Source organism: Janthinobacterium aestuarii, from assembly GCF_051380835.1.
Classification (GTDB): Bacteria; Pseudomonadota; Gammaproteobacteria; order Burkholderiales; family Burkholderiaceae_D; genus Janthinobacterium; species Janthinobacterium aestuarii.
In genome coordinates this window covers 1-56,616 of record NZ_JBNYXU010000007.1, presented here as the reverse complement: position 1 = coordinate 56,616, position 56,616 = coordinate 1, and the positions used below count along the sequence as shown (strand labels likewise).

Below are 56,616 nucleotides of genomic sequence, written 5' to 3'. Positions count from 1 at the left end.
TTTGCCGTGATGTTCGTCACCCTGTGGCGCGGCCTGGGCTGGTACATGGTGATGTACCTGGCGGCCCTGCAGTCGATACCGTCGGACATGCAGGAAGCGGCCATGCTCGACGGCGCCAACCGCTGGCAGCGCTTCTGGAAGATCACCGTGCCGATGCTGCGTCCGACCATCATGCTGTGCTCCATCCTGTCCGTGCTGGCTGCCCTGAAGGCGTACCAGGAAGTCGACGTGCTGACCCAGGGCGGGCCGATGAATTCCACCTTCACGGCGCTGTACTACGCGTATGACCAGGGCCTCAAACACTTGAAACTGCCGCGCGCGCTGGCGGCCAGTTTCGTCGTCTCGCTGTTCTGCATCGGCATCGCCCTGCTGTGCCTGCGCTATCTGAAACCGAAGCACCGCTAATCGGGAGTGACCATGAAACTCCGTTCCCGCCCCCTGAAAACGCGTTTGCAGCTCATTGGCCAATATGCGGGCCACTATGCCGTGCTGTGCGCCATCGCTGTCGTCTGCGTCTTCCCTTTCTGGTGGACCCTGGTGACGGCCATTTCCACGGAAGGCAATATCTTCGCTTTTCCGCCCACCTTCTGGCCGAAGGCGCCGTCCTTGGACAACTTCATCGAAGTGTTCAATGCCATCCCGATCTGGTCGTTCTTCAAGAACTCCGTGCTGATCGCCGTGTTCACCGTGTTCTGGAAACTGCTGCTGTGTTCACTGGCCGCGTATCCGCTGGCGCGCCTGAAATTCCGAGGCCGCAAACTCGTGTTCGGCCTGATCCTGGCCACCCTGGTGCTGCCGTCCGAGGTCAACTTCCTCGTCAACTTCATCACCATCACGCAAATGAGCCTGGTCGATACCTACACGGGCGTGATCCTGCCCAACGTGGTGACGGCCGTAGCCATCTTGCTGCTCAAGCAGGCGTTCGAGGAAGTGCCGCAAGACCTGATCGACGCGGCGCGTGTCGATGGCGCGTCCGAGTGGGTCATCTTCAGCCGCATCATGCTGCCTTTGATCACGCCATGGCTGGCCACCGTCGGCATCCTGACGGCCGTCGAATCGTGGAATGAATACATCTGGCCATCCATCGTCATGAGCAAACCCGATGAATTCCCCCTGTCGGTGGGCGTGCTGTACTTGCGCGGCACCTTCGGCAGCAGCACGCGCGTGATCGCGGCCGGCACCCTGATCACCATCGTGCCGACCCTGCTCGCCTTCCTGTTTACCCAACGCTTCTTCATGCGCGGCATGGACGGCGCAGTCAAATGAAAACGTCTCTCGATAAGGAAGCCTCCATGCACGACAAGCGCATCAGCATCAGTAAAAAAGCACGCAGCCCGATCACCTGGGTGCCCACCTTGTACTTCGCCCAGGGCTTGCCGTTCTACGCCGTGGCCCTGGTGGCCGGCCTGATGTTCAAGAGCATGGGCGTGCCGAACGACCAGATCGCCCGCTGGACGGGCCTGATCGGCTTTGCCTGGGTCTTCAAGTCGCTGTGGAGTCCCTTCCTGGAACTGGCGTCGAGCAAGAAGACCATGGTGGTGCTGTTCCAGTTCCTTGGCGGCCTGAGCCTGGGCCTGATCGCGCTGGCGCTGCAAACGCCGCTGTGGTTCGCCGCCTGCATCGCCGTGCTGTTCGTCGCCGCGCTGGCCTCGTCCACGCACGACATCGTCTGCGACGGCCTGTATATCGCCAGCCTGTCGGACAAGCAGCAGGCCGCCTACGCGGGCTGGCAAGGCGCCTTCTTCAATGCGGGCAAGTTCATCTCGCTGGGCGGCCTGGTGATCCTGGCCGGCTACCTGGAGAAAAAAATCGGCATCAAGCCCGCCTGGTCGGTGATCTTCCTGATCATCGGCGCCATGATGCTGTCGCTGGCCGCCTACCACCTGTGGGCGCTGCCGCAGGTGCGCAACGCGGCCGTGGCCGACAAGAGCGTGGCCGGTGTCAAGAGCGCCCTGTGGGACGTGCTGGTCGACTTCCTGAAAAAGCCCGGCATCTGGGGCATGATCGCCTTCATCATCCTGTTCCGCGCGGGCGAAGCGCAAGTGCAGACCATCGGCCCGCTGTTCCTGCGCGAAGCGCGCGAACTGGGGGGACTGGGCCTGTCGACGACGGAAGTGGGCGCCGTGTACGGCACGGCCGGCACCGTCGCCTTCCTGCTGGGCAGCATCGGCGGCGGCTACTTCACGTCGTGGCTGGGCCTCAAGCGCGCCATGTTCTTTCTGATCCTGGCCATGAACTTGCCGAACCTCGTGTTCTACTACCTGAGCCACAGCATGCCGACCGACCTGACCCTGATCACGGCCGCGCTCAGCGTGGAGATGTTCGGCTACGGCTTCGGCTTCGTCGGCCTGATCCTGTTCATGATGCAGGTGGTCTCCGTGGGCAAGTACCAGACGGCCCACTATGCGTTCGCCACCGGCGTGATGCAGCTGGGCTTCGTGCTGTTCAAGATGATCAGCGGCGACATCCAGACGGCGCTCGGCTACAAGACTTTCTTCCTGTGGGTGCTGGTGTCGGCCGTGCCCGTATTGATCCTGTCGCGTTTCATGCGCATCGGCCCTAAGGATACCTCCGACCCATCTGACGCCGGCGCCACCTCCGCGCCGGCCAGCGCAAGCTAGGATAGAAGCATTTCATGGCACATATCGCATTAAAAAATATCGTCAAGCTGTACAACGACAAGCACCCCGTCATCCACGGCATCGACCTCGATATCCGCGACGGCGAATTCGTCGTCTTCGTGGGGCCGTCCGGCTGCGGTAAATCGACCCTGCTGCGCATGATCGCGGGGCTGGAAGACATCACGGATGGCGAGCTGCATATCGGCGGCCGGCTGGCCAACGACATCGCGCCGGCCGAACGGGGCCTGGCCATGGTCTTCCAGAGCTACGCCCTGTATCCGCACATGACGGTGTTCGAGAACATGGCCTTCGCCCTCTCCCTGGCCGGACATAAAAAGGCCGAGGCGCGCGCCGCCGTCGAGCGCGCGGCCGAGATCCTGCAGATCACGCCGCTGTTGAAACGCAAACCGAAAGACCTGTCGGGCGGCCAGCGCCAGCGCGTGGCCATCGGCCGCGCCATCGTGCGCAAACCCAAGGTTTTTCTCTTCGACGAACCGCTGTCGAACCTCGATGCCTCGTTGCGCGTGCAGATGCGCGTGGAGATTTCACGCCTGCACCAGGAACTGAAGACGACCATGATCTACGTCACGCACGACCAGGTCGAGGCCATGACCCTGGGCGAGCGCATCGTCGTCTTCAACGGCGGGCGCATCGAACAGGTGGGCAGTCCGCACGAACTATATAACAATCCCGGCAACCTGTTCGTGGCCGGCTTCCTCGGCGCGCCGAAGATGAATTTCATCGCTTGCGAGGCCGTCGCCTGCAGCCCCGGTTCCGTGGCCGTGCGCCTGCCCGGCGGCGCCGTCATCGACGTCGAGGCGCACGGCGATGGCGTGGCGCCGGGCAACCAGCTGACCCTGGGCGTGCGCGCCGAGCATGTCAGCCTGCAGCACCGGGGCACTCCGGACAGCAACGTCGTCGACGCGGCCGTCAGCCATGTCGAATACCTGGGCGATGTGGCCATCGTTTACGCCAGCATGCCGGGCGCAGCCGAGATGCTGGCCGTCAAGCTGCCGGCCGAAGAAGGCTTGCGCCACGCGGGCGACGCCATGCGCCTGCATCTGCCGCAGCAGCGCTGCCTGCTGTTCGATGCCAAAGGGCAAGCCCTGGCGCGCACGTTTGCCGCACCCGCTCAGCCGTTTATGTGACAATAGCCGTTTTGTATCATGCCGCTTCTGTTTGACTTGTGCAGGCAGACTGGCAGAAATGTATTTTTTCGAGCTTCCTTGCCCCTCTGGCAATGCTACTACACGATGTTGCGGCTGCCAGTGCCGGTGCGTATTTTTGTTATTGATTGAAGGATTGACCATGTCCCAATTCCGTCTTGCACGCCTTAGCCTGCTCCTGGCCGCCATCGGCCTCAATGTCCTGCCATCCCTGTCGCACGCGCAGGATGCCAAGCCAGCCGCCGCTGCTGCCGCCCCGGCCGATTCGGTACGCCCTGAAGTGTTCAAGCTGCTCGATCCGACCGCCGTGAAGGCATCGATGGACGCCAAAAACTACGCCGACGTGCAAAGCCGCATCGACCAGGCTGCCGCCATTCCCGCCCTGACGCCGTATGAAACGTTCGTGCTGAACCGCCTGCGCGTGGCGCTGGCGTCGACCACCAACAATGCGCCTATGGCCATGACGGCGCTGGAAGCGGTCATCGAATCGGGCAAGCTGGACAAGAAATCGGAAGGCGACTTCATCCAGGCGCTGGCCAACTACCACTACAACGCCAAAGATTACCCGAACGCCATCAAATGGTTCACCCGTTACCAGACGGCAACAGGCGACGTGGCCACCGTGCGCCCCTACATCATCCGCGCCTATTACTTCAGCAATGATTTCGCGCGCGCGAAACAGGAACTGATGGCTGACGTGACGGCCAAGCAGCAAGCTGGCAAGACGCCGACCATCGAAGAACTGCAATTGCTGGCCAACACGGGCTCGAAAAGCAAGGATCCGGCCACCTACCTGATCGCCATGGAAAACCTGGTGCGCTACTACCCGTCGGACGACTACTGGAGCGACCTGCTGGGCCGCTTGCAAGGCAAGGCCGGCTATTCCGACCGCTTCGCACTCGACGTGCTGCGCCTGCAATTCAAGGCCGTGGGCACCATGCCGCCGCAAGATTACAGCGACATGGCTGAAATCGCCTTGCAAAACGCCTTCCCGACGGAAGCGAAAAAAGTCCTCGACGCAGGCTTTGCCAAAGGCGTGCTGGGCACGGGCGCGAGTGCCGCCAAGCACAAGAAGCTGCGTGACCAGGCCAGCAAGGCTGCCGCGGACGATGCGAAGAACATCGCCAGCGGCGAAGCATCGGCCATGAAGAGCAAGGATGGCACGGGCTTGATCAACCTCGGCTACGCTTTTGTCACAATGGACCAGTTCGACAAAGGTATCGACCTGATCGAGAAAGGCATCGCCAAGGGCGGCCTGAAGCGTCCAGAAGACGCCAAGCTGCGCCTCGGTTATTCCTACGCCATGGCTGGCAAGAAAGACGATGCCATCAAGGTTCTGGAAACGGTCAAGGGCGGCGACGGCGTGGGCGACCTGGCCCGCTACTGGATCCTGTGGCTGAACCGTCCTGCCACGGCAGCGGCGGCACCGGCAGCAGCGGCACAGTAATTCCCGCTCCCGCCAGCATGCGCAAGGCAGTTCCCGGCTCACGCCGGGGCTGCTTTTTTTTCGACCTTTTTCATTCTTTCATGCCGCCAGCCACTGTTGCCACTGCCACCGCCGCCGAACGCTTGACCAGCCTGGACGCCTTCCGCGGCTGCGTGATCGTCATCATGATCTGGGTCAACTACCTGGCCGGCATGCCCGGCATTGCCTGGTGGCTCGAACATGCGGCCCCCCGCGCCGACGGCATCACACTACCCGACCTGGTCTTTCCCGGTTTTCTGTTCATGGTCGGCATGGCCATACCGCTGGCCTTGCAGCGCCATTGCGGCCACGTCACGCCGGCCTTGCTGGGGCGCCTGCTGTGGCGCTCCGCCAGCCTGATGCTGGCCGGCGTCGTGCTGGCCAACGCCTACCGCTACGATGCGCAGGCGGCGCCGCTGCCACAGGCTTTGTACTTCCTGCTGTTTTATGTGGCCATGATCCTGCTGTGGCGCCAGGGCGCGGGCAAGCTGGAGCTGGCAGCGGGCTGCATCCTGATGCTGTTCCTGCTGGCGACGTTTCGCGGCGAACTGAACGCGGAATTTTCCAGCACCTGGCTGCAACCGTCGTGGTGGGGCATCCTCGGCATGATAGGCTGGTCCTATTTGCTATGCAGCCTGCTGTACCTGGCGTGCCGGGGCAACGGCACGGCGCTGATGGGCATGTTTGCCCTGCTGCTCTCGCTGTACATGGGCGGCACGGCGGGCAGCCTCGACTTCCTGCCGGCAGGCATCAACGCCTTCGTCAACGTGCCGCAAGTGCTCGGTTCGACGGCGGCCAACGTACTGGCCGGCATCCTGGTGGGCCAGCTGTTCCTGCGCGGCGCCGCCCTGAGCCATGGGCAGCGCATCCGTTTCATGGCGTGGTTCGCGCTTGGCATGTTCGCCGCCGGTATGCTGCTGCGGCCGTATCACCACATCAACAAGATCGCGGCGACGGAATCCTACACGCTCGTGTGCAGCGCCCTCATCCTGGCCCTGTTCCTCGTGTTTTACATCGTCATCGACGTGTGGCGCTGGCGTGCCTGGGCCGTGGTGCTCTTGCCCGCCGGCACCAATGCCCTGTTCGCCTACATCGTGCCCGACCTGTGGCAGCAACTGGCGGCCGTGCTGCACCTGCCGCGCTTCTGGTGGCCGTATTGGGAGACGGGTGGCGCGGCCGGCCTGTGGAACGCGGCCGCCGTCACCGCCCTGATGCTGCTGTTGACGGCCGTGGCCACGCGCTACGGCCTGAAATTGAAATTCTAGACTTTGATGTAGATCTTGCGCTTGTCCATGGCGTAGGCGATCAGCCAGCACAGCAGCATGAAGCTGACGGCAAACAGCAAGGAACCCACGCGCGCCGGCGCCCAGCCCGTGAACCAGTGCTGGTACAGCCACTGGTACAGATTGCCGCCACCCGTGCGCACGGTAAACGCGATGATCACCAGCACTTCCGACACCAGGTAAATGAACAGCGTGTTCTTGCCGAAGACTTCAAAAAAGTAGGTCCAGCCCGTGACCTTGCGCACGTCGATGACGAACATCAGCAGCGCCAGCAGCAGCAAGTCCAGGCCGATACCGAGCATCACGTAAGAGCTGGTCCACAGCTTCTTGTTGATCGGGAATACTTCGTTCCAGCACAGGGCCACGGCCACGCAGATGACGCCGACCACCACCAGCCGATACAGCGCGGCACGCAGCTGCGCCGGCGCCGTCCGACGCACGAAGCTGCCTGCCAGATAGCCGGCAATCACATTGACGATAGCTGGCAAGGTGCCGAGGATGCCTTCCGGATCGAAGGCGATGCCTTCGCCGTGGTACAGATGGCTGTCGCCCAACAAGATCAAATCGAGCTTGGCCGGCGCATTGCCGTGCAAGCTGTAGTCGCCCCACGTCGCGAGGATGGCCCAGTAGCCGAGCAAGGCGCAGGCGCTGAAGACCAGCGCGCCCCGCGTCTTCCAGTAATGGAGGATCAGGGCGGCGGCCAGGTAGCACACGGCGATGCGCTGCAGCACGCCGGGAATGCGCGTATGCGACAGCGGCGACCAGGCGAACTGGCCCGCATCGTCGATCTTGAAGAAGGGAAACCAGTACAGCAAGAAGCCCAGCAAAAAGATCAGCGCGCTGCGCTTGCACAGCTTGGCCAGCACGGCGCCATGCCCGAGGTGCTCATATTTCCCTAGCGCAAAGACCAGCGCATTGCCGACGACAAACAGAAAGCTGGGAAAGACCAGGTCCGTCAGGGTAAAACCATGCCATTCGGCATGCAGGAACGGCGCATACACGCTGCCCCAGTCGCCCGGGGTATTGACGACGATCATCAGGGCGACGGTCAGGCCGCGCAGGACGTCGAGGGCGAGGTAGCGTTGAGAAACAATAGTCATGGTCAAACAATTCCAAAAGATAAAAACCGGCTCCCCGCTTGTGGCGGAAAACCTGAAAAATGACGACGCCTGGCAAAACCGTCGCGAGCGGAAGGGAGAGGTGGCCGAGAAGCGCAACCGTACTTCTAGTACGGTGAGCATCGCAAGCCACCTATACCGACGCGCAGCAGGTTTGGTCAGGCGTTATCAACTACAGCTTGGCGCGCAGACCAAAATAAAATTGACGTCCATTCGAGTACAGGGCCGTCGGCTGGTCCTGGTTGGCGCCGTAATACTTGAGTACCGGATTATTCAAGTTCAGCACATCGAAGGTCAGCGAATAGCGCTCGTTAATCTTGTAGTTGAGCGACGCGGCCAAGTTGCCCACACCATGCACATACTGGGGCGAGCTGCTGAACAGGCCGGCCAGGAAGCTGGAGCGATAGGTGTAAGCCAGGCGAGCGCTCAGGCGCTCGTCCTCGTAATAGCCTTCCAGGTTGTAGGTGTCGCGCGAGCTACCGACCACGGCGGCGCCATCGTCGGCCTTGCCATTCGTATAGGTGTAATTGCCCACCACGCCGAAACCGCCCCACAGGCCCTGCTGGTAACTGAGTTCCACACCCTTGTTCTTGGCGCCGATATTCGTCGGCGACTGGATCACATAGGTGTTGAATTTCTTGAAGGTATTATTGTAGTAGCTCACGGGCGCTGTACCAAACGTCACGTACGATTTCATGTCCATGTAGAAGGCGCCCACGGACAGCATCGCCTTCGGTGCAAAATACCATTCCAGAGTGGCATCGTAGTTGGTCGAGCGTATCGGTTTCAGGTCCGGATTGCCGCCCGTGCCCGTCAGTAACTGGTCATTCAGGTTGACGGCACCCACCAGTGCGCTGTAGTCGGCGCGCGCCATGGTTTTCGCCACAGCCGCGCGGGCCACCAGGTCCTTGCTCAAGTCAAACTTGATATTCGCGCTGGGCAGCACATCCGTGTAGCTGTGCTTGACGACGGTGGGCGTGTAGGTGCCGAAAATGTTTTCCTGGCCGATCGGATTTTCGCCGCCCGGCACGTTCGTCACCGTCGTCTGCTGCGTACGCACGATGCGCACGCCCACATTGCCGCGCCACTTGTTGCCTGCCAGGTTAGCCATGATGTAGGCCGCGCTATCCTTTTCCTTCACGTCCAGCTCAGCCGGCCAGTTGCGCGAATTCGGCCCGCCCGAATTGTCGTATTTGTTGGCCCACGCCACCAGGTCGGCCGGATCGAGCTGCCAGTAGCGGCCCCGCGCGCTGCCACCCAGCCCCTTGCCATAATCGCCGGGATAGGTACCGCCATTCCACTTCGGCAAGGGTGCATTCGTCGTGCCGTCGCACACGACGCAGCTGCGGTTTTCCGGCCACGACACATTACGGTGGTGTTCCGCATAGCGCGCGCCGAACTTCAACGACTCCAGCACGCCATAATCCATGCTCAGCTCGCCATCGGCCTGACCATATTTTTCCGTATCCAGGGTTTCCACATGCGAACCCCAGGCCGATGCCGTGACCACGTCGGAAAATTTGGAAATATCGAGACCCGGAAAATTCAGCCTGGCCGGCGACAGGCCGTTCAGCTGGTATGACACGCCGACGCCCGTCAAGCCAGCCTCATAGCCGAGGTCGACGGGCGTCTCGCCGATGCCGCGCGTGTAGCCTAGGCTGCCCGTGATGCGCAGGCGCTCGCTGGCGCGGTAGCTGCCGTTGAAGTCGATGTACGCGGTCGACGAGTTTGAGCCGGGGCGGTAGATCTGGTCGACCAGGGCCGGATACAGCTGGCCGTTGTACGGCGTGGTGGCGTTGGCCACAGGAAACTGCGACGCGGGAAAGTCGGCCGCCACCAGTGTATTGTTCTTGACCGTAAACGCGCTGGGAATCAGGCCGACGTGCTTGCCGTCATTGTCGACGGCATTCAGGTTGGCGCCCGGCTGGTTATAAAAGCTGCGGTTGTAATTGGCCGCGTCCAGCTTGGAATAGAAGCCGTTGACGTCCAGCATCAAATCAGACGTCGGCTTGAATTGCAGGTCGATGCTGCCGCCCTGGCGCTTGCGCACTTGCTCGAACAGGGCCGAGTTGATACCCAGCGGCGCCAGCACGCCGGCCAGTTCCGGATATTTCTGCGCGGCCGGACTGTTGGCGTCGATGGCGCCATAGCCGAAGAATTCCTGGCCATCGCGGCGCTCGTGGCGTTTTTCGGAAAAGACCTGAAACAGCACGCCCATGGTCTTCGCTTCGTTCTTCCAGTTGAACAGGGCATTCATTTGCGGATCTGTCTTGCCCGGCAAGTCCGCATAGATCGCCTGCACGGCCAGCTCGGCCGTGAACGGATTCTTGAAACTGAGGGGCTTGCGCGTCTCGATATTGATGGAGCCGGCCACGCCGCCTTCCACCAGGTCCGCCTGCGAACTCTTTTGCACGGTGACGCGGCTGACGATTTCCGATGGCAGCAAGGCGAAGCTGACGCTGCGCCCCACGGTGCCCACCTGGTCGGTGACGAACCAGTCGCCCGTGCCGACGGCATGGCCATTGATCAGGGTTTGCGTCAGGCTGGGGCTGGTGCCTCGAATGCTGACCCGGTCGTTCTCCGAAAAACCGCCCTCGCCGCCTGCCGACGAGGAAATATTCACGCCCGGCACGCGCTGTACGGCGTCGGCCACGTTCTTGTCCGGCAGCTTGCCGATGTCTTCGGCGCTGACGACATCGATCACGGAATCGCTGTTGCGCTTCTGACTCAGCGACTGCTCCAGCGAGGCGCGAATGCCGGTGACGACGACCTCCTGCATCGATGGAGCTGCGACCTGGGCCTGCTGCGCCTGGGCCGCCATGCTCATGGACAGCAAGGCCGCAGCGGCGGCGATGGGGTGCAATACGGGGTGCAAACGACTGTTCATAGACTCCTCGTTATAGATGTCCGCCACAGTGGCCGGACGGTTTTATATGAGTACAGACGGCAGGCGCCCTGCCAGTGGGCGTCGAAAAAAAAAGGCAAGCTCCCGAAACAGGAACTTGCCTTGAAAAGACCGAGGAAGACCGGGCCCGACGCGGATGCATCAGGCCAGATCGTCTTGCTTACAGCTTGGCGCGCAGGCCCAAGTAGAAGGTACGGCCGTTGCTATAGAAAGCGCGTGGCTGATCCTTGTTTTCCGCGTACATCTTGATGGTCGTGTTCGTCAAGTTAAGCGCATCGAACGTGATCGTGAAGTGTTCGTTGATCTTGTAGTTGAGCGAACCGGCCAGGCCGCCCGCGCCGGCAACGTGCTGGCTGGCGCCACGGTCCACGCCCGCTTTGTAGGCCGAACGGTAGTTGTAGGCCAGGCGTGCGCTGAGGGCATTGGCTTCGTAGAAGGCCGTCAGGTTATACGTGCTGCGCGATGCATTGACCAGTTCATCACCATTGTCCAGCTTGCCGTCGGCATAGGTGTAGTTGGCCAGGATGCCGAAGTCGCCGAACAGCGGTTGCTGGTAGCTGAATTCTGCGCCCTTGTTCTTGCCGCTGGTGTTGAATGGCGACGTGATCTGGTACACGGCATTGGCATTGCGCTTGCTGTTGAAGTAGGTAGCGTTGACGGTACCATTCGACACGACCGATTTCAAGTCCATGTAGAACAGGCCCACCGAGAAGGCCGACTTCGGTGCGAAATACCATTCGGCGCTGACTTCGGCGTTATCCGACTTCACCGGGTTCAGGTTGACGTTGCCGCCGCTGCCGCTGAGTGCATCGTCGTTCAGCGATACCGAACCACCGAGCGCGCTGTAGTCAGGACGGGCGATGGTGCGGGCAATGGCGCCGCGGACGACCAGGTCATTGCGCACATCGAACTTGATGTTGGCGCTAGGCAGGTAGTCGTTGTAGCTACGCTCGTACAGGTGCTGCGAGTACGCACCCCAGTCGGAGCCGGTGATCGGGCCGCCGGCCTGGTTGACCAGCGTCGACTGCTTGGTGTGGACGGCGCGCAGGCCGAAGTTACCGCTCCAGTTGTCGCCCGTCAGGTTGGCCATGGCATAGATTGCCGAGGTTTTTTCCTTCAGTTTGAATTCGTCGGTCCAGTTATGGCGACGCACGTAGTCAAACAGACGGTTGCCAGGAGCCGCGCCCCAGGCGCCCAGCGCCGAGCCGTCGTACTTGAAGTAGTTGCTCGACAGGTTGCCACCCAGATTCTTGGCGAAGTCGCTTGGGTACATGCTGCCATTCCATGCCGGGCCAGGGTTGCTGAAACCCAGGTCGCCCGGACGGGTCTCAAACGGATGCTCCGCATCGCGCTTGTGGTCGGTCAAGCGGCCACCGAACTTGACCGAATCCCAGATGCCGGACGACAGGCGCAGTTCCGCATCGATCTGGGCATATTTTTCCTGGTCAACGGAACGCGATTCGCCGCCGCCGGCCCATGCCGTCGAGCCAGGCTTGGTGGTGGTGCCGCCCGGATAGGAAACGCTGGCCGGGCTCAAGCCATTCAATTGATACACCATGCCGCCATCGACGTTGTTCTGGTAGTAGACATCGTCACGGTCATAGCCGACGCCGTGGGTCTTGCCCAGTTTACCGGTCAGTGTCAGATCCTTGGTGGCGCGGTACTTGAAGTTGAAATCGAGATAGTACGATTCGCCGCCAGCGTCAGGACGGTAGATATTATCGACTTCGCCCGAGTTCCTGGCGAAGGTGGCGCCCGTCAGCGTGCCATTCTTGACCGTGTAGTTGGTCGGCACCTGGCCGGTCGACACACCTTTGTCGTCCGTGCTGTTGATCGAGTTGGCAGGCGCAGCCAGCCAGTTGGTGTTTTGATGCGGCGCCTTCAATTGCGAGTAGAAGCCGTTCACATCCAGGGTCAAGTCCTTGCTGGGCTTGAATTCGATGTCGAATGCGCCGCCTTCGCGAGTTTTCTTTTGCTCGAACAGGCTGGCGCCGATAAAGGTCGGCACTTTCACGCCGGCCAGTTCAGGATGGGCCTTGGCCGCGTTGCTGCCTGCGGCGATCGGCGTGTAGCCGAGGATTTCCTGGCCATCGCGGCGCACGGTCGATTTTTGCGAAAAACCCTGCACCATGATGCCCAGGGTATTCGTGTCATTCTTCCAGTTCACCAGGCCGGAGAACTGCGGGTCGGTCTTGCCGGCCAGGTCATTGTGGAAAGCCTGGATCGAGCCTTCTGCCGTGATCCGGTTCTTGAATTCCAGCGGACGGCGGGTGATCACGTCGATCACCCCCGAGACGCCGCCTTCAGGCAGGTCCGCCGTGGCGCTCTTGTGCACGACCACGGAGCTCACCAGCTCCGATGGAAGCAGGGAAAAGCTGCTGCTGCGGCCGACGTTGCCGCCGAACTGGTTCAGCACGAACCAGTCGCCCGTGCTGATGGCGTGGCCGTTAAACAAGGTTTGCTGGAAGCTGGGGCTGGTGCCGCGCAGGCTGACGCGGTCGTTTTCGCCGAAGCCGCCTTCGCCACCGGCAGACGATTGGGTATTCACACCTGGCAGGCGCTGGATCGCGTCAGCCACGTTACGGTCTGGCATCTTGCCGATATCTTCGGCGGTGACCACTTCCACCACGGAATCCGCATTACGTTTTTGCTTCAGCGACTTTTCCAGCGAGGCACGCACGCCGGTCACCGTCACCACGGTGGCCACGTCTTCGGCGGGCGCTTCCTGCGCCTGCGCCGAAAAGGACAGACCGGCGACCATCACGGCAACGGCCGCAGCGATCGGCGTACGGCTACGCGAACCGGATTTCACGACGGCAGCTGCAGGTGTCAAATTGCGTTTCATGTACTCCCCCTTGATTTAGGCTCCAGGATTGGAACCTTTTCATTTTTAACGTAGGTCTTCTTTCCAGCCCGCCCACTCTCGCGGCATGCTGCAGACCCTTCGGCACAACCACTTACAAAACCAATTCAACGCCAATATACTACTATCCAATACCAGAACACTACCAGTTGCAACTTTTTTTTTATAACGTTGTTTGAATCACACAGACCACTTTATCCAAATCAATCTGTAGCCCGTATGGGCGCGTTAAATACCAGCGGGACCATGCATAAATTGCCGGCCTGATAATTCAAATTGGTTTTATAACGGCCTTTTTTGGTATTATCCAGCGACACAAAACAGATACAGAGCGCGTCTGCAACGCGCCGTAACGGAGACCCTCAGCGTATGACAACCCTGGCTCACATCATGCAAGGCCTGGGGCAGACGAGTAGCCTGCCCCTGTACCAGCAACTGCAGCGCGCGCTGCGCGAAGCGATCGACAAGCGCATCCTCGGCCCCGACGAAGCCCTGCCGGCCGAACGCCAGCTGGCCAGCGACCTGGCCGTTTCGCGCATCACCGTGCGCAAGGCCATCGATGGCCTCGTTAACGAGGGCTTGCTGGTGCGCCGCCCCGGCTCGGGCAATTTCATCAATACGCGCATCGAGAAAAACTTCGCCAAGCTGACCTCGTTTTCCGAGGACATGCGCGCGCGCGGACGCACGCCGCGCAGCGTGTGGCTCAAGCGCGCAGAGGGAACCGTGACGCCGGAAGAGGCCTTGCGCCTGCGGCTGTCGCCGGGCGCGCCCGTGTACCGCTTCCACCGCATCCGCTATGCGGACGAGGTGCCGATGTGCCTGGAGTACGCGACCATCGTCGCCAGTTGCCTGCCGGCGCTCGACGCCGTCGACGTATCGATGTACGACGCGCTGGAACAGGCGGGCAACCGGCCCGTGCGCGCCTTGCAGCGCCTCAGCGCGCTTTTATTGACGGGGGAACAGGCCAGCCTGCTGCAGGCGGAGGAAGGCGACGCGGGCTTGTCGGTGGAAAGGCTGGGCTTTTTGCGCGATGGCCGCGCCGTGGAATTTTGCCGCTCCTACTTCCGCGGCGATATGTATGACTTCGTGGCTGAATTAAGTACCAATTAATACCGGATGCCTGAATTTCTCAATACCAGATAAAACCACTTATTGCAGTGCAATATATAGGCCGGCATCGCGCCTATATATGCACGGCAATAGGGACATAATCAGCGGCGATTATGTGGCTGTCTGCGGAAAATATAAAAGAAAGCCGCGCAATGCGGTTTTGCGCATTGCAGCAAAACGTGGCGTTCCCCGTCAGGAAGCGGGCATGGCACGGCGGCCCACGCACAGCAAAATCACGCCCAGCGCCACGCACATCCAGCCGAATAGCGGCCCCAGCCATCCGGCCCAGGTGGAAACGGACGGGTGCGACGGCAGCGGCGCGAGCAAGGTGCTGCCCGGCATGGCGCTGCTGGCGCGCTCCGCCAGCACGCGTCCATACGCATCGCTGACCGTCAGCACGCCCTCGCGTGCCGCGCGCAGCACGGCATAACCATTTTCCACGCCGCGCACCACCGTCATGCGCGCCCCCATCCAGGCGTCGAGCTGGAAGTCCCAGGCCGGCACCAGCATCGTTTGCGCCCCGGCCGCGCCATACGCGTGCCCCAGGAGCGTGAAATGCATGTCCTTGCAGATGGCCAGGCCCATGGCCTGCCCCGCCACCGGCTGCACGGCATACGCGCTGCCGGCAAGAAACTCGCGCTCGGGCGGCGCCAGATGATGCTTTTGGTAGTTGACAGGCGCGGCGCCATCGGGCGCGAACAGCCAGGCCAGGTTGCGCCGGCCGGCAGCGTCCTGCACGCCGACACCCACGGTGATCCACACGCCAGTGCTGCGCGCCAGCGCCTGGAAACGCTGCCGCACGGCGTCCGCGTGCGCGGGCGCCAGCACGGCTATCTTTTCCGGCAACAGCACCAGCCGGGCGCCCTGCCCGGCCAATTGCTCGATATGGCGCGCGTACTGGTCCCAGATGGCTTGCGTGCGCGCCGGCGGCGTGGCCGGGCCGATAAAGTCATCGATGGCCACCAGCCCCGCCAGCGGCCCGCCAGATGCCGGGGCACCGTGCACGCGCCAGGCGCCACCGGCAAACGCGGCCGCCAGCAGCAACACGGTCACGCCCGCCGCTGGCGCATACGCGCGGCCTCCCGCCAGCAGCAAGGCCAGCGCGGAGGGCGCCAGGCACAATAAAAACAGCAGGCCAGGCACGCCCGCCAGGGCCGTCACCTGCAGCACGGCAAGGTTATCCGCTTGCGAATACGCGAGGCTGCCCCAGTTACCATCCGGCAGCAAGGCCGCCATCAGCGTATCGATGGCCACCCACAGCACGGGATACGCCAGCACCGTCCAGCTTGCCCGATAGCGCAGCACGAGGCGCCGCGTGGCCAGCACCACCAGCAGCCACAGCAGCGCCTTGACGGTGATCGCGGCCAGCACGGCCGGCAAGGGCATCAGCAGGTGGAAATAAGTAAAGTTCGATGACAATCCCAGCATGGCGGCCAGCAACGTCATCCAGGCCGCATCGCGGCGCGACGAACGCAGGGCCAGCCACAGGACGGGCAGCGGCGCGCACCAGGCCAGCGGGCCCAGCGGCTGCGGCCCCAGCACCCAGTACAGGGGCAGGCCGGCCGCCAGCGCGGCGGCAATTTGCAACAGGCGCGGGCGCAGCGCGGCGCCAGCGGCGAACAGGGCCGGCGCAAACAAGGTATTGAGCATGCTCATGCTTTCAAGGGGAGCCAGATTTCCACGCCACCAACACCGCTGGCGGGATCGAATTGCCGGTCGTAGCGTTCGAAGTCGGGCGCGTCGGCCACTTCCAGCCCCGACTGGGGCAGCCACTCGTTCCACACCGTGCGCCAGGTGGCGCGGATGGTGGAAATATGCCCGCGGTGATGAAACACGGCATAGCGCTGCGGGGCGATGCGCAGCCGCGTCCAGCCATCGGGGGCCTGGGAAAAGTCACTGACCGGCATGGCGCACAGGTAATCGAAATTGCCCGCGTCGTCATTGTTGCAGCACACGCCATACACCAGCCGGCCGGGCGCCGCATGGGGCAGGAAGCGCTGCCACAGGGCGGGGATGCCGGCAGCCGTTTCTGCGCGATAGCGTTCGACGAGTCCCGCCACCAGCAAGGCGGGGCCCTGCTCGAAACGGGGCGCTTCCAAGGGCACACCTGGCGCCACATCCATTTTGATGGCGTCCACCAGCGCGAGGTTGGCGACGTGGCGCTGGGCCCGCACCTTTTCCGGCGTGACATGGAACTGGTCGCGAAAGGCGCGCGTAAATGCTTCATGGGAACTGTAGCCTGCTTCCAGGGCGACGGCGAGGATGTCTTGCGCGCCTTGGGCCAGCGCGTGCGCCGCCTCGCTGAGCCGGCGCGCCCGCACATAGCGCATCACGGAGTGGCCCGTGGCCAGGCCAAACGCACGCGTCAGGTGGTACGGCGAGGCGCCGCCCACGCGGGCGATGTCACCGAGCGAGAGATTCTGCGCATAATGCGATTCGATATACCAGAGTGCCTTGGCCAAATAATGCATGAACGCTTCCCGTTGAACGAGCAGCGACTGTAGCATTTTCAAGTAACGAGGATTTGATTGGAATTGCGCAATACGGACTTATTTACGCATGCGCTTTTCATGTACGAGCTGGCCGCTGCTGATGCGCGCCAGCTCGGCCATCTCTTCGGCCAGGAAGGCGAGCAGGTCGTCGATGCTGACGACGCCGGAGGGCGCGCCCAGGCTGTTGACCACAGGCAGGCGGCGGATGCCGTTGATGCGCATGCGTTCGATGATGTCGTAGACGTCTTCGTCTTCGCTGGCCGTGAGCAGCTGTGCGCTCATGATGTCGCCCACCAGCAGGCTGGCCGGGTCGAGGCCCAGAGCGATGACGGAAATGACGATGTCGCGGTCGGTGAGGATGCCGATGGGCACGCGTTCGCCGTTTGGCTGTTCGGCCACGATCAGGTCGCCCACGTGGTGCTGGCGCATCAGCAGCGCCGCGTCCTGCACGCTGGTGTCACGCTGGCAATGGATGGTGTGCAGGGTACAGATGTCGCCGATACGCATGTCGCCACTCCGTTTGAGGCAGAGTGTCCACGCTACGCCAGCCCGCCGTGGCGGGTTTGAGGCACATCAATTGAAACGATCTTACTTTTCTTCGGGGGGCGGCAGGAAGCAGGCTTCGACAATTTGCAGGTCGTTATCCTTGGCAAATTCGCGCACGAAGTGAAACGCCATCGGCTCGATCTCGCGCAGCTTGGTGTTGACCACCACCGACTTGACGCCATTGACGACGGTCGGGCGCACGTAGGGCGAATACTGGAGGTGCGCATTGCGCCCGCCGCCTTCGGGATTGAAACAGGACATCACTCCACAAAGGCGCTCGGCCCAATCGCTGGGTCGGAATTGCTTGCCATTGCTGGTGAGACCAAGGATGAAGAACTCGTCTGAGAGTTCCCCTGTTTTTTGAGATAACTCGGCCATGTGGCTTGTCGGGACTGGATTGCGTGAATGGCCCCGGCGGGTAGGCCGGGCTGGTAATTCAACTACGTTTGCTGCGGTAAGCCAGTATTATATCTTATAGAAGACTTGGGTTCCACCTCGATCTGCCCTGACGATGCAAACAGGGGCCGGCACGCATCACGCGCCAGCCCCTATTTTAACCTTGTTCCACGCGCCAGGCGCATGGATGGCGCGTGTGCGCCCGCGTCAGCCGAGGAAAACGGCGCCCGACATCAGCAACAGCAGCAGCATCCACAGCAGCAAGGCGCGCCAGACGAGGCCGACCGTGCTCTGCAAGGCGCGTGCACCCGGCTCTTCGCCTGGCAGGATATCGCTTTCGCTGTCGCTGTCATCGACGGCCATGTCCGGCGTGACGAGCACGCGGGCCGCCGTTTCCGCTGGCGTGCCCAGGCGTACGCCCATGGCGCCGCCGCCTGCCGTCAGGATAATGCCGATGGCCTCGTCCTGCCAGCGCTGGGCGAAATTGCGCCAGGCATAGATGGCATCCTCGAAATTGCCGACCACGGCAAACGCCACGGCCGTCAGGCGCACGGGGATCCAGTCGATCCAGTAAAAGGCGCGCGCGGCGAACTGGCCGAACGCTTCATTGCGCATGTGCTCGGGCTCGTTCCAGGCACGCGCCAGGTATTCGGCCACGCGGTACATCACGGCGCAGGCAGGGCCCAGCGGCATGAGGAACCAGAAGAACACGCCAAACACGTTGCGGTGCGTGGTGACCAGGGCTTTTTCCACCGCGATGCGGGCGATTTCGCTCGCTTCCATGCCCACCGTGTCGAGCTTGGTCCACTCGGCCAGCAAGGTGCGCGCGGTCGCTTCGTCGCCGGCGCTCAGGGCCAGCTGGATGGACGTAAAGTAATGGCTGTAGTGACGGAAGCCCAGGGTCAGGTAGACGATGAGGACATTCCAGGCAAAGGCCAGCAGGGTCAGCTGATAATGCTGCAAGAGCCAGTAAATGCCTGCCGTCGGCACCATCAGCACGCCGATCATGAGGAACCAACCCATGCGGCCGTGGTTGGCGTGGCCGGCATTGAACCAGGTCTCCATGCGCATTGCCAGGCTCTTGATTTCGGCGTAGATCGGATTGTCCGCGCGCAAAGGTTTGAGCTGCTCGATCAGCAATGCGCAAAGTATGGAGAGAAATGTCATCAAACGTCCTTTTTGTCTTTTTCAGCAATACCGCAATGCCCGCTACGATAGCGCAGTGCAGTGCTGGAATCAAACTTATTACGTGCGGGACGCCATTTTACGCGCGCAAGAGGTGAAACAGATTGCGCAGCATGCCGGCGGTGGCACCCCAGATGTAGAAGCGCTCGTACGGCATGGCGTAAAACGAGCGCCGTCCACCGGGCAATTCCACGGACAGGCGCTGATGGTTGAGGCCATCCATGAGGAAAGCCAGCGGCACTTCGAAGATTTCCGCCACTTCCGACGGGTCGGCGCGCAGCTCGAACGGCGGCGTCACCAGGCCCACCACGGGCGTGACCTGGTAGCCGGTGCCCGTCAGGTAGTCGGGCAGGCAACCGAGCACTTCGATGTGCTCGCGCGCCAGGCCCACTTCTTCTTCCGTTTCGCGCAGGGCCGTGGCGATGGGCGACGCATCGAAGGCTTCGCTGCGCCCGCCGGGAAAGCTGACCTGCCCCGCATGGCTGCTCAGGTGGTCCGTGCGCATGGTGAGCAAGATGGTCAAGCCTTGCGGGCGTTGCACGAGGGGAATCAGTACGGCGGCGCGCACGGGCACGGCGCGGGCGGAAAGGAAATCCTGGGTAATCTCGGGCTGCCAGTCGGGCTGTTCTGCCAGGCGCTGGCGCAGCCAGTCCGGCGTCAGGCGCACGGCGTCCAGCGCCGCCTCGCCAGCGATCGAATCGATGGCAAGTTGTTTGGGATCAAATGCGATGGTGGCCATGGCAGCTTGCCTCAATAGCAATTCAGAATAAAAAAAGGGGCACCAATACGGCACCCCTTTTCCCAACGCAGACGCTGATATTACGCGCTTGCTTTCGCCACAACGCGGCGATTTGGCAATTTTTCTTTGATACGCGCCGATTTACCCGAACGCTCACGCAGATAGTACAGCTTGGCGCGGCGAACATCACCACGGCGTTTCACTTCGATCGAAGCGATCAGCGGCGAGTACAGTTGGAACGTACGCTCAACGCCTTCGCCGGACGAGATCTTGCGAACGATGAAGTTCGAGTTCAGGCCACGGTTACGACGGGAGATAACGACGCCTTCGTAAGCCTGGGCGCGCTTGCGCGTACCTTCGACTACGTTGACGCTGACGATAACGGTATCGCCTGGTGCGAATTCAGGAATGGTTTTACCCAGACGAGCAATTTCTTCCTGCTCTAATTGTTGAATCAAGTCCATTTTTAACACTCCGAAAACCATCATGCCGGCGCACTGTGGATAGCAAGTATCCGCCCGGTAGAGGATGGGTAACACAATATGGGCAACATGCCCGGCACTACTGGCCACCCTGCCGGCCGTCCGGAGACGGCTTACAGGCTGGCCAAGAATTTTTCGTCGGTCTTGCTGAGCAAGCCGGCGGCGCGTGCACTGACCAGCAGGTCAGGCCGCTTTGTCGCAGTCGCTTCCAGCATGCGCTGGCGGCGCCATTTGACGATCTCGGCATGATTGCCACCCATCAAGACGGGCGGCACGGCCATGCCTTCATATGTTTCCGGCCGCGTGTAGTGCGGCGAATCGAGCAAGCCATTGACGAAGCTGTCCTCGATGGCCGATGCCTCGGTGTTCAAGACACCCGGCAACAAACGGATCACCGCATCCATCAGCGCCATGGCAGGCAATTCACCGCCCGACAAAACGAAGTCGCCGACGCTGATTTCCTCGTCGACGCAACGGTCCAGCAAACGCTGGTCCACGGCTTCATAGCGGCCACACAGGATCACCAAACCAGGTTCGGCTTTCAGCTGCGTGACGCGCTCGTGCGTCAGCGGACGGCCTTGCGGCGACATGAATACCACGCGGGGCGCCGCCAGTCCGAATGCGGTCTGGCGTTGCTTCGCGGCAGTAATTGTCGCTTCGAGGGGACGGGCCATCATCACCATGCCGGGGCCGCCGCCATACGGGCGGTCATCCACGGTACGGTGATTGTCGGTCGTGAAATCACGGGGATTCCACAGCGACAAGCCACATTTCCCCTGCTCGAAGGCGCGCCGGGTCACACCCGACTGCGTCAGCGCGGCAAACATTTCCGGGAACAGGGTCACGACATCAAATTGCATCGCTCACCATCCTGAAAACATTGCCCGGCGCAAAGTTAAGCGCAGGCGGTTTAATAATCGAGGCCCCAGTCGACCGTGATCTTGCTGGCGGCCTTGTCAACGTTAATGACAAACTGGCCAACAAACGGGATCAGGCGCTCAGGCGCCTTTTCAACGGTCTCATCGGCAGTGGCGACGGGCGTAACGCGCAAGATCGACTGCGGACCATTGCTCATCATGTCGTGCACTGTGCCGAGGCACTCGCCTTGCAAATTCTCGACTGTCAGTCCGATCAGATCGGACCAATAAAATTCATCGGCCGTCAGCGTAGGGAAATGGCTACGCGGAATTTGCACAGAGACGCCTTTCAGCGCTTCTGCGGCATCCCGCCCCACCACACCCACCAGCTGGGCCACGACGTCGCCGCCGTGTAACTTCGCTTGCCTGACTTGAACATCATGCAAGGTCGGTTTATCAAACCACCAGGTTTTGACGCTTAATAATGCATCCGCATCGTCGGAGAAAGGAGTGATCCTGACTCCGCCAGCAATGCCATAAGCACCGGAGACATAGCCTACCTGTACCAGGTCATCGGGGACTTTCACCCCGGATGCAGTCTTGACCGTCAAACCAGTGATCTAATTAAGCTGCTGCTTTGTTGTTGCTAGCTACCAGGCGAGCAACGGTTGGCGACAATTGTGCGCCAACGCCTTGCCAGTAGGCCAGACGGTCTGCGGTGATACGCAGTGGAACTTCGCCACCTTGCGCCATCGGGTTGTAAAAACCGATACGCTCAATGAAGCGACCATCGCGGCGATTGCGCGAATCAGTAGCGACGATGTTGAAGAACGGGCGCTTCTTGGCGCCTCCACGAGCTAAACGAATAACGACCATAATATTTCCAAAAAGTGTGCTGAGGCGGAAAAAGCCGCAAATTATAGCGCGCTTTACCGCCAGGCAGCAAGCGTTATGATGACGGGCGTGTAATTTGGGCTAATCAAACATTATGACCAGTCATGGCCGAAGACGCAATAGGCGCGTGCGTCTATCGTGCCGCCGATGCCACGTCCACGCGGCGCCGGCACGCGTCAGCATCGCCTGAACACGGCACGAAAGTGCTATCGTTGCGGCAGGGAATGACCGATACTGACAATCTTTACCGATGAGCAACTCTGGAGTCCCATGACCACCGCTACCATTTTGCAACAGTCGCACAAGAACAAGGCATTCACCAGCCTGCTGGCCTTTTTGCTGGGCTGCCTGGGCGCCCACCGCTTCTACCTGCACGGCGCCAAGGACCGCTGGGGCTGGCTACACCTGACCGCCCTGCCCGCCTCCCTGCTGCTGCGCCAACTGTTTCCCGATGCCGACTGGTTTTACCAGATATTGCCGCTGACCCTGTCCGCGCTGGGCGGCTTCCTGGAAGCGCTGGTGCTGGGTCTGATGCCGGACGACAAATGGGATGCGCGCTACAACGCCGCCTCAGGCCGCGCGTCGGACACGGGCTGGCCCCTGGCCGTCGTGCTGGTCGCTACCTTGATGCTAGGCGCGGGCGTGCTGATCGCCACCATGGCGCGCCTGTTCGACCTGCTGTACACAGGCGGCGCCTACGGTTAATTTCCATGTAGCAACCACCGCCATCAAGGCGCGCCGCACGCACATGTAAGTGTTGGTAAGCAATCATGATTTTCCTCTATACTGCATTCACAATGCCGACATTACTGGTTCATTTAACACCCCCTAGGAGAAGATCATGATTCGTCGCCCACTCATCCTCGCAGTCGCCATCACGGCCCTGTTCAGCACCTCCGCCTTCGCGCAAAACCTGTCGCCGAAGGCGCAATACGCGTACGACACGAAGCAAGCCAGCACCCGCTACGCGGACGACAAGAAATTGTGCGCAGAAGAAACCAGCTCGAAAGCCCGCATGCAATGCCTGCGCGACGCCAAGGGCGAATACGACCAGGCCATCATCAACGCCAAGGCCGCGCAAAAGGCCGGCAACTCGTACGCTGGCCAGAACAGCAAGCCTGCCCAGCAGATCTGCGCCGAGTGCGGCAAGGTGCTGGCAGTCAACGTCACTGAAAAAGCCGGCGAAGGCGGCGCCCTGGGCATGATTGGCGGCGGCGTGGCCGGCGCCCTGCTGGGCCGCCAGGTCGGCGGCGGACGCGGCAAGGACCTGGCCACCCTGGCCGGCGCCGCTGGCGGCGCGTATGCCGGCAAGCAAGTCGAAGGCCACATGAAGAACGCCAAGACGTGGACCGTCACCGTGCAATACGAGACGGGCGCCAAGGCTGACTTCGCGTTTGATCAGGATCCAGGGCTGGCTGCTGGCGACCTCGTGCGCAATTCGGGTAATGGCATTGCCAGAAGGTAAGCTGAACCCAAGAAAGGCCGGGGTCGTACCCTGAGGGTACGACCCCAGAATTTGCTTTTGGGGTTAAAAAAAGCGCTGGAGAGTGATCTCCAGCGCTTTTTTTCATTCAGTCTGCCTTCAGCAAACTGCTGGGGTCAGCCCCCTCGCCAACGCTAACATCAAAGCTCGGCGTTAGCGGACGAGGGGGGGGGGTCTGACCCCGGTTAAAACTGCTCTTCCGACAGCGCCATCACGCCGGCGCTGCCGTCGATGATGGTGGCGCGCAGTCCTGGCGCTTGCGACAAGATGTGGTCGGCAAAGAAGCGGGCCGTGGCGATTTTCGCCTTGTAGAACGCGGCGTCGCCGCTGCCTTCGCCCAGCTTTTGCTGCGCCACCACGGCCGCGCGCGCCATTTGCCAGCCGCCCAGCACGATCCCGGCCAGTTTCAGGTACGGCACGCTGCCTGCAAACACGGCCTTGATGTCCGTCTTCATGTTCGCCACGACGTATTCCACAACCGCTTCGAGGGCCGCGCTGCCTTCGGCCAGGTGACGCTGCATGGCCTGGAAGTCGGCGCCCGTCAGCTCGCCCAGCTGGGCTTCCGTGGCACGCACCTGGGCGATGATGGCTTTCGCCACGGCGCCGCCGTCGCGCACGGTCTTGCGGCCCACGAGGTCGTTCGCCTGGATGGCCGTCGTGCCTTCGTAGATGGTGAGAATCTTGGCATCGCGGTAATGCTGGGCGGCGCCCGTTTCTTCGATGAAACCCATGCCGCCATGCACTTGCACGCCATCGCGCGTGACGTCCTGCGACATTTCCGTGGCCCAGCCCTTGATGACAGGGACCAGGTATTCATACGTCGCCAGGCTTTCCGCGCGCACGTCCGCATCGGGATGGTGGTGCGCCACGTCGCTGATGGCCGCGCCCACATAGGCCAGCGCGCGCGCCGCCTCCGTTTGCGAACGCATGGACATCAGCATGCGGCGCACGTCCGGGTGGTGGATGATGGAAACCGGGCCACTGGATCCGGCCAGGTCGCGCGACTGCACGCGGTCCTTGGCGAATGCCACGGCCTGCTGGTAGGCGCGCTCGGCCAGGCCGATGCCTTGCAAGCCCACGCCGAAGCGGGCCGCGTTCATCATGATGAACATGTACTCGAGGCCGCGGTTTTCCTCGCCCACCAGGGTGCCGATAGCACCGCCGTGGTCGCCGAATTGCAGCACGGCCGTCGGGCTGGCCTTGATGCCCAGCTTGTGCTCGATGGAGACGCAGTGCGCGTCGTTGCGCGCCCCCAGGCTGCCGTCCGCATTGACGAGGAACTTCGGCACGATGAACAGCGAGATACCTTTTACGCCGGCGGGCGCGTCCGGCGTGCGGGCCAGCACCAGGTGGACGATGTTTTCCGCCATGTCGTGCTCGCCGTACGTGATGAAAATCTTCGTGCCGAACACTTTATAGGTGCCGTCTTCCTGCGGCACGGCGCGCGTGCGCACGGCGGCCAGGTCGGAGCCGGCTTGCGGCTCCGTCAGATTCATGGTGCCTGTCCACTTGCCCGACACCAGGTTTTCCAGGTAGACCGCCTTTTGCTCGTCGCTGCCGGCCGTCAGCAGCGCTTCGATGGCGCCGTCCGACAGCAAGGCAACGAGGGCGAACGAGATGCTGGCCGAGTTGAGCATTTCGATGCACGGCGTGGCCAGGAGCTTGGGCAAGCCCTGGCCGCCGAACTCGGTCGGATGCTGCACGCCCTGCCAGCCCGCTTCGCCATAGGCCTTGAACGCTTCCTTGAAGCCTTTCGAGGTCGTCACTTGCCCGTCGTGCCAGAAGCTCGGTTCCTTGTCGCTGGGGCCGTTCAAAGGGGCCACCACGCCGCCGCAGAACTTGGCGTTCTCTTCCAGCACGGCTTCGGCCGTGTCGGGCGTCGCGTCTTCGCAACCCGGTAAAGTGTGGATTTCGGCCAGGCCGGCCAGTTCGTTCATCACGAACAACATGTCTTTCAGCGGGGCTTGATAGCTCATCTTCTTTTCTCCAAGAAAAAAGCCACGCGCGGCTCGCCGTGTGGGGCGGGCCGGCGTGGCTTTGCAATATACAAAACCTGTGTGGGTTTAAATTAGCCCAGTTCTTTCACCAGTTGCGGCACGATCTCGAACAGATCGCCCACGATGCCGTAGTCGGCCACGGCAAAGATCGGCGCTTCCGGATCCTTGTTGATGGCGACGATGGTCTTCGAGTCCTTCATGCCGGCCAGATGCTGGATCGCGCCCGAGATACCGACGGCGATGTACAGCGATGGCGCGACGATCTTGCCCGTCTGGCCCACTTGCCAGTCGTTCGGCACGAAGCCGGCATCGACGGCGGCGCGCGAAGCACCCATGGCGGCGCCCAGCTTGTCGGCCAGCGGTTCCAGGATGTGGAAGTTTTCGGCCGAACCCATGCCACGGCCGCCCGACACGATGATTTTCGCGGCGGTCAGTTCAGGACGGTCGGACTTGGCCAGTTCGCGGCCCACGAAGGCCGATTTGCCGGCATCGGCAACGGCGGCGACGGTTTCGGTGGCAGCCGAACCGCCGGTGGCGGCGGCGGCGTCGAAACCGGTCGTGCGCACGGTGATGACCTTGATCTTGTCGCCAGATTGCACGGTGGCAATCGCGTTACCGGCGTAGATCGGGCGCTCGAAGGTGTCAGGGGAATCGACCTTGGTGATTTCCGAGATTTGCGCCACGTCCAGCTTGGCGGCCACGCGCGGCAGGATGTTCTTGCCGTAGGCGGTGGCTGGCGCCAGGATGTGGCTGTAGTTGCCGGCAATGGCCAGCACTTGCTCGGCCACGTTTTCGGCCAGGCCGTCGGCAAAGTATGGCGCGTCGGCCACGATGACTTTCGTCACGCCGGCGATTTGCGCGGCGGCAGCGGCAGCGGCCGATGCGTTCGAACCTGCGACCAGTACGTGCACGTCGCCGCCGCACTGGGCAGCCGCCGTCACGGTGTGGTGGGTGCTGCCCTTTAAGGTAGCGTTGTCGTGTTCAGCAATAACTAATGCGACCATGATTATTCCTAATAGTTAGCAAGTGCCGGGGTCAGACCCGCCGGGTCTGACCCCAGATTTTATGTTTTGGCGGCAAACCGCTCAGATAACCTTGGCTTCGGTACGCAGCTTGGCGACCAGGGTAGCGACGTCCGGGACCTTGATGCCGGCCGAGCGCTTGGCTGGCTCGACGACTTTCAGGGTCTTCAGGCGTGGCGCAACGTCGACGCCCAGGTCTTCCGGCTTGACGGTCTCGAGCGGCTTTTTCTTGGCCTTCATGATGTTCGGCAGGGTCACATAGCGTGGCTCGTTCAAACGCAGGTCGGTGGTGATGATCGCTGGCAAGGTCAATGCCAGGGTTTCCAGGCCGCCGTCGACTTCGCGGGTGACGGTGACTTTGCCGTCTTCCAGCACGACTTTCGAAGCGAACGTGGCTTGCGGCCAACCCAGCAGGGCTGCCAGCATCTGGCCGGTCTGGTTGCTGTCGTCATCGATCGCTTGCTTGCCCAGGATGATCAGTTGCGGCTGTTCTTTCTCGGCCAGGGATTTCACCAGCTTGGCCACGGCCAGCGGTTCCAGTTCGGTCGTCGTTTCCACCAGGATGCCGCGGTCGGCGCCGATGGCCATGGCCGTGCGCAGGGTTTCCTGGCACTGCGTCACGCCGCAGGAGATGGCGACCACTTCAGTGACCTTGCCGGCTTCTTTCAGGCGCATCGCTTCTTCCAGCGCGATCTCATCGAAAGGGTTCATCGACATTTTGACGTTGGCGGTATCGACGCCAGTGCCGTCACTCTTGACGCGGACTTTGACGTTATAGTCGACCACGCGTTTGACGGGTACCAAGACTTTCATAGCTATGCCTTTGGGAAATTATAAAAATGACGGATCAAGTGCTGATTGTGCGTTCGATTATAAGAGAAATTTGAATCTTGAACCGAATTTAAGCACGATCGTGCGATTTTTTGTTAGAGCAATCCATCTAAACTGTCCAGCTTCGGGGATTTCTGGGGTGTCCGCCGCTACGCTGCAGGGCAGCAAAAGGGCTGGCTCGGGAAGGAAAACCAGGCCGCGCCACGGCGGCCCCGGCTGGCAGAATTATTTGCGTTGCATCAGGAAGACGAATTCGGTACCCGTCTGCACATGCGACAGCAGGGCGTTGCCCGTTTGCTTGGCGAAAGCCTGGAAGTCGCGCACGGAACCGGGATCGGTTGCCATGATGCGCAGCACTTCCCCGCTCTGCAGCTCTGACAAAGCCTTTTTCGCCTTCAGAATCGGCAACGGGCAATTCAAGCCCCGCGCGTCGAGTTCTTTGTGAAATTCCATAATCTCGGTATCAAGTAGTGTGTCGCTCATCATCAATATCCCACCATTGTTTTGTTGTACTGATTTTCGACATACTACTCTAAATCAGGGGCATTGACGCGCTGCACCAAAATAGTTCATCGGCTGTTGTGGTGTCACAACGAGATTCCACACGGCAAAACGGCCCGCAAACACCGTCTGCGGGCCGTTTTCAAGGGGCTGTGGGGCGAAAACCCCGCATGCCTGCTAGCTTACGCTTTATTTCACGCGCTCGCCGACCCAGGCCGGCACGCCAGCCAGGGCGTTCGCCAGACCGCTCGGATCGGTACCGCCAGCCTGCGCCATATCGGGGCGTCCGCCGCCTTTTCCGCCCACTTGCTGTGCAACGAAGTTCACCAGCTCGCCCGCTTTGACCTTGGAAGTCGCGTCCGCCGTCACGCCGGCGATCAGGCTGACCTTGCCGTCCGCCACGCTGGCCAGCACGATGGCGGCCGTTTTCAGCTTGTCCTTCAGCTTGTCCATGGTTTCGCGCAAACGGGCCACGTCGGCGCCGTCCAGCACGGCCGCCAGCACCTTGATGCCATTGACGTCGACGGCTTGCGTGACCAGTTCATCGCCCTGGCCCGAAGCCAGTTTCGATTTCAGCGCGGCCAGTTCCTTCTCCAGCGCCTTCACGTGGTCCTGCACCTGGCCGATGCGGGCAGTCAGCTCTTCCGGCTGCGCCTTCAGGGCATTGGCCGCTTCGACCAGGCGGCGGTTGATGGTTTGCACCAGCGCCAGCGCGCCCTCGCCCGTCACGGCTTCCACGCGGCGGATACCGGCGGCAACGCCGCTTTCGCCGATGATCTTGAACAGGCCGATATCGCCCGTGCGCTGCACGTGGACGCCGCCGCACAGCTCTTTCGAGCTGCCGATGTCGAGCACGCGCACTTCATCGCCGTATTTCTCGCCGAACAGGGCCATCGCGCCATGCTTGACGGCATCGTCAAACGACATCAAGTGGGCTTGCGTGGCACGATTTTCCAGGATCTCTTTATTGACGATGGTTTCCACGGCGGCGATCTGTTCCGCCGTCATCGGCGCATTGTGGCTGAAGTCGAAACGGGTTTTGTCCGGATCGACCAGCGAACCCTTTTGCGCCACGTGGCCGCCCAGCACTTCGCGCAAGGCCTTGTGCATCAAGTGCGTGGCCGAGTGGTTGCGGATGGTGCGCGCGCGCTTGGCCGTATCGACTTGCGCCGAGACGGCGTCGCCCACCTTCAGCACGCCCGATTCGAGCACGCCGTGGTGGCCGAACACGTCAGCCTGGATTTTCAGGGTATCGCTGACGGCAAAGCTGCCCGCGCCCGTGGCGATCACGCCCTGGTCGCCCACCTGGCCGCCCGATTCCGCGTAGAACGGCGTCGTGTCGAGCACGACGATGCCTTCCTGGCCCGCTTTCAGTTCAGCTACCTGCGTGCCGGCCGCATACAGCGCGACGACCTTGCCGCTGAACGTCAATTGATCGTAGCCGACGAATTTGTTTTTCTCGCCCGTGTACTCGACCTTGCTGTCCTTGTGCGTCTTGCCGCCCTTGCGCGACAGTTCCTGGCTTTCCTTCAGGGCCGCGTCGTAGCCGGCCTGGTCGAACGTGATATTGCGTTCGCGGCAGATGTCGGCCGTCAGGTCCGGCGGGAAGCCGTAGGTTTCGTACAAGGTAAAAGCGGTGGCGCCGTCGATGCCCGTGGCATCCTTGGCCAGCTGCGCTTCCAGCACTTTCATGCCCGTTTCCAGGGTTTCGCCGAAACGCTCTTCCTCGGCTTTGAGCATGTTGGCGACGTTGTCTTTCGCTTCTTCCAGCTCGGGATAGGCGCCGCCCATCTCGATGGCCAGATCCGCCACCAGCTTGTAGAAGAACGGTTTCGTCTGGCCCAGCTTGTGGCCATGGCGCAAGGCGCGGCGGATGATGCGGCGCAGAACATACGCGCGGCCTTCGCTGCCCGGGATGATGCCGTCGACGATCATGAAGGCGGCGGCGCGGATGTGGTCGGCGATCACGCGCAGCGACTTGTTTTCCAGGTCCGTGGCGCCCGTTTCGCGCGCGGCGGCGCGGATCAAATGCTGGAACAGGTCGATTTCATAGTTCGAATGCACGTGCTGCAGCACGGCGGCCAGGCGCTCCATGCCCATGCCCGTGTCGACGCAAGGCTTCGGCAGCTTGTGCATGACACCCGCTTCGTCGCGGTTGAACTGCATGAACACGAGGTTCCAGATTTCAATGAAGCGGTCGCCGTCTTCGTCAGGCGAGCCCGGCGGGCCGCCAGGAATGTCGGCGCCATGGTCGTAGAAGATTTCCGTGCAAGGACCGCATGGGCCCGTGTCCGCCATCTGCCAGAAATTGTCCGAGGCGTAGCGCGAACCCTTGTTGTCGCCGATGCGGATGATGCGCTCGACAGGCACGCCGATTTCTTTCGCCCAGATATCGTAGGCCTCGTCATCTTCGATGTAGACGGTGACGGTCAGCTTGTCAGCCGGCAAGCCATAGACTTTGGTCAGCAGTTCCCACGCGTATTGAATCGCGTCGCGCTTGAAATAGTCGCCGAAGCTGAAGTTGCCCAGCATTTCAAAGAAAGTATGGTGGCGCGCCGTGTAGCCGACGTTTTCCAGATCGTTGTGCTTGCCGCCGGCGCGCACGCAGCGCTGCACCGAGGTGGCGCGCGTGTAGGGACGGCTGTCCGTGCCCGTAAACACATCCTTGAATTGCACCATGCCGCTGTTCGTCAACAGCAAGGTCGGATCGTTGCCTGGCACCAGGGAGCTGGAACGGACGATGGAATGGCCCTTGGACTCGAAAAATTTGAGGAACTTGTCGCGGATTTCAGTTGATTTCATGTTTTTTTGGCAAAGAGTGGCGGCAGCTTTAAAGGGAAGATTATACGTGATCTAGGTACGGGAATTGGCGCCGGGCAGGCAGCATTGTTGCAAGCCTGCCCACGCATGCCGCCCCGCCCGCTCAGGCCGGGTCGTGGTGGCTGGCGCAGGCGTGTGGCGCGGGCTTGGCCTTGGCGGCCGCGGCCCCCTTGGCACCCGCGGCGGCATTGCAGTCGGCGCAGCGGCCGTACAGGGTCAGTTCGTGGCGCTCGACGACAAAGCCTTGCGGCGCCATGCGCTTCAAGTCGCCCGGGCAATCATGGACGTCGAACACGCGCTGGCACGTGGTGCACTGGAAATGGTGGTGATGGTGATTCGCCGCCGTGTTCGACTCGTAGCGCGGGTTTTCGCCCGGCAAGGTCACCACGTGCACCTTTTCTTCCAGCACCAGGGACTTCAAGTTGCGGTAAACGGTGGCGATGCCCAGCTGCGTCACTTGCAAGCTGGCCTGTTCGAGGATTTCCTGCGCCGACAAGGGGCGCTGGGCCGACTCGATGGCGGCTTGAATAGCGGTTTTTTGACGTGTTGTGCGTTCCATAGCCGACAGAATACACCATCCACCTGTATCTACTGTCCGGAAAAACTGTCACACGATAATGATAATGGGTTATCATTATCAACTTAGGGCAGGCATTTACCTGTCACGCGCTGCCCCAACCCTGCCAATACCGATAGCGAATAAGGAACTTTTGCCCATGTCCGTCCGTCCTCACCAACCCACACCCCTCGCGCTGGCCATCATGCTGGCCTTTGCCGCTCCCGCCAGCGCACTGGCGCAGCAGGCGACAACCTTGCCCGCCGTCACCGTCTCGGCCAGCGCCCTGGCCTTGGGCAGCGACGACATGAGCACGCCCGTTACCGTACTCGAAGGCGAGGAACTGGTGCGCGCCCGCGAAGCGACCCTCGGCGAAACCCTGGCCGGCCAGCCCGGCATCACGTCCAGCCATTTCGGCGCCGGCGCCAGCCGTCCCATCATCCGCGGCATGGATGGCCCGCGCGTCAAGGTGCTGTCCGATGGCGCCGAAGTGCAGGATGCGTCGACCATCAGCCCCGACCATGCCGTCGCGGCCGAGCCGATGCTGTCGGAACAGATTGAAGTCTTGCGCGGCCCATCCGCGCTGGCCTACGGCGGCGGTGCCGTCGGCGGTGTCGTCAATGTGATCGACAAGAAAATCCCCACGCGCGTGCCGGCGAAAGGTTTTGAAGGCAGTTCGGAAGTGCGCGCCAACTCGGCCGCGCGCGAAAAGGCGGGCGCCTTTGAAGTGACCGGCGGCTCCGGCAACATCGCCTTCCACGCGGAAGGCGTCAAGCGCGATGCGAAAGAATACAAGGTCGGCAGCGGCTGGGAAGGCGGCTCGAAAGTAGGCGGCAGCTACAACAAGACGGACACGGGCAGCGTGGGCGTGTCGTGGGTGGGCGAGCGGGGCTTCCTGGGCCTGGCCTTCACCAGCCAGCACGCGGAATATGGCTTGCCCGGCCACAACCACGAATTCGAAAGCTGCCACCCGCACGGCACGCACCTGCATTGCGGCGGCCACGAAGGCCACGACCACGGTGATGAAGAGGAACATGACCACGACCATGAAGATGGTGCCGTTCCCTACGTAAAACTGAAGAGCGAACGCTGGGACGTGCGCGGCGAATTGCGCGATCCCGTGCCCGGCTTCGCCAAGCTGCGCCTGCGCGCTTCGTTCACCGACTACAAGCACGATGAAATCGAAGGCACGGAAATCGCCACCACCTTCAAGAACAAGGGCCACGATGCGCGCCTGGAAATGGAGCACCATCCCGTCTTCGGCTGGCGCGGCGTGGTCGGCCTGCAAACGTCGAAGCGCGATTTCTCCGCCCTGGGCGAAGAAGCGTACGTGGCGCCGACAGTAACGAAGAAACACGCGGCCTTCCTGGTCGAGGAATACAAGCTCGACCAATGGCGCTTCGAAGCAGGCTTGCGCCACGAATGGCAAGACATCACGGTCGACAGCGCCACCTTGCAAGACCGCAGCGCCAAGGGCACCTCGGTCTCCCTGGGCGCCGTGTGGAAATTTGCGCCCCAGTATTCGCTCGGTTCGACCATTTCCCGCACGCACCGTTTGCCCAGCGCCGAGGAACTGTATGCGCACGGCGTGCACATGGCCACGGCCACGTATGAACTGGGCAATGAAAACCTGGGCAAGGAAACGTCGAACAATATCGACTTGACCTTGCGCAAATATGCGGGCGCCACGACGTTCTCGGCCAGCGCCTACCGCAACAAGGTCGATAACTACATCTTCGGCTCCACCCTGGACAACCACGAAGGCTTCCAGCTGATCCAGTACGCCCAGCGCGACGCCACGTTTACGGGCGTGGAAGGGCAGATCCGCCAGCAGCTGAACCCCATGGTCGGCGCCAGCGTGTTCGGCGACTACGTACGGGCCAAGCTGGCCGACGGCGGCGCGGGTGACAACAATAACCTGCCGCGCATCCCGGCCCAGCGTTTGGGCGTGAAGTTCGACGCCAACTGGCAGGCATGGAGCGGCGTGGCCGAGTTCTACCGCGTGGGCAAGCAGGATAAAGTGGCCGCGTTCGAAACGGCAACACCGGGCTACAACATGCTGAACCTCTCCGCCAACTACGACACGCGCATCGGCACGACGCCAGCCCAGTTCTACATCAAGGCGAACAACCTGACGAATGAACTGGCGTACAGCCACACTTCGTTCATCAAGAATGCGGCGCCGTTGATGGGGCGAAATGTGACCGTCGGCATGCGCGTAACTTTCTAAGTTGTTTGAAACGTAGGTCGGCTTAGCGCGCAAGCGCGTAAGCCGACAACACCAGCGGCGCCAACAATGTTGTCGGATTACGGCGCTGCGCGCCTAATCCGACCTACGCCATGGATGGAATAATATCTATCCTGTCCGTGCAAAACCCATCCACGCCCCAGGCCAGCAATTCGCTGGCCCGTTCGGGCGTGTTGACGGTGTAGCAGAACAGCCCGTATCCCGCCTCCTTGACCTCTCGCGCCAGTTCCGGCGTCAGTGGCTGGTGGTCGCAATGGATAGCCACGACGTCCAGTTCCTTCGCCTTTTTCGCCCAATCAGAAGGTATTTCTTCGACCAGCCAGCCGCGCGCCAGTTCCGGCGCCGCCTGGCGCGCCGCTTCCAGCGCGTCGATGCTGAACGACGACAGCAGCGGCAGCAATTCGCCAGCGGCGATTTCCTCTGCAAAGTAGTCGCGCGTGGCGCGCGCCACCACCATCCCTGTCTGGGCGTCGAAACCGGGCGCCGGCTTGATTTCGATATTCATCCAGATGCGCTGCGCCTTGCAATACGCCACCACGGCCTCGAATGTGGGCACGCCTTCGCCCGCGAATGCGGCGCCAAACCAGGCGCCCGCCTCCATCGTCCCCAGCTGCGCGGCCGTGTAATTGTTGATGTGCCCGCTGCCGGCCACGGTGCGGCCCAGCTCGGGGTCGTGCACGACGACGGGCACGCCGTCGGACGCCAGCATGACGTCGAATTCCACGGCGCGGTAGCCGTAGGCCAGGCCGCAGCGCAGGGCGGCCAGGGTGTTTTCAGGCGCCAGGGTGCCGCCGCCGCGGTGCGCCAAGGTGCGTGGGTAAGGCCACATGGTGTTCCTTTATCATGAGGAGGTTGTCGGTCAAGACGTCTTGCCATCATCGCGTGCAAGCGCCACCATGTAAAGGACGCGATCAGGCGATTGGCGCCGTCTGCTCCCAGTTTCGTCGCATCGGCGTTGCGCCCGCATGCAGAGCCGCCCATAATTGCCGCATTGCCAACCCGAACGTCCTCCCGAAAGCAGTCCCGCATGCACACTACCGACACCGCCCCCCGCAAGACGGGCTTTCCCTACCGGCGCCTGCTGGGCGACGCCCGTTATGCGCTGCTGCTCAATGTCCTGTGTGCCCTCTTCATCACCTTCGTGATGAGCGGTGGGCAAAGCTTCTGGCTCAACCTGCTTGCATCGATGTGCATCGGCGGCATCGCCTTCCTGCTCATCGACGGCATCCGCCTGGCATGGTGGGGAGAGGGACGCCGCCCCCCAAGGCTGCCCTTCACTGCCCTCATCATCGTGAGTGCCGCCGTGGCGCAAGTCGGCGGCACCATGCTGTTCGGCTGGCTGGCCAATATCGACGTTCCCGCGCCCGTGTCTATGTCGCCACGCAATGTCGGCATGACGGTTTTCACCTTGGCGGCGGCCGGGGCGGCCATCCTGTTCTTTGGCAGCCGCGAAAAGATTGCGCGCCTGCAAATGGAAGCAGCCGAGGAAAAAGCCCGCGCCGAATCCGTGGCACGCCAGGCCATGCAGGCGCAACTGCAGTTGCTGCAGGCGCAAATCGAGCCGCACATGCTGTTCAATACCCTGGCCAACCTGCAGGGCCTGATCAGCTTTGACCCGGACCGTGCCCAGTTGCTGCTCGACCAGCTGATCCAGTACTTGCGCGCCACCCTCTCTTCCTCGCGCGCCGAATCCACCACCCTGGAACAGGAGTTTTCCCTGATGCAAGCCTACCTGGGCCTGATGTCGATACGCATGGGCGCGCGCCTGCGCTTTACGCTGGACTTGCCCGCAGCCTTGCGCCAGATCAAGGTGCCGCCCATGCTGCTGCAGCCGCTGGTGGAAAACGCCATTCAGCACGGCCTAGAACCGAAGATCGAAGGCGGCCATATCCACGTGCAGGCATCCACGGACGGTGGCGTGCTGCTGCTCACCGTCAGCGACGATGGCCTGGGCCTCGACCATCCGGGCCAGACCAAAGGTACGCAGCTGGGCGTGGCGAATATCCGCGAACGCCTGCGCGGCATGCATGGCGATGCCGCCAGCCTGTCACTGGACGCCAATCCGTCGGCAGGCGTCGTGGCCCGCCTTCAATTACCGATTCACTCCACCACCGCGAGCCCCACGCCATGACCAGCCCTACCCCGCGCGCCCTGATCGCCGAAGACGAACCCATACTCGCCGCCGCCCTCGCGCACGCCTTGCAGCGACTGTGGCCGGAACTCGACATTGTCGCCACCTGCCCCAACGGCGTGGAAGCCTTGCGGCAAGGCCTGGCGTTGCAGCCCGACATCCTCTTTCTCGACATCAAGATGCCAGGCAAGACGGGCCTGGAAGCGGCCGAGGAGCTGGCAGAACAGTGGCCGGACGGCATCGCGTTCCCCCACATCGTGTTCGTTACCGCCTATGACGAATACGCGCTGGCCGCCTTCGAGCACGCGGCCGCCGATTACGTCTTGAAACCCGTCAACGATGCGCGCCTGGCCAAGACGGTGGAACGCTTGCAGCAGCGCTTGCGCGACAGCGGCGTTGGCAAAGGCGTTGGCAACGGCACCGCTGCAGCAACAGCAACAGCAACAGCAACATTAACAGCAACCTCAGCGCCAGCGACGACCGCTACGGCAGCGCCGGCAGCCGGAACCGCCAGCGATGACAATATGGCTCGCCTGCTTGCCCAGCTGCAAGCCATGCTGCCGCCCGCGCCGCGCCTGCAAATGATACGGGCGGCCGTGGGCAACAGCGTGCGCATGATCGCCTTGGCCGACGTCGTTTATTTCGAGGCGCTGGACAAATATATCAACGTCGTGTGCCAGGACAGCGAAGCGCTGATACGCACGAGCCTGAAGGAACTCTTGCCCCAGCTGGACCCGCAACAATTCTGGCAAATCCACCGGGGCACCATCGTCAACGCCAGCGCCATCGCCACGGCCGTGCGCGACGAGGCCGGCAAGCTGTCGCTGACCCTGCGCCAGCACCCGGCGCAACTGCGCGTCAGCCCTTTATATGCTCATCTATTTCGCCAGATGTAAGACGCGCAAGAGCCAAGGCCTAGTGCATCTGGTGCTTCAGGTCCGACAACTCATCGTGGACCTTGAGCACGACGCTCTTCATTTCAGGCGTCACGCTGGTCGCCGCACCGCACGCCCGCTTGGCGCGGTCGCCCAGCGATTCCATCTGGTCGACGGCTTGCCGGATGCGCGCATCGTCTTGCGTATCGATGGCTTGCCGCACGGCGCTCTTTTGCTGGTCCAGCTGGTTGATGCAATCCTTCAAGTCCATCGGCATGCCCTGCTGCTTGCCGCACAGCTGGGCCGCCTGGCCGATCGCGTGTTCGATGGCGCCAAAGCGCCGTGCCACTTCCTTAACCTGCATCATGATGTGTCCTCCCAGAGTGTCTGTAGTTGGATCGTCAAGCCGGCACAGGGTTCCCCGCCAGCGGCCATCGCGTCGAAATGGTATGAGGCGTCAAAGATCGAGGAGATCGGTGCGAACGAGGCCAAGGGCAGCCGCATCGACAAGATCACCAGCGCGCTGGGCACCTTGTGCGTCACCACGCGCGCCGGCAAGAACGGGGAAACGATGATCGGCATGTGTCCCAAATAGCCGGACTCAGCCCGCCGCTTCGCGCGCCCCCAGCGGCTGCAAATGGCGCAGACGCAAGGCGATCAGCACGCCGCCGCCCAGGCACAGGCCCAGCATGATGACCACACCCGTCCAGCCGTCGAAGCCCCACATCATGCCCGAGGCGGAACCGATCAGGCTCGAACCCAGATAATAGAACAGCAGGTAGAAGGCCGAGGCCAGGGCCTGTGGCGCGCGGGCGCGGCGGCTGACCCAGCTGCTGGCGATCGAGTGCGAGGCGAAGAAGCCGAAGGTGGCCAGCGCCATGCCGATGACGATCAGCGGCAGCGAATCGAACAGGGTCAATAAAATGCCGGACAGCATCAGCGACAGCATGATCCACAGCACGCCCCGGCGCCCCAGGCGGTCCACCAGGCGGCCCGCCCAGACGGAGCTGAAGATGCCGATCAGGTACAAAAAGGCCAGCAAGCCGACCGTGCTCTGGCGCAAGCCGAATGGCGCAGCCAGCAGGCGGTAGCCGATGTAGTTATACAAGCTGACGAAACAGCCCATCAGCACGAACGCGAGGCAGAACAGCCACGGCAAGCCCCGGTCGGAAAAATGCTGGCGGATGGCGTGCGGCAAGGCGTTCCAGCCCTTTGTACTGGGCACGAAATTCTTCGACGCAGGCAGGCTGCGCCAGAACTCCGCCGCCGCCAGCACGCCGGCCACGCCCAGCACGCCCAAAGCCCAGCGCCACGACAGGAAATCGCTGAGCATGGATGCCACCAACCGTCCCGACATGCCGCCAAACGCGCTGCCGGCGATGTACAAGCCCATCGACAGGCCCAGGGACGGGCCCTCGATTTCCTCGCCCAGGTAAGCCATGGCCACGGCCGGCATGCCGCCCAGGGCAATGCCGAGCGCCGCGCGGATGGCCAGCAACTGCGCATAATCCTGGGCGAACGCGGACAAAATGGTCAGTATCGCGGCGGAAAACATCGACGCCACCATTAAGGGCTTGCGCCCGACACGGTCCGACACGGCGCTGAGCAGCACCAGCGAGATGGCCAGCAAGCCGCTCGACACGGAGAGCGACCAGCTGCTTTGCGCGGGCGTCAGATGGAACTGCTGCGACAGCAACGGAAACAGTGGCTGGATACAGTACAGCAAGCTGAAGGTGGAAAAGCCGCCGAAGAACAGCGCGCGGTTGCTGCGCTTGAATTCCGCCGTACCTTTGGCGATGGCCGTGCGGGGCGCGGGAGCGGCGGGGGCAACAGGAGACAGCGCCGGGTTGGCGGCAGAGGTGTAAGCAAGCGATGAATCAGACATGGCCATGTTTCAAAGAGGAGCGAGTCTTCATCTTAGGATTGCCAACTCATATCGTCCAATATATATTCAAGGCCCAACTCATACTTTAAAACGATTACTGAACAAATATGGAACTGCGCCACCTCCGTTACTTTGTCGCCGTCGCCGAGGAACTGCACTTCACGCGCGCGGCCGAGCGCCTGCACATCGGCCAGCCGCCGCTGAGCCAGCAAATCCAGGCGCTGGAAGCGGAATTGGGGGCGCAGTTGTTCGAGCGCAACAAACGCTCCGTGCGGCTGACGGAAGCAGGCCGCCTCTTTCTCGACGATGCGCGACGCATCCTGGGCCTGTCGGAGCAGGCGGCTGTCACGGCGCGCCGGGCCCAGCGGGGCGAAGCGGGCGAATTGCGCATCGGCTTTACCTTTTCGACGCCGTTTACGCCCTACTTCGCCACCGTCATCAACCGCTACCGCCAGCAATTTCCGCACGTCACCTTGACCCTGCATGAAATGGCGACATTGCATCAACTTGAAGCGATCTCGGGCAGGACGATGGATCTGGGCTTCGTGCGCCCGCCGGAAACGACGTACCCATCCGATATCAAGCTGACGCAACTGCGCCAAGACCCGCTGTTCCTCGTGCTGCCCGTCGCCCACGCGCTGGCGGCCAAGGACGCGATCGCCATTGCCGACATGGCGGGCGAAGGCTTTGTCATGTACCCCAAGGATGCGGGCACGGGGATTTATCCGCAGATATTCCGCCTGTGCAAGGCGGCCGGCTTCGTGCCCCAGGTGGCGCAGGAAGCGGGCGAAGCATCGACCATCATCGGCCTGGTGGCCGCCGGCTGCGGCATTTCCGTGCTGCCCTCTTCGTTCGACCGCATCCGCATGGATGGCGTGTGCTACCGCCCGATCGCCGACCCGCAGGCGACGACCAGTCTGTTATTGGCGCAAAGGGAGGAAGAGACGTCGCCGCTGGTGGCGGCGTTTGTGAAACTGGCCGAGGAGGCGGCCATGGAAGAGAAAGAATAGGCCGATGAGGTCGGCGTAGGTCGGCTTAGCCCAAAGGGCGTAAGCCGACACCAGCGGTCACGAATAATCCGCGTCCAGCTCCGAGCCCGCATAATTTTCCAGGTCCTCGAACAGGCTCTTCATGCTGGCCCGCGTGAGGATTTTATGCACGACGGTGCAGCTGCGGCGGTACGACTCTATACGGTCGAGCAACACTGGGTGGTGCTGCACGGGCACCTTGGCCACCAGGGCGGCCCAGCCTTCTTCGAAGTCGGGCTTGTTCTTGCGCACGGAACGCACAAAGCGTTCAAACTCCTTTTGACCCGTGCGCGCGATGATGCGCCCGCCGCCTTCGATGGCGAAGATGATGGCCAGGGCGATGACGCCCTCGGCATTCAAGTCGCTGTCGCTGACGGGGCCGTTGTCATGGTGGCGGCGCAGCCAGCTTGCCAGGCGCACGACGGCTTGCACTTCCTTGCGCTGTTGCAACTGCACTGCATACTTTTCATAGCCGGCCCAGTTCTGGTTCGGGTCGGCCTGGCAAATGTCGATAAACAGCTCGCGCAGGCGCCGCTGCAGGTAGACGGGGTCCTGGTCGTATTCGCCGACGAGGGCGTCTTCGGGCAGCTGCGACAGTTCCTTGATCAAGCGAAAGCCCACCTGGAACGCGTGCTCGGCGCCGTGCTCGACGAGGAAATCGAGCGCGGCCTGGTCGCCTTCATGCGTGACGGCCTGTTCCAGGCCCAAGGACACGCCACCCACCGTCAGGTACAGCGCTTTCTGGATGCCGTCGGCCGTGCGTTCATTCGTGAACTTCTCGGCCACCATGGCCGTGATGCCCGTCAATTCGTCGGCCAGGTTCAGGGCCGCGTCCTCGCGCGGGTCGCCCGGCAACAGTTTGATGGCGCGCACGAGGCGCGGAAGATTCTCTACAACAATTGCTGGCAGCATTAGACGTTCCCTGCTTTCATTACGAGAAAATGCCCGTGCCCAGGCTGCGGCGCGTGCTGGAACGCGGCGCGCTGCGCGTGCTCGGCACTTGCTTGCGCAGGCGGTACAGCAGTTCCTTGGTGCTCCGCTGCAACATGGTCGGCTCTTCGTCCGGATCGTCCGAATATTCCGCATCGGCCAGGTCGGCGCTGTGGCGGAAGTCGGGGAACAGTTCGAACAGCGAGCGGTCCCAGCCGTCTTCATTCGCTTGCGCCAGTTCGATGGCCAGCGGCACGACGTCGTTGTCGGACGACGTCACGCCCGTCACATACGGTCCCTTGATGACGATCTCGCCCGCCACTTCGAGGATTTCCTTCGGCGCCATCGAGAACAGGATGGCGAACGCCGTGGCGCCCCAGTCGGTGGCGGACGCTTCGAGCAGCAGCTCGCGGCGGCGCTCGGCATCGTCGGTGGAAAACACCACGCCGTGGATGTGCGCGAACAGGGCTTCGGCGATGCGTTCCGGATCGTCCTCGATCTGGTCGTCGCTCCACGTGGCGGCGATGAAGGCCAGACTGTCGGCCCACGCCTTCGGCGGAACCAGCAAGGTTGCCAGCGACATCTTGCCGCCGTCAAAGCCAGCCAGATGCAGGGCCGTTACCTGTGGCGGGATGGCGCTCAGCACTTCCACCACGGCCAGATCGCCATACTGGTCGGCCGCGTCGGCAAACGCCTGCTCGGCGTGGCCCAGCGAACCGGACAGCACCAATTCCGTGACCTGTTTCGTCAGCGCGGGAAGATTGCTCTTTTGTTCATTATCGGCCATGGTCATCTCCATCCTGGTCAAACATCTGGGCGAAATCGTCGGTGGCTTCGTCTTCGTCGTGATCGTCGTCGCCGTCGTCATTGGCGGCCAGTTGGTCGAGCGACTGGTCGTCGTCGTCCCACAGGCGCGGGTTCTTGTGCAGGAAAGCCGTGATGATGGCCTGGCGCGCCAGGTCGGGGAAGCTCTCTTCGATGGCGGCGTACATCTTCGCCGCTTCCGGCGCGGCGCACGCGGCCATGGAAAACACGCGGGCCGGGTCGCCGAACTCGTAGTCTTCGCTTTCGGCCAGCAAGCCTTTCGGGTCGCTGAAGGTGATGTGGTCGACCAGGGCGAAGGCCAACATGTTCACGTCTTCGATGCCGCCGCCGCTCGCATATTCGCCGACCAATGCATCGACCATGCTCTTGTAGTTCTTGCGGTTCGGCGGATCGCCGAGGATGCCTTCGATCTGGCCTTCCAGCTCACGCGACTGATACGCGAATTCAGGGTGTACTCTTCTCATGCTGTGCTTTCCAATGTAACGCGCGGCGCTGATAAAAGCGCCGTTGTTGTTGTTTTAAATATCATTCAAGCCGCCCGGTGGCGGCTGCCGGCAGACTCAGTCGGCTGGAAGCGCGGTGCCGTGCAGACGAAACACGCCGCACCACAGCGCATACGCTTCCGCTTCCGGATCGATGATGATGCGGTGGTTCACGCTCTGGTCGTATTCGGCGCGCTTGGCCGGGTCGGCCAGGATTTCATAGGCCTTGGTGACGCTCTTGAAGCGCGCCTCGGCGCCGGGGGCCTGGTTGCGGTCGGGGTGGAAGCGCATGGCCAGCGAACGGTAAACCTTCTTGATTTCATCGTCGCTGGCATTGGGCGCGACACCGAGGACGTTATATAAATTTTCCATAAAAGGCTCCGGGGTCACGTTTTTCTACTAATTAAAGGCGAATTATCCTATAGAACGGCGTCGGCGTCGCTTGCATGCTGGGATATGGGGCCAAATACGTGCTTATAAAGCGCTTGCGGTACGGTAAAATGCTCTTTACTGTCACTCTTCCGCATTGATCAATGAGCAACGATAAACCGAATACCGCCGCGCCAGCGCTGGCGCCCAATTTCTTGCGTAACATCATCGAAGCCGACCTGGCTGCCGGCGCCCACGTGCGTCCCGGCCTGCCCCAGGTGATCACGCGTTTCCCGCCGGAGCCGAACGGCTACCTGCACGTGGGCCACGCCAAGTCGATCTGCGTCAACTTCGGCCTGGCACGCGATTACGCCGGCCAGTGCAACCTGCGCTTCGACGACACCAATCCGGCCAAGGAAGAGCAGGAATATGTCGACACCATCATGGACAGCGTGAAATGGCTGGGCTTTGACTGGGAACCGAAGCATGCCGATGGCCAGAGCCACCTGCACTACGCGAGCGACTATTTCGACCAGCTGTACGCGATGGCCGAATACCTGATCACGGCCGGCTTTGCCTACGTCGACAGCCAGAGCGCCGAAGACATGGCCGCCAACCGCGGCAATTTCGGCCAGGCCGGCAAGAATTCGCCATTCCGCGACCGTCCGCGCGACGAATCGCTGGCCCTGTTCCGCGCCATGAAGGCGGGCCAGTTCAAGGATGGCGAGCACATCCTGCGCGCGAAGATAAGCGAAGATGCCATGAGTTCGCCGAACATGAACTTGCGCGACCCGGCCATCTACCGCATCCGCCACGCGCATCACCACCGCACGGGCGACGCCTGGTGCATCTATCCGATGTACGACTACACGCACCCGATCTCGGACGCGCTGGAAAACATCACGCATTCAATCTGCACCCTGGAATTCCAGGATCACCGCCCATTCTACGACTGGCTGCTGGAAACGCTGTCGGCCGGCGGCTTCTTCGCAAAACCGGTGCCGCACCAGTACGAATTCTCGCGCCTGAACCTGACGTACATCGTCACCAGCAAGCGCAAGCTGCGCCAGCTGGTGGAAGAAAAAATCGTCGACGGCTGGGACGACCCGCGCATGCCGACCCTGGTGGGCATGCGCCGCCGCGGCTACACGCCGGAAGCGATCCAGCTGATGTGCGAACGCACGGGCGTGACGAAATCGGACGGCTGGATCGACTACAGCGTGCTCGAAGGCTGTTTGCGCGAAGACCTGGACCCGAAGGCGCCCCGTACGGTGGCCGTGCTGCGTCCATTGAAACTGATCATCGACAATTTCCCCGAAGGCGAAAGCGTGGAATGCACGGCGCCCGTGCATCCGCACTTCCCCGAGCGCGGCTTGCGCACCTTCCCCATCTCGCGCGAGCTGTGGATCGAGGAAGACGACTTCATGGAAGTGCCGAACAAGGGCTATTTCCGTCTGTATCCACCGATCGACGACAAGCCGGGCAGCCGCGTGCGTTTGCGCTACGGCTACGTGATCGAGTGCACGGGCTACGACAAGGATGACAACGGCAAGGTCATCGCCGTGCATTGCACCTACTTCCCGGACAGCAAGTCGGGCACGGAAGGCAGCGCCAATTACAAGGTCAAGGGCAATATGCACTGGGTCAGCGCACCGACGGCCATTCCTGCGGAAGTGCGCCTGTACGACCGCCTGTTTACGGACCCGCAGCCGGACGCGGGCGGCAAGGACTTCAAGCTGGCCTTGAATCCGCTGGCCAAGGAAGTGGTGCAAGCGTGGCTGGAACCGGGTGCGGAACTGGCCCAGCCGGAAGAGCGCTTCCAGTTCGAGCGCCACGGTTATTTTGCGGCCGACCGTGTCGACAGCCAGCCGGGCAAGCCCGTCTTCAACCGCATCGTCACCCTGAAAGATAGCTGGCAGCCCGCCAAATAAAGGCTGACGGCACACGAAAAAAACCGCTTCGGCGGTTTTTTTCGTTTCAACGAGAAATATTGCTTGTTGACTATAATAACGATAATTTTGTATATTAGGCAGCTATTGAGCAATTTACAATTTTAATAGTGCTTGTACAACGCAGCCTAGCCTCCGTCGCCCAGGCGGCACCCGATTCCTCTTCCTGATGCGGATGGCGATGTCTTCTACTGCCGGCGAACACCCCTTATCTGCTGAAAAAAGACCACTGTGGCTGCTCGGCTTCGTGATGTCGACGATGGTGGGCCTGCTGTTCTATATGGCCGCCTCGCTGTCGATCGAAAACGATGCCAGCGAGCTATTCAACAATCTGGCGCGCAATACCCAGAAAAGCATCGAATCGCGCGTCAAGTCATATGCCAACCTGCTGCGCGGCACGGCCAGCCTGTTCCACGCCAACGAACACGTGAGCCGTGAGCAATTCCACCGCTACGTGGCGAACATCGCGCTGCAACAGAACTATCCGGGCGTGATGAACCTCAATTACAGCCAGGAACTGGACGAGACGCAGCGCGCCGCTTTCGAAGCGGCCATGCAGCGCGACTATCCACCCGGGCGCGACGGCTATCCGGCGTTTGCCGTCCATCCACCCGCCCCGCGCGCTCACTATTCCGTGCTGATGTATATCGAACCGATTGCCAGCGCCCCTGAAAAATATGGCTATGACATCGCTTCGCGCCCCCTGATCGCCGAAATGCTGGCGCAGTCGCGCGATTCCGGCAACATCAGCAATTCCGGCGTGCCCGTGCCGATGGAAGGCCGTCCCCAATTGACGGGCATGGCCATGCGCCTGCCCGTGTACCGCTTTGGCATGCCGGTCGATACGGTGGAGCAGCGGCGCGCGGCTTACCAGGGTTCCGTCGGCATCGGCTACGACCTGGTGACGATGATGCGCAGCGCACTGGCCGACATGCCGGTGCGCAACGTCCGCCTGACCCTGTTCGATATCGGCCCGCAGGCGCGCACACCGCTAGACTTACCGCACGATATGCGCCCCATCTTCGACAGCACGACGGCGGGCATGCATGCGCCATGGTGGCTGCCCGACAATTCCGGCCGCTACCTGAGCAGCACCATGCTGATCGAACACAATAGCCGCGTGTGGCAAGCGCTGTTCAGCGTGCGCAAGAGCGACCTGTATACGCGCTTCGACGTCTTTTTGCCGTGGCTGGCCCTGCTGATAGGCTTTGCCAGCACCATGCTGCTGTACATGCTGTTCCACACTCTGGCGTCGTCGCGCCGGCGCGCCATCCAGATGGCGAACGGCATGACGGAGGAATTGCGCGCCAGCCAGATCCGTCTGCAGCTGTCGCACCAGAAACTGCGCCGCCTGGCGGCCCACGCCGACCAGATCAAGGAAGAAGAGCGCAAGCGCATCGCGCGCGAAATCCACGACGACCTGGGGCAGAACCTGCTGGTCTTGCGCATCGACGCCGACATGCTGGCCTCGCGCACGCAGCGCCGCCACCCGCGCCTGAACGCCCGCGCCCGCTCGACCCTGGAGCAGATAGACGCCACCATCAAGAGCGTGCGGCAGATCATCAACGATTTGCGCCCTACCGTGCTGGACCTGGGCGTGAATGCGGCCGTCGAATGGCAGGTGGCGCAGTTTCGCCAGCGCACGGGCATCGCCTGCGAAGTGAGCGAAAGCCATGACGACATTTGCCTCAGCGACCAGTGCGCGACGGCCCTGTTCCGCATCTTGCAAGAGTCGCTCAGCAACATTTCCCAGCATGCCCATGCCAGCCGCGTGCAAGTCAAGCTGGAAAAGTGCCGCGATACGGTATCGATGAGCATCAGCGACAACGGCGTGGGTGCCGCCATCGACGGGCGCAACAAGCTGGGCTCGTTTGGCCTGGTGGGCATCGAGGAGCGCATTAAGTTGCTAGGCGGCACTTTTTACATCGAAAGCAGTCCCGGCGCCGGCATGAGCGTGCACGTCAGCGTACCGCTGGGCGCGGACGCCACCGCGTTTCCCTACCAGGAAGAAAGCCGGGTCAGCAACTGACCGGCGTGCACCCGCATGGAGCAAGCTCAGCTTGCATATTTCGTAATTAGATGCAATATTGATGTAGAACAATTCAGCGCCCGCCCGCCATGGGCCAGGCATCCTTCGACCATTCGCCAGGAGTACACCCCAACGCTATCCCTTGTTTCACCGTATTTCCCACAACGCTCTTTACAAAAGGACATTCATGGATACGAACGACAGTTTCAAGGCAATTGCCGATTTGAATTTGGACGCGATCAAGGTCAAGCTGATGCACCGGGAGTCAGGCGAAGGATGGAGCCTGGAAAAGGCAAATGCGGTGGAATTCGAATACCGCCGCTTCCTGATCCTGATGAAACAGTTTCCGGAAGAAGAAACAGCGCCGCTGATGGACGTTGATACCTTCTGGCACTACCACATCCTCGACACCCTGAAATATGCGGCCGACTGCGAACAGGTGTTCGGTTACTTCCTCCATCACTTCCCCTACATCGGCCTGCGCGGCGAAGACGACGAAGCGGCGCACCATCGCGTGGGCGAGCGCATGAAGCAGCTGTATGAGCAAACGTTCGGGGAAGACTATATCCGCGCGGAGACGGCGTATTCGGGGCGCGCCGTACAGGCGGCATATTCGGGACGGGCAGTGCAGGCGGCGTATTCAGGACGGGCTGTCCAAACAGCATTTTCCAGTGCGGCGGTACAGGCAACGGCCTACTCGGGCCGGGCCGTGCAAACGGCGTTTTCCAGTGCGGCCGTGCAGGCGACGGCGTATTCGGGCCGCGCGACCGGGGCTGCCAGCACCGCATTTTCCAGCGCGCCCGCCTCACTGGCCGCAGCGGTGGTCAAATCGTCTTCGACTGGCCTGGAAATGGGGCGCTTCTATGTCGATCGTCCGGTATTGAACCGCGACCCGCAATAGAAAAGCGGAAAACAGATGTGGCTGCCGCACGCGGCAAGCCTGACTTACCCAGACGGCACCTCTCAGTTTGCCGTCTGTCAGGCGCTCTTAGGCAGCCATCAACTCGCGCAGTTCACGAATGCTGAAATCGCTGATTTCATGCATGCGGATGAGGATCGTGGCGCCGATCGGCAAGGTGTTGTGACGAATCTTGCTGATAACAGGTGGCGCCACTTCCAGAGCTCGCGACAAGGCGGCATCGTTTTTCAGTTGCAGCTTGTCGATGATCGCATCGAGGACACGATTCGGGTTGTAGGTAGGCAAAGAGGTAATTTGTTTGAGAGACATGATCAAAAATCCGTACTTGTTGTATTAGAGCAAGAAAAAACAGAATGTCTCTTCTGCACTAATTCAGGGTAAACACACTAAAAAGCGCCATCACTTATGCGGCTTTTACGCCACAAACAATATAATACACGCTATTGTTGATTTTTGCGTAACTTAAAGCAAAATTGTGATAATTGAAGAGAATTGACGCACTTGGAATGTGCTAGAGGATAACTCAAATCGGAAAAATTTGCTGCACGTCATCAATTTTCACGATGAGCAACACCGCTATGCATGAGCCAGGCTATGGCCATGAGGGTGCCCAGGCGGGCCATTTCTGCGGATAAATGCCAGCCTTGCGCGGCCACGCCGGCCGGGGTGGCAAGCGGGCAAGTGCATGGGAACTCGTCCGCGCGGCACCAGGCCAGTTGCCGGCGAATTTCATCGGGCGGTGGCGGGGGTTGCAGCGCATGTTCGCGCCGGCGCATATAGGCGCGCACCTGCTCCTTGCTGGGGTGACTCGTAGCTTGCATGGCTCGCTCCTGCTGACGGGAAACAACGCCACGTTAGTTGTAGATGCAGAGCCCGCCACAAGAGCCCACACGCGTGACGACATTGCTCACCATATCGCCAGCGCGCCATGGCGCGTTTGCGGTGCATCAAATGGCACGGCCCCGGTGTTGCGCCGCCCCCCCCCCGTACTGCCCCACGGCCGCTTCCGTTTTATTTCTTTTGCTGGCGCACGCGCTGTTGCTGTTTTTCCTGCGTTTGCTGGCGGTTCTGCTTGCGCTCGAACAGGGTGACCGCATCTTTCGTGGCTTGCTCGACGGTACGCATTTCTTCATGCGCATCGTGCGGGACGAAAAATTCGGCGTCCTGCGCCGCCACGACCAGCTTGATGGCAGCTTCGTCGTCGAGGTCGTACAGTTCCGTCAGGACGGTGGTGACCTCGTCCAGGTATGCTTCGTAAGTGAGGGTGCTCATGCTGTCTTCCTTAAGTGAGTGGCGCAGCGCGGGAACGGCGCGCTGCGCGCCGGCCCAGCAAAGTGCGCAGATAACCGGCCATTTTACCCGATGCCGGCGCCATCGGCGGGCAGCGGCCGCAAGGCATCGGCCACGCGCGCGTAGCGCAGGCGCACGCCCAGCTCGCGCTTGATGCGCGTATTGTGCAATCGGCGCGATTCGGACATGAACGACAGCAGCATCGGCGTGACCACCTGCTGCAGCGCGGCACGGGGCAGGCGCGGCGGGCGCGGCAGGCCGAACGTGTCGGCCACGGCATCGAAATACTCGGCCATTTTGAGTTCGCTGTCATCGCTGGCGTGATACACGCGTCCCGGCTTGCCCCGCCAAAGAGCCCGCTCGATGATGCGCGCCAGGTCGTCCGCATGGATATGGTTGGTGTACACATCGTCATCCGCGGCCAGGGCCGGCGTGCCTTCGCGCAAGCGCTTCAAAGGCAGGCGGTCGTCGGCATAGATGCCGGGCACGCGCAGGATGGCCACCTTGGCGCCGCGTCGCGCGCCCCAGCCGCGCAAGACCCGTTCGGCGTCCACGCGCCGCTTCGCGCGCGCATTGGCCGGCGCCGTCGGGCGCGTTTCATCGACCCAGGCGCCGGCGCAATCGCCATACACGCCGCTGGTGCTCACATACACCATGCGTGCATGCTCGGGTAAAATGGCGGCCAGATTGCGCGTGCGCCGGTCCAGCAAGCCCGACGACAAAGGTGGCGCCAGGTGCACGATCATCGTCGCCAGTCCCGCCAGCCGTTTCAGGCTGGCGCGGTCGTCGAGGTTGGCCACGATGGGCACGGCGCCGGCTTCCCGCAACTGCGCGCAGCGCGCCGGCTGGCTGGTGACGGCAAAGACGCGAAAGCGCGCGCGCAGCAGGGGCAGCAAGCGCATGCCGACGTCGCCGCAGCCCAGGATCAGCAGGCGCGGCAAGCCTGACGGCTTGCGCAAAGAGTGCATTAACATATTTTTCATCTCAAGGATTGTATGACTTTTCAAATTACTGTTCAGCCCAGCGGCCACCAATTCAGCTGTGAAGCGGACGAAACCGTCCTGTCGGCGGCGATACGCGCCGGCGTCGGCCTGCCATACAGCTGTAAGAGCGGCGCCTGCAGCTCCTGCAAGGGCAAGATCGTGTCCGGCAATGTACAGCATAAGCCATACCAGACCCGCTCCCTCACGGAAGATGAAGCGGCAGCCGGCTACTCGCTGCTGTGCTGCGCCGTACCCCAGGGCGACCTCGTGGTGCAGGCGCGCGAAGTGGCGGGCAGCAGCGACTACCCGATCAAGAAAATGCCGTCGCGCGTGACCACGATCGAAAAAGTCGCCCCTGACGTCGTCGTGCTGACCCTGCAGTTGCCGGCCAGCGAGCGCCTCAACTACCGCGCCGGACAGTATATCGAAATCATGCTGCGCGACAACAAGCGCCGCAGCTACAGCATGGCCAGCGCGCCCGTCGAAGGCGGGCCCGTCAGCTTGCACATCCGCCACATGCCGGGCGGCCTGTTTACCGACCAGGTATTTGGCACCATGAAAGAGCGCGACATCCTGCGCTTCGAAGGCCCGATGGGCACCTTCTTCCTGCGCGAAGATTCCGACAAGCCCGTCGTGCTGCTGGCCTCGGGCACGGGCTTTGCCCCGTTGAAAGCCATCGTCGAGCACATGATCAACGAGCAATCCCCGCGCCCGATCACCCTGTACTGGGGCGCGCGCCGTCCGCACGACCTGTACATGGATGCGCTGTGCCGCCAGTGGGCCGCCGACTTGCCGCAGTTCACCTATGTGCCTGTCGTGTCGGACGCCCTGCCGGAAGACGGCTGGAGCGGCCGCACGGGCTTCGTGCACCAGGCCGTCATCGCCGACTTGCCGGACATGTCCGCGTATCAGGTGTATGCCTGCGGAGCACCGATCGTCGTCGAGTCGGCCCACCGCGATTTCGTGCAGCTGTGCCAGTTGCCAGACGACGAGTTTTACGCGGACGCTTTCACCACGGAAGCCGACCTGGCCAAGTAAGCGTCACCGTCCAGACAGCGGGGCGCGGCTGGTGCGGCGCCCGCTGCCACCACCGCTCTACCCCGCTGCTTCCTGGAAATTTCATGTCTCTCGCCTCTGCCGGCAACGGCTTCAGTATCCTGCGCCACCGCAACTTCGCCTTTTATCTTTCCGCCCGCGTGCTGGGCACGGTGGCCGTGCAGATGCAAAGCGTGGCCATCGGCTGGCAGGTGTACCAGATCACGGGCAGCCTGTTCGACCTGGGCTTGATCGGCCTGGCGCAATTCGCCCCCTTCCTCGTATTGATTTTGCCGGCAGGCCATGTGGCCGACCGCTACAACCGCCGCAACATCATCGCCTGGTGCCTGGCGGCGCAGCTCGCTTGCGCGCTGGCCCTGCTGGCGTTCACTCTGAGTGGGCTCTCCATCGTCTGGCCCGTGTTTGCCGTGCTGGTGCTGTTCGGCAGCGCGCGCGCCTTCATGATGCCGGCCACGCAAGCCGTGCTGGTGAACATGGTGCCCACGCAACACTTCAGCCGCGCCGTCGCGCTCAGCTCGTCGAGCTCGCACGTAGCCATCATCCTGGGGCCTACCCTGGGCGGCTTGCTGTATTACTTCGGCCCCAAGGTCGTGTATTTGATCTCGTCCGCGCTGCTGGTCGTGTCCGTCCTGCTGATGCGCGCCACCACGCCCGCGCCGCAGGTGGTCAGGCGCGAACCCGTCAGCTGGCATACCCTGCTCGAAGGCTTGCGCTTCGTCTGGTCGAAACCCATCGTGCTGGGCGCCATTTCGCTCGACCTGTTTGCCGTGCTGTTCGGCGGCGCCACGGCCCTGCTGCCGGCGCTCGCGCACGACGTGCTGCATATCGGCCCCAGCGGCCTGGGCTTGCTGCGCACGGCGCCCGGGGCCGGCGCGGCCCTGTGCTCGATCGCGCTGGCCATCTTCCCCATCACGCGCCGCGTGGGACCGTGGATGTTCGGCGGCGTGGCCGTCTTCGGCCTGGGCACCCTGGTGCTCGGCAGCACCAGCTATTTCCCGCTGGCGCTGGTGGCGCTGTTCCTGATGGGCGCCGGCGACATGGTCAGCGTCTACATCCGCCACCTGCTGGTGCAGTTCGAGACGCCCGACGAAATCCGCGGCCGGGTCAGCGCCGTGAATGCCGTCTTCATCGGCGCCTCGAACGAGCTGGGCGAATTCGAATCGGGCTTGACGGCCGGCTGGTTCGGCCTCGTGCGCGCCGTGCTCTTCGGCGGCGCCGCCACCCTGGCCGTGACGGGCATCTGGGCAGTGCTGTTCCCCGTGCTGTCGCGCATGGACCGCTTCCCCCACCACGAGAAAGAAGCGGCCGCCAGGACGGCTACCACGGCGGGCGTATAAGGCCTAAGATGCGCTATCGCCACTGACGAACCGCACCATGAAAATCACGCTTCCGTTCCGCAGCTTCATCCGCAGCCGCCCCCATCTGAGCATGGCCACAGTCATCGGCGTGGCGGCCGGCCTGCTGCTGCCTGCATCTTGGCAACAGATGACGCGTTTGCTGACGGCGTGGAACGTGGCCGTCTGGTTCTACCTGGCGACGATGGCCTGGATGATGATGCGCGCTAACCATCACAAGGTCAAAGCCATGGCGGCGCGCCAGGACGAGCGGGCGGCAACAGTCTTGTCGGCCCTGTCCGTCGCATCCGTGATGAGCCTGGTGGCCATCGTCTCGCAGCTGTCTTCGATGAAAGACCTGGCGCCGGACGAGCGCGCGCTGCACTACGGCCTGACGATACTCACCCTGGTCGGTTCCTGGTTCCTCGTCGGCACCCTGTTCTGCTTCCACTATGCCCACCTGTATTACCAGGCCGATCCCGCGCTGCGCCCCCTGAAGTTTCCCGACAACGAGCAAAACCCCGATTACTGGGATTTTCTCTATTTCGCCATCACCATCGCCGTGGCCGTGCAAACGTCGGACGTTTCCGTGCAGACGCGCATGATGCGCCAGATCGTGCTGGGGCAATCCGTGCTGAGCTTTTTCTTCAACCTGGTCGTGCTGGGGCTGTCGATCAATATCGCCGCCGGCCTGATCAATGGTTGAAGTAATTTCGTGATGGAAACTTGACCTGGCTGAAGGGTTAAGCTCATCTTAATCGTGCGCACCCTCTTGAAATACTGGAAAGAGGAGTAAGATAAGTTCCATGCACAGAGGTCATGTGCATGGGGCAGCAACCAGGCCGCAGCACGCCTGAGATGGGTTTTTTTTGAATTGACAGGAGTAAGCATATGCAAATCAATATTCATACCGACAGCACCATCGCCAACACCGCTGGACTGAACGAACATGTGCAATCCGTACTTGAAAGCGCACTGAGCCGCTTCCGCGACAACCTGACCCGCATCGAAGTCCACATCAGCGACACGAATGGCCCGAAAGGCGGCGCCGACGATATTCGCTGCGTCATGGAAGCACGCGTTGCTGGCTATCAACCGATTGCTGTGACCGAACAGAACGCCACCGTGCATCAATCCGTTGCCGGCGCCACCGACAAACTGAAACGCGCCATCGATAGCGCCCTGGGCCGCTTGCAAGACAGCAAGCGCCACGCCACCGGCAAGAATGCCGTGATCGATACGGCCGAAGCGGAAGAAACCGCCGAGTAACTCCCCACCCGCAGGATTTCCAGAGACTGAGGCAGCCGTTCAAGGCTGCCTTTGCACATCTGGACCACCTTCCTGCACGACAACATCAATAGCAAAACAGCAAGCATTTCAACTTATTAACACGACCACGAAATAATTGTCGTATTTCTCACAGTAAGTGACATCAAGCAAGCCTTTGCCGTTACAGCCAAGGCCGCTTTACGCTATCATGAAGCTACCGGCCCCCTGCTCGCGCGCGCCGGCTTTTTGAAAGTGTGATTGTGGAACAGATCGGCAACTTCGGCACTTCAGGCTGCAACATCGGCGATTTACAGTTATTTCGCGATGGGGCGGATAGCCAGACGGCCGCCATGCTGGCGCCCTGCCCCGTCATGCGCCTCGAAGCGGGCGAAGCCATTGCCGACACACAAGGCACCTGCCTGTACATCGTCCTGCGCGGTTCGCTGGCCGTGGCCGCCGACATCCACACGGGCATGGATGACGGCACCGTCAGCAAGGTCTTGCCCGGCGAAAGCGTGGGCGAACAATCGGTGCTCGATGAAGCGAGCAACCTGGCCGCCATTTCCGCCCTGGAAGAAACCGACTTGCTGGTGATCGACGCAGCCGTCGTCTGGGAATTGATCGAGCAATCGAATGGCCTGGCGCGCAACCTGCTGCGGCTGCTGTCCTTCCGCATCCGCGCCGCCAATGCCCTGCTGCGCCGCCGCCAGAAACTGGGCGAATTCTACCGCCAGCTGTCGATGGTCGACAGCCTGACGGGCTTGTACAACCGCGCCTGGCTGACGGATTTACTGCCGAACATGATCGTCACGGCCCACGCCAGTGCCTCGCCGCTGTCGCTGGTGATGATAGACCTCGACCATTTCAAGCGTTTCAACGACACGCACGGCCACCAGGCGGGCGACCAGGCGCTGCGCATCGCCGCGCAAGTGCTGGGCGCGGCCCTGCGGCCCACGGATTTTGCCGTGCGCTATGGTGGCGAGGAAATGATGGTGATCTTGCCCGACACCAACGAACACGTGGCTCTGCGGGTGGCCGAACGCCTGTGCGAACGGATGCAGCAAGCCGTCATCTTCGCCGACATGCGCAGCGCGCTGCCGCACATCACGGGCTCGTTCGGCGTGTCCAGCCTGGCGGCCGAACAGGACGACCATGCGCTGATCGCGGCCGCCGACGCGGCGCTTTACCGCGCGAAGGCAGGCGGACGCAACCAGGTCATGCTGTAGATCAGGCGGCCTTGCTGTCGGCAGGCTTGGTCGCGTCCGGCTTGGCAGCCTCATCCTTCTTGCTGCTGTGCGCGGCGATGAAATCCGCATAGCCCTTCTGCACCAGTTCATACGTCTTGTCGATATTGCCAGCGATATCGCCGCCCAATACTTTCAAGCCTTCCAGGATATCGCGCGCTTCCTTGAAGCCTTTTTCCATGCCGCCGCTGATGGTATCCATGAACTTGGTCAGGGCCGCATCGTCATCCAGATCGGGATTCTGTTTCTTGAAGGCGTCAAAAAAACCGGTCGACAGCGATACAATGCGGCTCGCCGTCGCTTCGGCGCTATTGTCCTGCGACGCCGCGTTCTGGATTGCATCGTCGCCGTACTGGCCCTTCAGCGCTTCATTGATGTTGGTGATGGCCGTCTTGTACAGCAACGCCAGCGGCTCGTTCTCGGAACCGATCGACACGTTCAGCGAGGCCTGCATGATGGAAGCGTTCAATTGCAGCTTCGTGCGGTCGTTGACGCTCATTTCAGCGTTGACGCCGTCCTTTTGCTGGACTTTCTCGTCCTTGCCGGCAACACCTGTACTGACGGAAGTCACGGAAGGGTTGGAATTGCCGCTTGCGGCGATGGGAATTGACACGATAGACCTCCTTGAACGGGCAATGTATGCCACCATGCGGGAAACGCGATGATGACCATCCTCTCGTGTAGTATCGGCAGGTTTTCAGAAAACTGTAGCAGCGGCGCGTGTACGGCCCGGATAACCAATCAAGTAACCAAGCAATGACCATCAATGACTAACCAGACCTTTCTTTGGCACGACTACGAAACCTTTGGCGCCCAGCCGCGCCGCGACCGCCCGGCCCAGTTCGCCGCCATCCGCACGGATGCGGAGCTCAACGAGATCGGCGAGCCGATCATGCTGTATTGTCAGCCGGCCAATGACTTCCTGCCCGATCCGCAATCGTGCCTGATCACGGGCATCACGCCACAGCAGTGTCTGCAGCTGGGCGTGCCCGAACACCAGTTCGCCGCCACCATCGAAGCGGCCTTTTCGGAGCCGGGCACTATCGGCGTGGGCTACAACACCATCCGTTTCGACGATGAAGTCACACGTTTCCTGTTCTGGCGCAACCTGATCGACCCGTATGCGCGCGAATGGAAAAACCATTGCGGCCGCTGGGACATCCTCGACGTGGTGCGCATGACGCACGCGCTGCGCCCGGAAGGCATCGAATGGCCGAAGCGCGACGATGGCCAGACCAGTTTTAAACTGGAACACTTGAGCAAGGCCAACGGCCTGGTCCACGAAGCGGCGCACGATGCGCTGTCCGACGTGCGCGCCACCATCGCCCTGGCCCGCCTGATCAAGCAAAAACAGCCGAAACTGTTCGAATTCTGCCTGGCCCTGCACAAGAAGGACCGGGTCGCCAGCGAAATGGGCATGCACCTGGCCGCCAGCGAGCGCCAGCCTTTCCTGCATGTGTCGGGCATGTTCCCCGCCGAACGGGGCTGCGTGGGCGTCGTCTGGCCGCTGGCCACGCACCCGAGCAACAAGAACGAGATTCTCGTCTGGGATTGCGCCTACGACCCGCGCGAACTGTTCCAGCTGGACGCCGACACCATCCGCAAGCGGCTGTTCACGCGCAAGGAAGCCATGCCCGAAGGCATGACGCGCCTGCCCGTGAAAAGCGTGCACCTGAACAAATCGCCCATGCTGGTCGGCAATTTGAAGACCCTGTCGCCGGCCATGGCCGCGCAATGGGGCATCGACGTGGACGCCGCGAAGGTCAACGCGCAGCTGGCCGCGACGGCGCCGAACATGGATGCCATCTGGGCCGAAGTGTTCCAGCGCCCGGGCGCGAATGTCGCGCTGGACGTGGATGAGGATCTGTATAACGGTTTCGTCAGCAATGACGACCGCCGCCTGCTCGAATCCTTGCGCCGCGAAACGCCGGCCAAGCTGGCCACGGCCCGCCCCTCGTTTGCCGACGAGCGCCTGCAGGAATTGCTGTTCCGCTACCGCGCCCGCAATTTCCCGCAAACGCTGAGCGAAGCGGAAAGCCTGCGCTGGGAACAGCACCGCGCCGCCCGCCTGTTCGACGGCGACGGCGGCGCCCGCACCATCGAAATGCTGTTTACGGAAATCGACGTGCTGTCAGAATCGGTGGATGAGCGGGGGGAAGAGATTTTAGGCGAGCTGTACGACTACGCGGAGATGGTGGCGCCCATGCGCGACTGAAACAGGGCGCGAGTCGGGTAGGTCGGATTAGCGGGCCGAAGGCCCGCGTAATCCGACAACTTTGTTGACGTTACCGGTGTTGTCGGGTTACGGCCGCAGGCCTAACCCGACCTTGTATTATTCCCTTCATGCCGTTCGTGATATTGCGAACGGTATCGACCGCTGTCAAAATCTTGGTAGGCATATCAAGACCGGGTAACTGGATGCCGTATCCGCCCTTAGG

At 61.9% G+C, this 56,616-nt stretch carries 54 protein-coding genes (1 of these 54 only partly in view); 23 read left to right on the top strand and 31 right to left on the bottom strand.

The window, feature by feature from the left end:
• From ACQ4WO_RS18765 to ACQ4WO_RS18740, 6 genes are all read left to right on the top strand, one after another.
• Positions 1-405: the 3' end of a carbohydrate ABC transporter permease gene (locus ACQ4WO_RS18765; protein WP_436482745.1), read on the top strand. 465 nt of this gene lie to the left of the window's left edge; the window shows 405 of its 870 coding nt (coding positions 466-870); its start codon lies beyond the left edge, outside the window; the stop codon is at positions 403-405.
• A 12-nt stretch (positions 406-417) separates the two neighbouring features.
• Positions 418-1,266, top strand: coding sequence for a carbohydrate ABC transporter permease (locus ACQ4WO_RS18760; protein ID WP_436482744.1), 849 nt, complete (start codon positions 418-420; stop codon positions 1,264-1,266).
• 26 nt (positions 1,267-1,292) lie between these two features.
• Positions 1,293-2,621, top strand: a complete 1,329-nt coding sequence (locus ACQ4WO_RS18755; protein WP_436482743.1) for an MFS transporter — start codon at positions 1,293-1,295, stop codon at positions 2,619-2,621.
• A gap of 14 nt (positions 2,622-2,635) precedes the next feature.
• The gene (locus ACQ4WO_RS18750) at positions 2,636-3,769 is read left to right on the top strand and encodes an ABC transporter ATP-binding protein (protein ID WP_436482742.1); all 1,134 of its coding nucleotides are present in this window, start codon (positions 2,636-2,638) and stop codon (positions 3,767-3,769) included.
• 160 nt (positions 3,770-3,929) lie between these two features.
• Positions 3,930-5,234, top strand: a complete 1,305-nt coding sequence (locus tag ACQ4WO_RS18745; RefSeq protein WP_230515565.1) for a tetratricopeptide repeat protein — start codon at positions 3,930-3,932, stop codon at positions 5,232-5,234.
• 80 nt (positions 5,235-5,314) lie between these two features.
• The gene (locus tag ACQ4WO_RS18740; RefSeq protein WP_436482741.1) at positions 5,315-6,517 is read left to right on the top strand and encodes a DUF5009 domain-containing protein; all 1,203 of its coding nucleotides are present in this window, start codon (positions 5,315-5,317) and stop codon (positions 6,515-6,517) included.
• Here the strand turns inward: ACQ4WO_RS18740 and ACQ4WO_RS18735 are convergent.
• The 3 genes from ACQ4WO_RS18735 to ACQ4WO_RS18725 all read right to left on the bottom strand — a co-directional run bounded on the left by ACQ4WO_RS18735 (position 6,514) and on the right by ACQ4WO_RS18725 (position 13,403).
• A complete protein-coding gene (locus ACQ4WO_RS18735; RefSeq protein WP_436482740.1) occupies positions 6,514-7,635 on the bottom strand; it encodes an acyltransferase family protein in 1,122 nt (373 codons plus the stop codon). The genes ACQ4WO_RS18740 and ACQ4WO_RS18735 overlap by 4 nt on opposite strands.
• A gap of 190 nt (positions 7,636-7,825) precedes the next feature.
• The gene (locus ACQ4WO_RS18730; RefSeq protein WP_436482739.1) at positions 7,826-10,540 is read right to left on the bottom strand and encodes a TonB-dependent receptor; all 2,715 of its coding nucleotides are present in this window, start codon (positions 10,538-10,540) and stop codon (positions 7,826-7,828) included.
• 178 nt (positions 10,541-10,718) lie between these two features.
• A complete protein-coding gene (locus ACQ4WO_RS18725) occupies positions 10,719-13,403 on the bottom strand; it encodes a TonB-dependent receptor (protein ID WP_436482738.1) in 2,685 nt (894 codons plus the stop codon).
• Positions 13,404-13,790: 387 nt separating this feature from the next.
• On the opposite strand from ACQ4WO_RS18725, the gene ACQ4WO_RS18720 reads away from it, so the two are divergent.
• Positions 13,791-14,531: a GntR family transcriptional regulator gene (locus tag ACQ4WO_RS18720; protein ID WP_034759852.1), complete on the top strand. Its 741-nt coding sequence runs from the start codon at positions 13,791-13,793 to the stop codon at positions 14,529-14,531.
• Positions 14,532-14,723: 192 nt separating this feature from the next.
• Here the strand turns inward: ACQ4WO_RS18720 and ACQ4WO_RS18715 are convergent, their stop codons facing one another.
• The 10 genes from ACQ4WO_RS18715 to rpsP all read right to left on the bottom strand — a co-directional run bounded on the left by ACQ4WO_RS18715 (position 14,724) and on the right by rpsP (position 22,104).
• Entirely contained in the window at positions 14,724-16,187 is a 1,464-nt protein-coding gene (locus ACQ4WO_RS18715) for a nitrilase-related carbon-nitrogen hydrolase (RefSeq protein ID WP_436482737.1), read from the bottom strand.
• The gene (locus ACQ4WO_RS18710; RefSeq protein ID WP_436482736.1) at positions 16,184-17,002 is read right to left on the bottom strand and encodes an AraC family transcriptional regulator; all 819 of its coding nucleotides are present in this window, start codon (positions 17,000-17,002) and stop codon (positions 16,184-16,186) included. Before ACQ4WO_RS18710 ends, ACQ4WO_RS18715 begins: the two co-directional genes overlap by 4 nt.
• A 78-nt stretch (positions 17,003-17,080) precedes the next feature.
• Positions 17,081-17,530: a CBS domain-containing protein gene (locus tag ACQ4WO_RS18705; protein ID WP_436482735.1), complete on the bottom strand. Its 450-nt coding sequence runs from the start codon at positions 17,528-17,530 to the stop codon at positions 17,081-17,083.
• 81 nt (positions 17,531-17,611) lie between these two features.
• Complete coding sequence (locus ACQ4WO_RS18700) at positions 17,612-17,947, bottom strand: DUF3579 domain-containing protein (RefSeq protein ID WP_029496213.1); 336 nt, start codon at positions 17,945-17,947, stop codon at positions 17,612-17,614.
• 225 nt (positions 17,948-18,172) lie between these two features.
• A complete protein-coding gene (locus ACQ4WO_RS18695; RefSeq protein ID WP_034759859.1) occupies positions 18,173-19,132 on the bottom strand; it encodes a CobD/CbiB family protein in 960 nt (319 codons plus the stop codon).
• A 97-nt stretch (positions 19,133-19,229) separates the two neighbouring features.
• Entirely contained in the window at positions 19,230-19,889 is a 660-nt protein-coding gene (locus ACQ4WO_RS18690; RefSeq protein ID WP_034759862.1) for a CoA pyrophosphatase, read from the bottom strand.
• Positions 19,890-19,969: 80 nt separating this feature from the next.
• A complete protein-coding gene (gene rplS / locus ACQ4WO_RS18685) occupies positions 19,970-20,353 on the bottom strand; it encodes a 50S ribosomal protein L19 (protein WP_010395528.1) in 384 nt (127 codons plus the stop codon).
• Positions 20,354-20,484: 131 nt separating this feature from the next.
• A complete protein-coding gene (gene trmD, locus ACQ4WO_RS18680) occupies positions 20,485-21,231 on the bottom strand; it encodes a tRNA (guanosine(37)-N1)-methyltransferase TrmD (protein ID WP_436482734.1) in 747 nt (248 codons plus the stop codon).
• A 50-nt stretch (positions 21,232-21,281) separates the two neighbouring features.
• Positions 21,282-21,839 (bottom strand): ribosome maturation factor RimM, encoded by a 558-nt coding sequence (gene rimM, locus ACQ4WO_RS18675; RefSeq protein ID WP_034759867.1) that lies wholly within the window; start codon positions 21,837-21,839, stop codon positions 21,282-21,284.
• A 13-nt stretch (positions 21,840-21,852) separates the two neighbouring features.
• The gene (gene rpsP, locus ACQ4WO_RS18670; RefSeq protein ID WP_010395524.1) at positions 21,853-22,104 is read right to left on the bottom strand and encodes a 30S ribosomal protein S16; all 252 of its coding nucleotides are present in this window, start codon (positions 22,102-22,104) and stop codon (positions 21,853-21,855) included.
• A gap of 288 nt (positions 22,105-22,392) precedes the next feature.
• Between rpsP and ACQ4WO_RS18665 the strand changes: the two genes are divergently transcribed.
• A complete protein-coding gene (locus ACQ4WO_RS18665) occupies positions 22,393-22,827 on the top strand; it encodes an NINE protein (protein ID WP_436482733.1) in 435 nt (144 codons plus the stop codon).
• 136 nt (positions 22,828-22,963) lie between these two features.
• On the top strand, positions 22,964-23,587 hold the full coding sequence (locus tag ACQ4WO_RS18660; RefSeq protein WP_034759873.1) for a glycine zipper 2TM domain-containing protein: 624 nt from the start codon (positions 22,964-22,966) through the stop codon (positions 23,585-23,587).
• Positions 23,588-23,790: 203 nt separating this feature from the next.
• Here ACQ4WO_RS18660 and ACQ4WO_RS18655 read toward each other — a convergent pair whose 3' ends face one another.
• The 6 genes from ACQ4WO_RS18655 to ACQ4WO_RS18630 form a co-directional block, all read right to left on the bottom strand.
• A complete protein-coding gene (locus ACQ4WO_RS18655; RefSeq protein ID WP_436482732.1) occupies positions 23,791-25,581 on the bottom strand; it encodes an acyl-CoA dehydrogenase in 1,791 nt (596 codons plus the stop codon).
• A gap of 92 nt (positions 25,582-25,673) precedes the next feature.
• Positions 25,674-26,606 carry an electron transfer flavoprotein subunit alpha/FixB family protein gene (locus tag ACQ4WO_RS18650; RefSeq protein ID WP_034759881.1) on the bottom strand — a complete coding sequence of 311 codons (933 nt, stop codon included), beginning with the start codon at positions 26,604-26,606 and terminating at the stop codon, positions 25,674-25,676.
• A gap of 81 nt (positions 26,607-26,687) precedes the next feature.
• Entirely contained in the window at positions 26,688-27,437 is a 750-nt protein-coding gene (locus ACQ4WO_RS18645) for an electron transfer flavoprotein subunit beta/FixA family protein (protein ID WP_034759884.1), read from the bottom strand.
• A 243-nt stretch (positions 27,438-27,680) separates the two neighbouring features.
• On the bottom strand, positions 27,681-27,908 hold the full coding sequence (locus ACQ4WO_RS18640; RefSeq protein WP_010395510.1) for a sulfurtransferase TusA family protein: 228 nt from the start codon (positions 27,906-27,908) through the stop codon (positions 27,681-27,683).
• A 237-nt stretch (positions 27,909-28,145) separates the two neighbouring features.
• The gene (alaS, locus tag ACQ4WO_RS18635; protein ID WP_436482731.1) at positions 28,146-30,758 is read right to left on the bottom strand and encodes an alanine--tRNA ligase; all 2,613 of its coding nucleotides are present in this window, start codon (positions 30,756-30,758) and stop codon (positions 28,146-28,148) included.
• A 121-nt stretch (positions 30,759-30,879) separates the two neighbouring features.
• The gene (locus tag ACQ4WO_RS18630; protein ID WP_436482729.1) at positions 30,880-31,335 is read right to left on the bottom strand and encodes a Fur family transcriptional regulator; all 456 of its coding nucleotides are present in this window, start codon (positions 31,333-31,335) and stop codon (positions 30,880-30,882) included.
• Positions 31,336-31,492: 157 nt separating this feature from the next.
• On the opposite strand from ACQ4WO_RS18630, the gene ACQ4WO_RS18625 reads away from it, so the two are divergent.
• A complete protein-coding gene (locus ACQ4WO_RS18625; RefSeq protein ID WP_436482728.1) occupies positions 31,493-33,562 on the top strand; it encodes a TonB-dependent receptor domain-containing protein in 2,070 nt (689 codons plus the stop codon).
• A gap of 103 nt (positions 33,563-33,665) precedes the next feature.
• Here ACQ4WO_RS18625 and ugpQ read toward each other — a convergent pair whose 3' ends face one another.
• Positions 33,666-34,409 carry a glycerophosphodiester phosphodiesterase gene (gene ugpQ / locus ACQ4WO_RS18620; protein ID WP_436482727.1) on the bottom strand — a complete coding sequence of 248 codons (744 nt, stop codon included), beginning with the start codon at positions 34,407-34,409 and terminating at the stop codon, positions 33,666-33,668.
• A gap of 198 nt (positions 34,410-34,607) precedes the next feature.
• Between ugpQ and ACQ4WO_RS18615 the strand changes: the two genes are divergently transcribed.
• Positions 34,608-35,711 carry a sensor histidine kinase gene (locus tag ACQ4WO_RS18615; RefSeq protein ID WP_436482726.1) on the top strand — a complete coding sequence of 368 codons (1,104 nt, stop codon included), beginning with the start codon at positions 34,608-34,610 and terminating at the stop codon, positions 35,709-35,711.
• A complete protein-coding gene (locus ACQ4WO_RS18610) occupies positions 35,708-36,607 on the top strand; it encodes a LytR/AlgR family response regulator transcription factor (protein WP_436482725.1) in 900 nt (299 codons plus the stop codon). Before ACQ4WO_RS18615 ends, ACQ4WO_RS18610 begins: the two co-directional genes overlap by 4 nt.
• A gap of 19 nt (positions 36,608-36,626) precedes the next feature.
• Here the strand turns inward: ACQ4WO_RS18610 and ACQ4WO_RS18605 are convergent, their stop codons facing one another.
• Positions 36,627-36,953, bottom strand: coding sequence for a hypothetical protein (locus tag ACQ4WO_RS18605; RefSeq protein WP_128140358.1), 327 nt, complete (start codon positions 36,951-36,953; stop codon positions 36,627-36,629).
• Between the two features lie 3 nt (positions 36,954-36,956).
• Here ACQ4WO_RS18605 and ACQ4WO_RS18600 point away from each other — a divergent pair, with 3 nt between their 5' ends.
• A complete protein-coding gene (locus ACQ4WO_RS18600) occupies positions 36,957-37,181 on the top strand; it encodes a hypothetical protein (RefSeq protein WP_436482724.1) in 225 nt (74 codons plus the stop codon).
• 6 nt (positions 37,182-37,187) lie between these two features.
• On the opposite strand, the gene ACQ4WO_RS18595 is transcribed toward ACQ4WO_RS18600, so the two are convergent.
• Entirely contained in the window at positions 37,188-38,471 is a 1,284-nt protein-coding gene (locus ACQ4WO_RS18595) for an MFS transporter (protein WP_436482723.1), read from the bottom strand.
• Between the two features lie 107 nt (positions 38,472-38,578).
• On the opposite strand from ACQ4WO_RS18595, the gene ACQ4WO_RS18590 reads away from it, so the two are divergent.
• Positions 38,579-39,481: a LysR substrate-binding domain-containing protein gene (locus tag ACQ4WO_RS18590; protein ID WP_436482722.1), complete on the top strand. Its 903-nt coding sequence runs from the start codon at positions 38,579-38,581 to the stop codon at positions 39,479-39,481.
• Positions 39,482-39,538: 57 nt separating this feature from the next.
• Here ACQ4WO_RS18590 and ACQ4WO_RS18585 read toward each other — a convergent pair whose 3' ends face one another.
• From ACQ4WO_RS18585 to ACQ4WO_RS18570, 4 genes are all read right to left on the bottom strand, one after another.
• Complete coding sequence (locus ACQ4WO_RS18585) at positions 39,539-40,411, bottom strand: hypothetical protein (protein ID WP_034759925.1); 873 nt, start codon at positions 40,409-40,411, stop codon at positions 39,539-39,541.
• Between the two features lie 19 nt (positions 40,412-40,430).
• Positions 40,431-41,216: a hypothetical protein gene (locus ACQ4WO_RS18580; RefSeq protein WP_076567276.1), complete on the bottom strand. Its 786-nt coding sequence runs from the start codon at positions 41,214-41,216 to the stop codon at positions 40,431-40,433.
• Positions 41,206-41,718, bottom strand: a complete 513-nt coding sequence (locus tag ACQ4WO_RS18575; protein WP_034759931.1) for a hypothetical protein — start codon at positions 41,716-41,718, stop codon at positions 41,206-41,208. The genes ACQ4WO_RS18580 and ACQ4WO_RS18575 overlap by 11 nt, the downstream gene beginning before the upstream one ends.
• Before the next feature lie 96 nt (positions 41,719-41,814).
• Positions 41,815-42,108, bottom strand: coding sequence for a DnaJ domain-containing protein (locus ACQ4WO_RS18570; protein WP_071325010.1), 294 nt, complete (start codon positions 42,106-42,108; stop codon positions 41,815-41,817).
• Positions 42,109-42,269: 161 nt separating this feature from the next.
• On the opposite strand from ACQ4WO_RS18570, the gene ACQ4WO_RS18565 reads away from it, so the two are divergent.
• From ACQ4WO_RS18565 to ACQ4WO_RS18555, 3 genes are all read left to right on the top strand, one after another.
• Positions 42,270-44,036 (top strand): glutamine--tRNA ligase/YqeY domain fusion protein, encoded by a 1,767-nt coding sequence (locus tag ACQ4WO_RS18565; protein ID WP_436482721.1) that lies wholly within the window; start codon positions 42,270-42,272, stop codon positions 44,034-44,036.
• Between the two features lie 199 nt (positions 44,037-44,235).
• Positions 44,236-46,083: a CHASE domain-containing protein gene (locus ACQ4WO_RS18560; protein WP_436482720.1), complete on the top strand. Its 1,848-nt coding sequence runs from the start codon at positions 44,236-44,238 to the stop codon at positions 46,081-46,083.
• Between the two features lie 187 nt (positions 46,084-46,270).
• Complete coding sequence (locus ACQ4WO_RS18555) at positions 46,271-46,984, top strand: glycine-rich domain-containing protein (protein ID WP_099410537.1); 714 nt, start codon at positions 46,271-46,273, stop codon at positions 46,982-46,984.
• A gap of 87 nt (positions 46,985-47,071) precedes the next feature.
• Here the strand turns inward: ACQ4WO_RS18555 and ACQ4WO_RS18550 are convergent, their stop codons facing one another.
• From ACQ4WO_RS18550 to ACQ4WO_RS18535, 4 genes are all read right to left on the bottom strand, one after another.
• On the bottom strand, positions 47,072-47,311 hold the full coding sequence (locus ACQ4WO_RS18550; protein WP_029496207.1) for a hypothetical protein: 240 nt from the start codon (positions 47,309-47,311) through the stop codon (positions 47,072-47,074).
• A 242-nt stretch (positions 47,312-47,553) separates the two neighbouring features.
• A complete protein-coding gene (locus tag ACQ4WO_RS18545) occupies positions 47,554-47,823 on the bottom strand; it encodes a hypothetical protein (RefSeq protein WP_436482719.1) in 270 nt (89 codons plus the stop codon).
• Between the two features lie 190 nt (positions 47,824-48,013).
• On the bottom strand, positions 48,014-48,274 hold the full coding sequence (locus ACQ4WO_RS18540; RefSeq protein ID WP_436482718.1) for a hypothetical protein: 261 nt from the start codon (positions 48,272-48,274) through the stop codon (positions 48,014-48,016).
• Positions 48,275-48,357: 83 nt separating this feature from the next.
• Positions 48,358-49,275 carry an SDR family oxidoreductase gene (locus ACQ4WO_RS18535; RefSeq protein ID WP_436482717.1) on the bottom strand — a complete coding sequence of 306 codons (918 nt, stop codon included), beginning with the start codon at positions 49,273-49,275 and terminating at the stop codon, positions 48,358-48,360.
• 12 nt (positions 49,276-49,287) lie between these two features.
• On the opposite strand from ACQ4WO_RS18535, the gene ACQ4WO_RS18530 reads away from it, so the two are divergent.
• The 5 genes from ACQ4WO_RS18530 to ACQ4WO_RS18510 all read left to right on the top strand — a co-directional run bounded on the left by ACQ4WO_RS18530 (position 49,288) and on the right by ACQ4WO_RS18510 (position 54,160).
• Positions 49,288-50,313 (top strand): CDP-6-deoxy-delta-3,4-glucoseen reductase, encoded by a 1,026-nt coding sequence (locus ACQ4WO_RS18530; RefSeq protein ID WP_436482716.1) that lies wholly within the window; start codon positions 49,288-49,290, stop codon positions 50,311-50,313.
• An 83-nt stretch (positions 50,314-50,396) separates the two neighbouring features.
• Entirely contained in the window at positions 50,397-51,668 is a 1,272-nt protein-coding gene (locus tag ACQ4WO_RS18525; RefSeq protein WP_436482715.1) for an MFS transporter, read from the top strand.
• 37 nt (positions 51,669-51,705) lie between these two features.
• Positions 51,706-52,371, top strand: a complete 666-nt coding sequence (locus ACQ4WO_RS18520; protein WP_436482714.1) for a DUF1345 domain-containing protein — start codon at positions 51,706-51,708, stop codon at positions 52,369-52,371.
• A gap of 185 nt (positions 52,372-52,556) precedes the next feature.
• Positions 52,557-52,934, top strand: coding sequence for an HPF/RaiA family ribosome-associated protein (locus ACQ4WO_RS18515; protein WP_070221366.1), 378 nt, complete (start codon positions 52,557-52,559; stop codon positions 52,932-52,934).
• Positions 52,935-53,194: 260 nt separating this feature from the next.
• Positions 53,195-54,160, top strand: a complete 966-nt coding sequence (locus ACQ4WO_RS18510) for a GGDEF domain-containing protein (RefSeq protein ID WP_436482713.1) — start codon at positions 53,195-53,197, stop codon at positions 54,158-54,160.
• A 1-nt stretch (position 54,161) separates the two neighbouring features.
• On the opposite strand, the gene ACQ4WO_RS18505 is transcribed toward ACQ4WO_RS18510, so the two are convergent.
• Positions 54,162-54,791, bottom strand: coding sequence for a DUF5610 domain-containing protein (locus ACQ4WO_RS18505; RefSeq protein WP_436482712.1), 630 nt, complete (start codon positions 54,789-54,791; stop codon positions 54,162-54,164).
• 153 nt (positions 54,792-54,944) lie between these two features.
• Between ACQ4WO_RS18505 and sbcB the strand changes: the two genes are divergently transcribed.
• On the top strand, positions 54,945-56,393 hold the full coding sequence (gene sbcB, locus ACQ4WO_RS18500; protein ID WP_436482711.1) for an exodeoxyribonuclease I: 1,449 nt from the start codon (positions 54,945-54,947) through the stop codon (positions 56,391-56,393).
• The last annotated feature ends 223 nt before the right edge of the window (positions 56,394-56,616 follow it).

Coding starts and splice junctions, on each gene's coding strand:
- ACQ4WO_RS18760 (WP_436482744.1), top strand. CDS start 418: ATGAAACTCCGTTCCCGCCCCCTGAAAACGCGTTTGCAGCTCATTGGC.
- ACQ4WO_RS18755 (WP_436482743.1), top strand. CDS start 1,293: ATGCACGACAAGCGCATCAGCATCAGTAAAAAAGCACGCAGCCCGATC.
- ACQ4WO_RS18750 (WP_436482742.1), top strand. CDS start 2,636: ATGGCACATATCGCATTAAAAAATATCGTCAAGCTGTACAACGACAAG.
- ACQ4WO_RS18745 (WP_230515565.1), top strand. CDS start 3,930: ATGTCCCAATTCCGTCTTGCACGCCTTAGCCTGCTCCTGGCCGCCATC.
- ACQ4WO_RS18740 (WP_436482741.1), top strand. CDS start 5,315: ATGCCGCCAGCCACTGTTGCCACTGCCACCGCCGCCGAACGCTTGACC.
- ACQ4WO_RS18735 (WP_436482740.1), bottom strand. CDS start 7,635: ATGACTATTGTTTCTCAACGCTACCTCGCCCTCGACGTCCTGCGCGGC.
- ACQ4WO_RS18730 (WP_436482739.1), bottom strand. CDS start 10,540: ATGAACAGTCGTTTGCACCCCGTATTGCACCCCATCGCCGCCGCTGCG.
- ACQ4WO_RS18725 (WP_436482738.1), bottom strand. CDS start 13,403: ATGAAACGCAATTTGACACCTGCAGCTGCCGTCGTGAAATCCGGTTCG.
- ACQ4WO_RS18720 (WP_034759852.1), top strand. CDS start 13,791: ATGACAACCCTGGCTCACATCATGCAAGGCCTGGGGCAGACGAGTAGC.
- ACQ4WO_RS18715 (WP_436482737.1), bottom strand. CDS start 16,187: ATGAGCATGCTCAATACCTTGTTTGCGCCGGCCCTGTTCGCCGCTGGC.
- ACQ4WO_RS18710 (WP_436482736.1), bottom strand. CDS start 17,002: ATGCATTATTTGGCCAAGGCACTCTGGTATATCGAATCGCATTATGCG.
- ACQ4WO_RS18705 (WP_436482735.1), bottom strand. CDS start 17,530: ATGCGTATCGGCGACATCTGTACCCTGCACACCATCCATTGCCAGCGT.
- ACQ4WO_RS18700 (WP_029496213.1), bottom strand. CDS start 17,947: ATGGCCGAGTTATCTCAAAAAACAGGGGAACTCTCAGACGAGTTCTTC.
- ACQ4WO_RS18695 (WP_034759859.1), bottom strand. CDS start 19,132: ATGACATTTCTCTCCATACTTTGCGCATTGCTGATCGAGCAGCTCAAA.
- ACQ4WO_RS18690 (WP_034759862.1), bottom strand. CDS start 19,889: ATGGCCACCATCGCATTTGATCCCAAACAACTTGCCATCGATTCGATC.
- rplS (WP_010395528.1), bottom strand. CDS start 20,353: ATGGACTTGATTCAACAATTAGAGCAGGAAGAAATTGCTCGTCTGGGT.
- trmD (WP_436482734.1), bottom strand. CDS start 21,231: ATGCAATTTGATGTCGTGACCCTGTTCCCGGAAATGTTTGCCGCGCTG.
- rpsP (WP_010395524.1), bottom strand. CDS start 22,104: ATGGTCGTTATTCGTTTAGCTCGTGGAGGCGCCAAGAAGCGCCCGTTC.
- ACQ4WO_RS18665 (WP_436482733.1), top strand. CDS start 22,393: ATGACCACCGCTACCATTTTGCAACAGTCGCACAAGAACAAGGCATTC.
- ACQ4WO_RS18660 (WP_034759873.1), top strand. CDS start 22,964: ATGATTCGTCGCCCACTCATCCTCGCAGTCGCCATCACGGCCCTGTTC.
- ACQ4WO_RS18655 (WP_436482732.1), bottom strand. CDS start 25,581: ATGAGCTATCAAGCCCCGCTGAAAGACATGTTGTTCGTGATGAACGAA.
- ACQ4WO_RS18650 (WP_034759881.1), bottom strand. CDS start 26,606: ATGGTCGCATTAGTTATTGCTGAACACGACAACGCTACCTTAAAGGGC.
- ACQ4WO_RS18645 (WP_034759884.1), bottom strand. CDS start 27,437: ATGAAAGTCTTGGTACCCGTCAAACGCGTGGTCGACTATAACGTCAAA.
- ACQ4WO_RS18640 (WP_010395510.1), bottom strand. CDS start 27,908: ATGGAATTTCACAAAGAACTCGACGCGCGGGGCTTGAATTGCCCGTTG.
- alaS (WP_436482731.1), bottom strand. CDS start 30,758: ATGAAATCAACTGAAATCCGCGACAAGTTCCTCAAATTTTTCGAGTCC.
- ACQ4WO_RS18630 (WP_436482729.1), bottom strand. CDS start 31,335: ATGGAACGCACAACACGTCAAAAAACCGCTATTCAAGCCGCCATCGAG.
- ACQ4WO_RS18625 (WP_436482728.1), top strand. CDS start 31,493: ATGTCCGTCCGTCCTCACCAACCCACACCCCTCGCGCTGGCCATCATG.
- ugpQ (WP_436482727.1), bottom strand. CDS start 34,409: ATGTGGCCTTACCCACGCACCTTGGCGCACCGCGGCGGCGGCACCCTG.
- ACQ4WO_RS18615 (WP_436482726.1), top strand. CDS start 34,608: ATGCACACTACCGACACCGCCCCCCGCAAGACGGGCTTTCCCTACCGG.
- ACQ4WO_RS18610 (WP_436482725.1), top strand. CDS start 35,708: ATGACCAGCCCTACCCCGCGCGCCCTGATCGCCGAAGACGAACCCATA.
- ACQ4WO_RS18605 (WP_128140358.1), bottom strand. CDS start 36,953: ATGATGCAGGTTAAGGAAGTGGCACGGCGCTTTGGCGCCATCGAACAC.
- ACQ4WO_RS18595 (WP_436482723.1), bottom strand. CDS start 38,471: ATGTCTGATTCATCGCTTGCTTACACCTCTGCCGCCAACCCGGCGCTG.
- ACQ4WO_RS18590 (WP_436482722.1), top strand. CDS start 38,579: ATGGAACTGCGCCACCTCCGTTACTTTGTCGCCGTCGCCGAGGAACTG.
- ACQ4WO_RS18585 (WP_034759925.1), bottom strand. CDS start 40,411: ATGCTGCCAGCAATTGTTGTAGAGAATCTTCCGCGCCTCGTGCGCGCC.
- ACQ4WO_RS18580 (WP_076567276.1), bottom strand. CDS start 41,216: ATGGCCGATAATGAACAAAAGAGCAATCTTCCCGCGCTGACGAAACAG.
- ACQ4WO_RS18575 (WP_034759931.1), bottom strand. CDS start 41,718: ATGAGAAGAGTACACCCTGAATTCGCGTATCAGTCGCGTGAGCTGGAA.
- ACQ4WO_RS18570 (WP_071325010.1), bottom strand. CDS start 42,108: ATGGAAAATTTATATAACGTCCTCGGTGTCGCGCCCAATGCCAGCGAC.
- ACQ4WO_RS18565 (WP_436482721.1), top strand. CDS start 42,270: ATGAGCAACGATAAACCGAATACCGCCGCGCCAGCGCTGGCGCCCAAT.
- ACQ4WO_RS18560 (WP_436482720.1), top strand. CDS start 44,236: ATGTCTTCTACTGCCGGCGAACACCCCTTATCTGCTGAAAAAAGACCA.
- ACQ4WO_RS18555 (WP_099410537.1), top strand. CDS start 46,271: ATGGATACGAACGACAGTTTCAAGGCAATTGCCGATTTGAATTTGGAC.
- ACQ4WO_RS18550 (WP_029496207.1), bottom strand. CDS start 47,311: ATGTCTCTCAAACAAATTACCTCTTTGCCTACCTACAACCCGAATCGT.
- ACQ4WO_RS18545 (WP_436482719.1), bottom strand. CDS start 47,823: ATGCAAGCTACGAGTCACCCCAGCAAGGAGCAGGTGCGCGCCTATATG.
- ACQ4WO_RS18540 (WP_436482718.1), bottom strand. CDS start 48,274: ATGAGCACCCTCACTTACGAAGCATACCTGGACGAGGTCACCACCGTC.
- ACQ4WO_RS18535 (WP_436482717.1), bottom strand. CDS start 49,275: ATGAAAAATATGTTAATGCACTCTTTGCGCAAGCCGTCAGGCTTGCCG.
- ACQ4WO_RS18530 (WP_436482716.1), top strand. CDS start 49,288: ATGACTTTTCAAATTACTGTTCAGCCCAGCGGCCACCAATTCAGCTGT.
- ACQ4WO_RS18525 (WP_436482715.1), top strand. CDS start 50,397: ATGTCTCTCGCCTCTGCCGGCAACGGCTTCAGTATCCTGCGCCACCGC.
- ACQ4WO_RS18520 (WP_436482714.1), top strand. CDS start 51,706: ATGAAAATCACGCTTCCGTTCCGCAGCTTCATCCGCAGCCGCCCCCAT.
- ACQ4WO_RS18515 (WP_070221366.1), top strand. CDS start 52,557: ATGCAAATCAATATTCATACCGACAGCACCATCGCCAACACCGCTGGA.
- sbcB (WP_436482711.1), top strand. CDS start 54,945: ATGACTAACCAGACCTTTCTTTGGCACGACTACGAAACCTTTGGCGCC.